The organism is Virgisporangium aliadipatigenens, assembly GCF_016863615.1.
GTDB lineage: Bacteria > Actinomycetota > Actinomycetes > Mycobacteriales > Micromonosporaceae > Virgisporangium > Virgisporangium aliadipatigenens.
Genome location: NZ_BOPF01000018.1, coordinates 1 through 57,671 on the forward strand (window position 1 = coordinate 1; position 57,671 = coordinate 57,671).

Below are 57,671 nucleotides of genomic sequence, written 5' to 3' on the forward strand. Positions count from 1 at the left end.
GGACAACCTCTCCGTGCGGTTGGCGGGTCTGGGGCGGCGAGAGCCGGCGCTGGCCGCGATCGAGGAAGCCGTCACCACTCGGCGGCGGCTGGCCACCCGGTGGCCCGACGTCTACCAACAAGACCTGCACGAATCCCTCGAGTACCTCGCCGAGCTGACCTCCGACAGACCGCCAGAAGCAGCGAACCCGACCAGGTAATGGACCGTTATTTGGTACACAGAGGGGACTACGACCGTCATGGCCCCCCACCAGCCACTGCGCGACTCCGACACGTTATCTGGTACATCTACGACTGCTCGTAGATCGCGGCGCGTCTTGAGCGATCACCAGCAGGCTGTCCGGCGGCAGTCCTCCGAGGCCGCGCACTGATCACATGTATGGAGATGCACTCCTGAAAGCCTTTATGCGGGCCCAATTTGCGCTGTCATCGGAAGAGTGATCGACCCTCGTTCGCGGACGCGGTACAGGTGCACAGACAGTGATGGAGCAGGCGGTCAAGGAGCTGTCCCTGCTTCGGCCCATGGTCAACAAGTGGCGCTCGTTCGTACAAACATTCACGCGGCGGCGGTGGGCGAGGTGGGCTCCCAAGGAGGCGAACCTCCGGCTCTCGTTGTCGCGAACGAAATCACGGCCTGCTCGCTCTCGCGCTCGGTACCATCTTCTTCCTGATCGCACGGCACCGCGCTGCGTTGGACCACGCGCTTTCCACGACGGCCGTGCTGGGCTGCGCGCCGAGTTGACCGCGGCGGTGGGCACGCCACGAATCGTGATCGTCGTGGGCCGGACCCGTCCCGGGCCCACCGGACGCTGGCCAAGGCGACGAACGCGGCCGTCACCGCTGCGGGCCCCTATCACCGGGCAGGACTGTGTCTGGTACCGCGTCGTGTGGTGGCGCGGCGGTCCCGGATCGAGCGATCGGACGCGCAGCGCATACCGCTCGTCGGAGCCGTTCACCGTGGCCGACTTCACCGGCGCGGTCCAGGTCGCCGCCGGGCTCGCCGACCGGTACCTGTTCGAGGACGACCGGCTGACCCGACAGTCCGGGCGGCGACGATGAACCGGTTCCGCGCGCACCGCGGTCGCCGTCACGTCGCACGGCTTCGACCTGTACGCCAAGCGGGGAACGGTGCCGTTCAAAGTGCCGCTGACGGTGCCAGCGCGGGGGCTGGTCTGCGCCTGTTTCGGTCAGCTGCCCACAGGCGACAACGGGCAGCGATGGCGGCTGCTCACGGTGCCGGCTCGGCACCGAGGGCCCTCGCGCAGGATCGTGCCGGTCTGCCCGGGACTCTCCAACGGCCAGAAGTGCCCGCCGTCGACGTAGCGGACCTGGACGCGGGCCGCATGGGGGATGCGTTCGGCGGCGTCGGTGAAGAACTCGCGGGGCTGGGTCCGGGAGTTCCAGCCCTGGACGATGGTCACCGGGCAGCGCCAGCGGGGAATCAGCTATGCATACGACGGCGTGCGTAGTTCATCTTCTGCCGCTGCTCACGCGTTTCCCGTCGCTGCCCCCGTGCGATCCGCGACAAGTTCAGAATCGTGACTGTTCATAGCAAGGAGAGCTGGGTCATCGGCGCCGACAAGTGGCGCAACCCCGACGAGGGCCTGACCTCCGACTTCGAAGCCCAGCGCTGGGAACCCGTCTTGGCTGGAGATCTGCCCCGGCGCCGTCCCCTACATCAGCGGCCAGCCCACTACGACAACGGCCAGACGTGCTCCCTCGCCGGCGCCAACGGGCCGCGCCGGCGAAATTTCATATCTCTCCGATAGAAAATATCGAGGCCGACCGGCCGGTCGGTTTTTAGCATCCATGTTCTTCAATAGCAGAGGAACGCTTAACCGGCCGGTAACAGGGCGCCCCTACGGTATCGGCGAACGCGAGATCGATTCACATCTATCAAGTATGGATTTGTGGATCGGTCGGTTTTCACCGCAGGCCGCCTACGTCCGGGGGTCCGATGACTGCCGTCCACGTTTCGACCGACCTCGTGATCGCCATCCCACCGGGTAGCGGGATGGAACCCAGTCCACGTCTCGTCGCCGCCGCGCGATCCGGTGGCGCCTCAGCCGTACTCGACCTGTCCAGCGGGGAGAACGCGCTCACCGCGCTGACCGAGCTTGCCACCGGCCCGATCGGAGTACGGGTACCGGCCGGCTGCCCGATCACATGGTCCGACGTGCAACGCGCCGCCACCGGACAGGTCAACCTGGTCATACTGTCGCCCGACAGTCCCTGGCGGATATCCGATACGGCCGGGCGGTGCCGCGTTCTCGTCGAGGTGACCGGCCACGACGACGCACGCGCCGCGGTCGCGGCCGGAGCTCACGGGTTGATCGCACGTGGCGCCGAATCAGGCGGACGGGTCAGTGACCTCAGCGCGTTCGTCCTGATGCAGCAGCTCATCGCCGACGCCGCGCTGGCGGTGCCGGTGTGGGTGGCCGGCGGCATCGGCCCACGCACCGCGGTCGCCTGCATCGTCGGCGGTGCCGCCGGTGTCGTGCTGGACAGCCAGCTCGCGCTGATGCCCGAGTGCGATCTTCCCGACGACGTGCTCGCCGCCATCCGCCGTATGGACGGTTCCGAGACCGTGCTCCTCGATCGGGAACGCGGCCTGCCGGTAGAGGGCGAACTGGTTCCGGTGGGACAGGACGGCTGGTTGGCGACCACGTTCGCGCGGCGGTGGCGCGACACCCGCACCGCGGTCCGCGCGGTCCGCGCCGCCATGCTCGGCGCGCTGGACGACGGAGACGCCGGGCGGATGCTCGCACCGGGCGCGCCGCTGGCCCGGTCGTTGGGCATGCGGATTCCGGTGGCGCAGGGCCCGATGACGCGGGTGAGCGACGTGGCACCGTTCGCTGCGGCGGTCGCGGCCGACGGCGCGCTGCCGTTCACCGCCCTCGCCCTCGCCGACGCCGCGCAGTCCCGCCGCATGCTCACCGAGACCTCTGCCGCCCTGGGTGAGGCGCCGTGGGGGGTCGGCGTGCTCGGCTTCGCACCCGAGGACCTGCGTTCGGCACAGATCGAGCTCATCCGGGAGGTCCGGCCGCGGTGCGTCATCATCGCCGGTGGCCGGCCGGCGCAGGCACAGTCGTTGGAGGCCGACGGCATCGCCACCTTCCTGCACGTCCCCTCGGCGGGTCTGCTCCGGCAGTTCCTGCGAGCCGGGTCGCGTCGCTTCGTCTTCGAGGGCGCCGAGTGTGGCGGGCATGTCGGGCCGCGCACCAGTTTCCCGTTGTGGGAGGCGCAGTCGATGGTGCTGGAGGAGTTCCTCGACAGTCAGGTGGCCGGAACGGCCGAGGCGGTGCAGGTCTTCTTCGCGGGCGGCATCCACGACGCCAGATCCGCCGCGATGGTCGCCGCGATGGCGGCACCGCTGGTTCGCCGTGGTGTCCAGGTCGGTGTCCTGATGGGCACCGCGTACCTGTTCACCCGCGAGGCGGTGGAGTGCGGCGCGGTGCAGCCGCTGTTCCAGCGGACGGCGCTTCAGGCGACCCGCACGGCGTTGCTGGAAACCGCCCCGGGCCACGCGACCCGCTGTGTGCACAGCCCGTTCGTCGACGACTTTCACCGGTTGCGCCGCGACCTGGAGACGGCCGGTGTGGAGAACCGGCAGGTCTGGGAACACCTGGAGATGCTCAACGTCGGCCGGCTGCGCATCGCCAGCAAGGGACTGCGTCGCGACGGCGGCACCACCGTCGCGGTGGACGAGTCGGTGCAGCACAGCGAGGGCCTGTTCATGGCGGGCCAGGTCGCGGTGCTGCGGGACGAGCCGACCGGCATCTGCGACCTGCACGCCGCTGTCACCACCGCTGCGGCGGACTTCCACGAGCGACAGGTCGCGGCCCTGCGCGACACACTGCTCCCGGCGGAGCCGGTCGAGGCGGCACCCCCGCCGTTGGACATCGCGATCGTCGGTATGGCGTGCGTGTTCCCCGACTCGCCGGATCTGGCCGCGTACTGGGAGACCATCCTGGCCGGCCGGGACGCGATCACCGAGGTGCCGCCGGACCGGTGGGACGCCGAGCGCTTCTACGCACCCGAGGTGGGCCCCGGCGAGGCCGGCCGGATCAGCGTCTCCAAGTGGGGCGGCTTCATCGACCCGGTGCCGTTCGACGCGATCCGCTACGGCATCCCGCCCGCGGCTCTGGCCAGCATCGACCCGACCCAGCTCATCGCGCTGGAGATGTCGCACCGGGCGCTGGTCGACGCCGGCTACCCCTACGACGCGCCGGAGGTCGACCACAGCCGCACCGGCGTGATCTTCGGCGCCGAGTCCGGCAGCGACATGGCCAACGCGCAGGCGCTGCGCACATTGCTGCCGGCGTATGTCGGCGAGGTTCCCGAGGAACTGGACGAGCAACTGCCCCGCGTCACCGAGGACTCGTTCCCGGGAATCCTCGCCAACGTCATCGCGGGCCGGGTCGCCAACCGCCTCGACCTCGGCGGACCCAACATGACCGTCGACGCAGCCTGCGCCTCGTCGCTGGCCGCGCTCGACGCGGCCTGCAAGGAACTCGCGGCCGGCAGCAGCGACATGATGATCTGCGGCGGGGCCGACCTGCACAACGGCATCGCCGACTATGTGATGTTCACGTCGGCGCACGCGCTGTCGCCGACCGGCCGCTGCCGGACCTTCGACAGCACCGGCGACGGCATCGCCCTCGGCGAAGGCGTCGCGACCCTGGTACTCAAGCGTCTCGCCGACGCCGAACGCGACGGTGACCGGATCTACGCGGTCATCAAGGGCCTCGGCGCGTCGAGCGACGGCCGTGCGCTCGGCCTGACCGCGCCACGCCCGGCCGGGCAGCGCCGGGCACTGGAGCGGGCCTACGCACGCAGCGGCATCTCCCCGCGTCAGGTCGAACTCGTCGAGGCGCACGGCACCGGCACGGTAGTCGGAGACCGCACCGAACTGGAGGCCTTGACCCGACTGTTCCTGGACGACCGCGCCATGCCCGGCACCTGTGCGCTGGGCTCGGTCAAGTCGCAGATCGGGCACACCAAATGCGCCGCCGGACTCGCCGGTGTGATCAAGGCGGTGATGGCGCTGCACACCGGGGTCAAGCCGCCGACCAGCAACCTCAGCCGCCCCAATCCCGCCTGGGATCCGCGGCACAGCCCGTTCGCGTTCAACACCGAGGCGCGGCCCTGGCTGACTCCGCCCGAGCGGCGCTACGCCGGGGTCAGCGCGTTCGGCTTCGGCGGCACCAACTACCACGTTGTCCTGGCCGCCCACCCGGGGACGCCGCCACAGCGCCACGCGCGCGACGCGTGGCCGGCGGAACTGTTCTGCTTCCGTGGTGCCGACCGGTCCGCGGCGCACAACGCCGTCCGCACGTTCATCCAGCGCGCCGAGGGACGGACCCGGCCGCTGCGCGACCTCGCCGCCACGCTCGCCCGCGGGTCGGACCGCCGCAGCGGGCCGGTACAGGTGGCGGTCGTCGCCAGGGACGTCGACGAACTGCTGCGGCTGCTGCACCGGGCGCTGGCCGGCGAACACGCGCCCACGGACGGGCTCATCCAGCCGGCCACGAAGCCGGCGGGCAAGGTCGCGTTCCTTTTCCCCGGGCAGGGCAGCCAGCGTCCCGGTGCGCTGTCCGACCTGTTCGTCACGTTCCCTGAGGTGCGGCGCTATCTCCAGCTCGGGCGTGAGTGGGCCGACGCGCTGTTGCCGCCCACCGCGTTCGACCCGGAACTGGCCCGCGCGCAGGAGGACCGGGTACGCGACACCCGCATCGCCCAACCGGCACTCGGCATCGGCGGCCTGGCGGTGCACCATCTGCTGGGCCGACTCGGGATCCGGCCGGACCTGGCCGGTGGCCACAGCTACGGCGAACTGGTGGCGTTGTGCGTCGCCGGCGCCCTCGACCCCGCGACGCTTCTCGCGCTCAGCCGCGAGCGGGCCGCCTCGATCCTCGCCGCCACCGGTGACGATCCGGGCACGATGGCCGCGGTCAGCGCGACCCCCGACCAGGTGAGCGAGGTGCTGGCCGGCAGCGGGCTGGACGACGAGGTGGTCCTGGCCAACCACAACGGGCCGACCCAGGTGGTGATCTCCGGGCCGACCCGGCCGGTCCGTGCGGCGATCGCCGCCCTGAAGGCGGCCGGGTTGTCCGCCCGGCTCCTGCCGGTGGCGTGCGCGTTCCACAGCCCGGTCGTCGCCGGCGGCGGCGGACGCTTCGCCGCGGTGCTGGCCGCGCAGCCGGTTTCCGCGCCCCGCATCCCGGTGTGGGCGAACCGGACCGCCGCACCGTACGAACCCGACGCGGCCGCCGTCCGGTCCGAGCTGGCCGCCCAGATCGGCGCACCGGTGCGCTTCGTGGACCAGATCGAGGCCATGTACGCCGACGGCGCGCGCGTCTTCGTCGAGGCCGGCCCGGGCCAGGTGCTCACCAAGCTGGTCCGCTCTGTCCTCGGCGACCGGCCGCACCTCGCGGTGGCCTGTGACGGGCGCCCCGGCGAGGGCCTGCGCGCATTCCTCACCGCGATCGCCGAACTGGCCTGCGCTGGCCTGCCGGTGCGACCCGGGTGGCTGGTCCACGGCCGCGAAACGGCGGACAGCACGGTCTCCGAGCCGCCCGGTCGTCCACTGTGGACGGTTGACGGCCAGCTCGTGCGCGACAGCAACGGTGAGTGCCTTTCGGGCGGCATGAGGCCCCCTCGACGCATCAAGGAGTGGTCGATGAACGACGGATCCACGCCCGCCGGCCGCGACAGCCGGGACGAACTGCTGAGCGAGTTCCTGCGCACCAACCGGGAGATGATCGCCTCCCAGCGGGACATCCTGCTCGCGTACTTCGGCGGCGGAGGACATTTCGTCTGGCAACCCGCGCCGGCGCAGACGCTGCCGGCGGTCCAGGCCTCGCTCGCGACGGTCGTCGCCGAGCCGGTCCTGCCGGTTCCGGTCTCGCCGGCGGTCGCTGCGGTGGCCCCGCTCGATCCCTCGCCGGCGCGTGCGGGCACGGCGATGGTCCGGGCCACCCTGGACTTCCAGGGTGCGGTCCTCGCGGTGATCAGCGAACGGACCGGATACCCGCAGGACCTGATCGACCTGGACCTGGACCTGGAGGCCGATCTCAGCGTCGATTCCATCAAACGGGCCGAGGTGGCCGGCGAGGTAGCCGCGCGACTGGAGCTCACCGCCGAGGGTGATGAGGCAGAGCTGGAGGAACTCGTCAAGGCGCGCACCGTGCGCGCGATGGTGGCCTGGCTCGACGAGAAGGTGGCCGGTGCGAGCGCGCAGCCGGTCAACGGCAGCGGCATCACGTCGTTAGAGGCACAGCCGGACTCGACCGGCCCGCCGCCGGAGTACGCCGGCATCGCGCCCACCCGGCTGGTGCCGACACTGAAAGCGCTCGGCGACACCCCGACCCGGACGCCGGAGGCGCTCGCCGCAACGGTGTTCGCCGTCACCGCCGACCCGGCGGCGCAGTCCCTGGCCGACCTGCTCACCGCGCACGGCGCCGAGGTACGCGTGATCGACGCCGGCGACACCGCGGCCGTCGCCGGCGTGGACGGCCTGATCCTGCTCGGCGGCGCGGCGGTCCTGCCCGAGGCGTTCCCGCTCGCCAAGAGCGCGCTGACCGGCGGAGCCCGGTGGCTGCTGGCGGCCGCCGACAGCACGTCGGAGGCCGGCCACGGCCTGCGGGGATTCTTCCGCACGCTCAGCCGGGAGTACCCGCAGTGCACCGCCCGGCTCGTGATCGCCGACGGCGACATCGCCGGCCAGGTCCTCGACGAGCTGCTCAGCGGCGGGGACGAACCGGTAGTGGTCCGCAGCGGCGGCCTCCGCCACGGGTACGCGCTGGTGCCGGAGGCGCTCGGCGCGCTCGCCACCGGTGGTGCCGGCCCGGCCGGCGACGGTGCGGCCGAGGCACGCGCCGTGGGGCTGGACCGCGACTCGGTCGTCGTTCTCTTCGGTGGAGCGCGGGGCATCACACCCTGGTTCGCCCGCGCACTCGCCGCCGCAAGCGGCTGCCGTATCGAACTGGTCGGTCGCACGCCGCTGCCGAGCGGGCCGCCGGACCCCTCGCTCGCGGGACTCGACGGCACCGCACTGCGGGCTGAGCTCGCCGGGCGAGGGATGCGTTCGCCCGCCGACATCGAGCGGGCCGCGCGCGCCCTGCTCGCCGGGCGCGAGGTGGAGGCCACCGTTCGGGAACTGCGCGACCTCGGCAGCGAGGTGCGCTACCACGCGGTGGACGTGCGCGACGGGAACGCGGTGCGCCAACTGCTCACGTCGGTGCACGGCGCACACGGCCGGATCGACGGCGTGATCTACGCGGCCGGCGTCATCGAGGACAAGCTCGTCGCCGACAAGACTCCCGAATCGTTCGCCCGCGTCTTCGACACCAAGGTCGAAGGTGCGCGGGCTGTGCTCCACGGGCTTCCCGGCGGCCCCCGGTTCGTGGTGCTGTTCGGCAGCATCGCCGCCACGTTCGGCAACCGGGGACAAGTCGACTACGCCGCCGCCAACGACGCGCTCGAGGCGATGGGTGCGCGCTGGGCGGAAGCGACCGGCAACCGGTGCCTCACCGTCCACTGGGGACCGTGGGCGCCCGGCCCCGGGCACGGCGGGATGGTCACGGCGGAACTGAGCAAGGAGTACGCCCGCCGCGGCATCAAAATGATCGATCCTGAGGAGGGCGCGCTGTGCCTGCTGAACGAGCTGGCGTGGGGGGACCCGTCCACCACCGCCGTCGTCTACACGGCTTCCGGTTGGTGAGGCACCGGTGGCCGATGTGACAGGACACCGGATCGCCATCGTCGGAATGGCCGCGCTGCTGCCCTCGGCGGGCTCACTCGAGGAGTACTGGCGCAACCTCGTCGACGGTGTGGACGCCATCAGCGAGGTGCCGCCGAACCGGTGGGATCCCGCCTTCTACGACCCGGACGAGGCGCACCTGCCCGACCGTTTGTACTGCCGGCGCGGCGGCTTCGTCGACGACCTCGCCACGTTCGACCCCCTCAAGTTCGGCATCATGCCGGCGTCGGTCGGCGACATCGATCCGGACCAGCTCATCGCGTTGCAGGTGGCGGCCGCGGCCATCGACGACGCGGGCGGGCCGCAGCGGCTGCCGACCGGCGACCGGGTCGGCGTCATCATCGGCCGTGGCGGCACGCTCAGCCCGGCACAGGCCCGCTACGCCACGCGGGTGCGGGTACCCACCCAGCTCGTGGAGGTTCTGCGCGAGGTGCTGCCGGACGTCGACCCGGACCGTATCGACCTCGTGCGGCGGCGGTTCGCCGAACGGCTCGGCCGCCACCAGCCGGAGGGCACCATCGGCATCGTCCCCAACCTGGCCGCCTCCCGGATAGCCAACCGGCTCAACCTACGCGGCCCGGCATACACGGTGGACGCGGCCTGTGCCTCGTCGCTTCTCGCCGTGGACCAGGCCATCTCCGAACTGAACAGCGGGCGGCTGGACACGGTACTCGCCGGCGGCGTGCACCACAGTCACGACATCACCTTCTGGTCGGTGTTCAGCCAGCTCGGTGCCCTGTCCCGGCAGGGTCGGATCCGCCCCTTCGACAGCGGCGCGGACGGGCTGCTCATCGGCGAAGGCACCGGCATCGTCGTGCTCAAACGCATGGCGGACGCGCTGCGTGACGGCGACCGGGTGTACGCGGTGATCCGCGGCAGCGGCACCTCCAGCGACGGGCGCGCGGCCAGCATGTTCAACCCGGCCACGGCCGGCCAGGTGCTGGCCATCCGGCGGGCCTGGGCCGCGGCCGGCCTGGACCCGGCGGCACCCGACGCCCTCGGCCTGCTGGAGGCGCACGGCACCGCGACCCACGCCGGCGACACGGCCGAACTCGCCACCGTCGCCGAGGTCTTCGGCCCGCACCGGGGCGGCCCGCGGCCGGTGATCGGGTCGGTCAAGTCGATGATCGGGCACGCCATGCCGGCCGCCGGCGTCGCGGGGCTCATCAAGGCGGCGCTGGCGGTGTACCGGGGTGTCCTGCTGCCCACGCTGCACTGTGACGACCCGCGCCCGGAACTGGCGCGCACCCGCTTCACGCCGATCGCCACCGCACGGCCCTGGGAGTCCGACGGGCCGCGACGCGCCGGCGTCAACGCGTTCGGCTTCGGCGGTATCAACGCCCATCTCGTGATCGAGCAGGCACCACAGAGCGCGGACAGCCACGGAACCGCTCCCGTCGGGCCCGTGCGTGGGCTCGAGGTCGACGAGCCGGACGAGGTTCTCTGGCTGGGCGCGCCCGACCGGGCAGCGCTCGCCGGGTTGCTCGACGGCGACGACGCGGCGGTGCGGGCCGCCGGTGCCGCGCGGGCCCGTCGCCACGGCACTCCCGTGACCGGCGAGCGGTGCCGGCTCGGCGTGGTCGGGCCCGACGCGCGGCGGCTGGCCGTCGCCCGCCGCGCCGTCGCGACGGGTGCGCCGTGGCGTGGCGCCCGGGACGTCTGGTTCAGCCCCGATCCACTGCTCGGTGGAACGTCCGGTGGCCGGCTGGCGTTCGTCTTCCCCGGGCTGGAGGCGGAGTTCCGGCCCCGGACCGGTGACCTGGCCGCCCACTTCGGACTCGCCGACCGGGACTGGTCGGCGATCGGCGTGGGCCACCACGGCGCCGGCGTGGTCCAGCTGGGCCTGATGCTCGACGAGGCGCTCGGACGCATCGGGGTACGACCGGACACCGCCGCCGGTTACAGCATCGGCGAGTGGACCGCGTCCCTCACCTGCGGCCAGGTCGGCATGCCGTCGATCGACGGGTTCCTCACCGCGTTCGACGCGGACTCGGTCGAGGGAGCCGGCTGCGCCTTCGTCGCCGTCGGCGCTGCCGCCGCCAAGGTGGCACCCCTGCTCGACGGGTACCCCGACGTGGTGCTGTCGCACGACAACACGCCTTCCCAGTGCGTCGTCAACGGGCCGGAGTCCCAGGTGGACGCTCTGATCCCGGAACTGCGCCGCAGGAATCTCCTGTGCCAGAAGCTGCCGTTTCGTTCGGCGGCCCACACCCCACGCTTCGCCTCGGGGCTGCGAGCGGTCGGCGACGCACTGCGGGGTGCGGACCTGCGCACACCGCGGGTGCCGGTCTGGTCGGCGACGATCGCGGCGCCGTTTCCCACCGACGCCGATCTGGCGCACGGGCTGTTCGTCCGGCACATGCTGGAGCCGGTCCGCTTCCGCGAACTGGTCGAGGCGATGTACGCGGCGGGTGTGCGGGTGTTCCTCCAGGTCGGGACCGGCCAGCTGGCCTCGCTCATCGGCGACAACCTGCGTGGGCGCGAACACCTCGCCATACCGGTCAACGTGGCGCACCGCAGCGGTCTCAACCAGTTGCGGCGGGTCGCCACCGCGCTGTGGGTGGAGGGCGGCACGCCGGACCTCGGCGCGGTTCTCCCGAAAAAAGCCCGGCAGGGGCCTGAGCGCACGGGTCCGACCCTCAAGCTCGACCTCGGCGGCTCCCTGATCCGGCTCGGCGAAGGGGCCGATACGCTCCTTCGCCCCGCCCCACGCGCAATGGCGGCGACGCCCGCCATGCCCGCGGCACCTGCCGCACCGGCCCCGGTCGCGGGTAACGGTACGAGGCCGGACGCCGCCGACACGCTGCACACCCTCAACCGGCTCGCCGTGCAGTCCAGCGCGGCGGCGGAGCTGGCGGCGCTGCTGCGCGAGACCGCGGACAACGCCGTCACCGTGCTGGAAACCGCGCGGCAATCAGGAGGCACACCACCGACGGCCGTCGCACCGGCAGCTACGGCCCCCCCGACCCGGCCGGCGGCGCCCGCGCCGTCGCCGGCCGGGCCCTACCGCACGACACTCCAGGTCAGCGTCGAAACTATGCCGTACCTGCGCGACCACTGCTTCTTCGTGATGCCCCGGGACTGGCCGCACATCGTCGACCGGTGGCCGGTGGTGCCCGCGACCGCGGTTGTGCAGCACATGATCGACGCCGTCCGGCGGGCGGTGCCGGGGCAGCGCGTGATCGGCGTGCGCGACGCCCGGTTCAACCGCTGGATCATCGCCGCACCACCGCAACAGATCGAGATCACCGTGACGCCGACGGTGGCCGGCAGCCACACCGTCCAGTTCGGACCGTTCGCGCGCGCCACCGTCGACGTCGCCGCCGACTATCCGGCGCAGCGCCCGGAAATCTGGCGGCACGACCCCGCCACCGAACGACCGACCCCGATTCCGGCGGACCGGATGTACACGGATCGGCTGCTCTTCCACGGTCCGCTCTTCCAAGCCGTCACGACCGTGCACGCGCTCGGCGACCGGCACGCTCGTGGCCTGCTGACCACCCCGACCCCGCCCGGCGCGTTGCTTGACAACGCGCTCCAACTGATCGGCAACTGGCTCTTCGCCACCCAGTCGTACCGCACGGTCGCGCTGCCGGTGGGCCTCGGCCACGTCCGGTTCTTCGGCCCGCAACCGCCCGCCGGCACACCGGTCGAATGCGTCGTACGGATCCGCTCGATCGACGACACGCAGCTCGTCGCGGACGCCCAGCTCGAGGCCGGCGGGCAGGTGTGGGCGCAGATCGAGGGTGCTGTCGACCGCCGGTTCGACAGCCAGCACACGGTCAAACTGGCCGAACGCTTTCCCGAGCGGCACGCGATGTCGCTGCGGCAGCCGGAGGGCTGGACGATGGCGTTCGACTACTGGACCGACCTCGTCACCCAGGGCATGACCGCGCGGGCCGTCCTCGGCGACGCCGCCTACGCCGACTATGAGCGGCAGCCGCCCGCGCGTCGCAAGCAGTGGCTCCTCGGCCGGATCGCGGTCAAGGACGCGGTGCGCTTCGGGCTGTGGGACGACGGCCACACCGAGGTCTACCCGGTCGAGCTGACGGTCACCAACGATCCGAACGGACGGCCCCGGATGCGCACGTCGGCGCTGCGCGACTACCGGGACTTCGGCGTCTCCCTGGCACACACCGGGGAGATCGGGGTAGCCATCGCCAAAGCGCGCGAGCGGGGCACCGGGCCGGACGCACCCGGCGTGGGCATCGACGTCGCGGAGATCACCGAGCGGCCGGAGAGCACCGTCCACTTCGCACTGTCCACTGTGGAGAGACGGCTGTTGGCGTCGATCGGCGGCGACGCGACGGAGTGGTTCACCCGATTCTGGGTGGCCAAGGAGGCCGCCGGAAAGGCTGAGGGCACCGGGCTCGACGGCGACCCGCGGCGGCTCGCCGTCGTCGCGGCAACTCCCGAGGCGCTCACCGTCGAGGTCGCCGGCCGGGTCTACCGGGTCGACCAACGCATCGTGAACAACCCCGAGAACCTCCCGCCGCGGCAGTACGTCGTCGGGTGGACATGGGGACCGGAGACGCCGTGAGCAGCAAGGACCGCAGCTTGCGAGGACCGCTGTCGCGAACCGAGGGAGACACCGTGAGCAGCAAGGACCGCAGCTTGCGAGGACCGCTGTCGCGAACTGAGGAGACACCGTGAGCAGTGGGAGGGAACACGAGATGGGTGCGGATCAGGCCAGCGTCCTCGCGGAGATCACCGGCATGTTGCGGGCGGTCCTCGGGGCAGCCGCCGTCGGCGAGGACATCACGACGGACACCACGTTCGGGCACGACCTGGAGATGGAGAGCATCGACGTCGTCGCGCTCGCCGGCCGGTTGCAGGCCCGCTACGGCGACACGGTCAACCTCGCGCAATTTCTCGCCGGGCTCGACCTGGAGTCGGTGCGCGATCTGAAGGTCGGGCAACTCGTCGAGTTCATCGCGGACGCGCGGCGCGAGGTCGCGGCGTGAGCGTCGTGCACGCGAACGGGATCGCCATGCACACGGCGCAGTTGGTGCCGACAACCGGCGACCCCGAACCACCCACCGCGGTGATGATCCACGGGATGGCCGGCGACTCATTGGCGAGTTGGTACCTGACGCTCGCTGCGCCGGTCGGCGCCGCCGGGCTGCGGGTACTCATGTACGACCTGCGCGGCCACGGCCGCAGCGAACGCCCTCCGACCGGGTACGCATTGCACGACTTCGTCGACGACCTGCACGCGCTACTGCGCAAACTCGACGTCCGGCGGCCGGTACACCTGCTCGGCAACTCGTTCGGCGGCACGATCGCGTTCAGCTACGCGATCCGCCACCCGGATGCGGTGGCCTCGCTGACCGCCGTCGAGTCCGCACCCCCTACCACCGCCTGGTTCCAACGGATCGCGCTGCGGCTGAACACCGTCCACAGCGTGACGAACCCCGGCCGGCGAGCGGCCGCGGCCCGCGCGTTCGTCGAGGCGACCAGCGTGGCGCGCGACCTGCCGGCCAGCCCGCTGCCCGGTGATCAGGCGATCGCCGCCATCTCCTGTCCGGTGCTGTGCGTCTACGGCGGAACCTCGCGGATGCGCGACCTCACACCGCAGGTGCGGCGGCTGCTACCGCACGCCGAGGTGGCGGTCGTACCCGACGTGGGGCACTCACTGCTCATCACCCGACCGGCGGCCGTACGCGAACTGGTCGTGCCCTGGCTGCTGCACCACACCCCGAAGGAGGCGGTCTCGTGAACCCGCAGATACCCGGACGCGCACTCATCATCAGCACCGGCCGATGCGGATCGACCCTGTTGTCCGACCTCATCCACGAGCACGCCGAAACGCTGTCGGTACAGGAGTTCTTCATGTCGGCCTCGGTGCTGACGAAGGACGACCGGATCGTCTCCGGCGACGAGTACTGGGGCCTGCTCAGCAGTCCCCGGCCCGACCTGTCCGCGCTGTTTCGCATCGGGATGGCGCCCAAGGAGGTGCGCTACCCGCTCGACGGCCGGTGGGGCGCCGACCTCACCACGCTGCCGTGGATCCTCGCGATCACCCTGTCGAAGATCACGCCCGACCCGGACGCGCTCTTCGAGGCGCTCGCCGCACGGGTGCCGACGTTCCCGCGCCAGCGCCAGTCACGCCACCACCAGATGTTCCTCGATCTGCTCGCCACGTTGACCGGCAAGCGCCGCTGGGTGGAACGCTCCGGCGGAACGAGCTATGTGGCGCCGTACCTGCTGCGCAACTACCCCACCGCGAAGATCGTGTACCTGACCCGGAACTGGGAGGACACCGCACAGTCGATGAGCCGGCACCCGTCGTTCCAACTCATCCAGCTGCGCGTGGAGTCGATCGGCCTGCACGGCGTGGATCCGTTCCGGATCGCGCCCGGCGACCCGGTTCCGGAGCAGATGGAGCGGTTCCTTCCCGAGCGGCTGACCGCTGACGCGCTACGTGAACGCGGCTCCGACGTTCGGCGCTATCTCGGCCTGTGCGCGTTCATGACCGCCCAGGCCGACCAGGCGCTGCACGACTCCCGCCCCGAGCACCTGCTGACAATGCGTTATGAGGACCTCGTCGAGGACTCCACGGCGGAACTGACCCGGTTGGGGCGGTTCCTGGAACTCGAAGACGCCGACGAGTGGGCGGGCAGGATGGCCGGTCGGGTCGGCGTCCCGGTACGTGCCTGACCCGCCAGATACGCAGCCCCCAGATACGTAGCCCGCCGGACAGGCGCCAGATCCGAGATGGAGCGTCCTCGATGAGATTGCTAGCGGCGGCCGCGGCCGCCCTACTGCTCGCGCCGTTCGTCGCCACACCGGCGCACGCCGCGGGCCGGCCGCCGGAGTTCCGGCACGAACTGCTCGCCAAAGCCCAGCCGGACGAGTGCTTCAACGGGGTCGGCCAGCCCTATCCGGCCGGGCCGCCGTGCACCGCCGGCCAGGCCAAGGTCAACCAGGCGTACGTGTGGGGAACCGCGCTGGCGGGCAACCGCCTGTGGTTCGGCACCGGCGCCAACCTGCACTGCCTGACCAGCGGGCGCACGCTCGACTTCAAGGAGCCGACGCTCAACGACGACTGGGTCTGCGAGTACGGCCGTAGCCAGATCGCCCAGCGCAACCCCAACCTGCCGCACTACCTCGGCGACCACCGCATGCCGCGCCTGTACATGTACGACGTGCGGAACAGGAGTCTGACCGAGAAGACCTCGGCGGTGACCGCGACCCCCGCCGGTCTCCAGATGTTGCAGGCCACGGCCGGCATCCGCTCGGCCGGCACCCACCGGGGCGTGGTGTTCTTCGCCGGCCCGTCGATCAGCGCCACGATGAACATGTTCGCCTTCGACGCGGACACCGGCGCCTATCTCGGCGCGAAGAACTTCACCGGGTACGGCAACATCCGCCACTTCCTGGTCGCCGACGGCGCCCTGTACGCCGGGGTCGGTGTCGGTGCCAACGGCAGCCTCGGTGGGCACGTGCTGCGCTGGGTCGGCAGCAAGGCCGACCCGTTCGCATTCGTGTCGGTGGCGAACCTGACCGCGCAGGCTGCCGACCTTGCCTTCCACGACGGGCGGGTGTTCGTGACCACATGGCCGGCCTCCGCCGCGGCGGGTGCCGCCGACGAGGAGACCTCGGGTGAGGCGCCGAGCCCGCTCGCGGCCGTGTGGATGAGCCCGAGGTTGTCGACCGGTGCTCCGGGGCTCGACCCCGCCGACGCCGACGGGTGGCAGCAGGTGTGGTCGGTGACCGAGTACGAGCCCGACCTCGTCACGTCCCACACCTATGCGCTGGGCGGGCTCGCGTCCTACGGCGGTTACCTCTACTGGGGAACGATGCACGTGCCGCTGAAGGCCACCACCGCGCACCTGGAACTGTATCCACCGAAGGACGAGGCGGGCACCCGCGCCACGATCGAGAACACCCAGCGGGCGACTGTCATCTTCCGCGGCAAGGACTTCGGCAGTTCCCGAGAAAGGACGGAACTGTTGTACGGCGCGGCACAACTGCCCGCGTACGACCCGGCGGCGGCGGGCGGCGCCGGGGCCTGGAACCCGGTGGCGACCGGTTACACCCCGAAGTACGGTTCCGCCGGTTTCGGGGAACCCTTCCTCAACTACACCTGGAAGATGGTGGTCAGCGCCGGGAAACTGTTCGTCGGCACGATGGACTGGAGCTATTTGGCCAAGGAGTTGCAGACCCCGTTGACCGGCATCAATATCGACCCGGCGAAGTTCGGCGGCGACCTGTACGTGTTCGACTCGACCACGCGGCCCGCACGGGCGGTCGACAAGACCGGCCTCGGCAACTACCTCAACTACGGCGTCCGCAACATGGTCGCCGACGGATCGACGCTCTACCTCGGCATGGCCGACCCGATGAACCTGCGGACCGACCCGGACGACGACGTTCCCCAAGGCGGCTGGGAACTGGTCAAGTTGACCGTCGACTGCAGATAGGGGCCTCCGCCGGCGCGCCGCGACGCCGGGCGTGGCCGCCCAGAACTGGTGGCGCAGATCGTCGAACTCGACCGCGAGCTTGACGATCTGCGCGGCTCTACCCAGTAGCAGACCCACACCGCCCGGCGGCGGTGGTGGAAGAAACCCCCGCCTGCGCGGGGCACCCGAACGCGGTGACGACCGCGGACCTGTACGTCCACGGCGAACCGCGTGACGCCTTGCCGGCGTCGACCCGTGGTAGGTGCGTCAATCCGGGCCGGTCGTCAGCGGCGGGACACCGACACTCGAGCGGATGAAACGACAGTAGGCAACGAAAAGGTCGAGCTTCTTCTGCGACGGCTCACGGACGACCGGCACGAGTGGCATGTTCATGGTCACGGCGCTTGCCGCGGCCGACACGTACTCACGAACCACCCCCGCATGCGCGGGGAGCACACTTCTTGACCTGCGGTGCCGTAGACCAACATCCGCATTTCTGATCGGATGCTGCCTTCGGTCCCGGAACTCACCCGTCAACGGTCGCCTCGCGGCCCGGCATGGGCGCGCTAATGCCGGATTCGATGCCAGACGCCTCCAGGGTGAGTGCCCGACTTGGTTGGCGCAAGCGAATGTCGGCCCCCGTTTACCCCCCGAAAGCTCCTGGCGATAGCTGAAAATCAGTGACAAGCGATGGCTATCGACGGACGGGCAGATCCGCACCTCGTGGACGTCGTAACCCTCGGCGCCTTCCGCCACGGCGTATGCCGCCAAGTCATCGACACTCCCGCCCACCGGCCAGCCGTCGACCCCACTCATCACCCGACCAGTCTCGTCCATCCTGATCGGCTGCGCTTTCCGCGAGCAGCGTGCAGCTCGATGAGCTCGCGTTGTTCGCTGGCACGCCTTTTGCGGCGCATGTCTGATCGGTCAGAAAAGGGCGAAGATGGCCTGGGTGTACGCGTCCTGGTTGGGGGTGTTGACGCCGGGCCGGCCGCGGAAGTCGACCCAGCATGGATGGATCTTGAAGTCGGTACCCATGGCGATGCCCGTGTAGTCGCCGATGAATACACCCTGGATCAGGCTGCCGTCCGGGCGGGTCGAGGTGAATTGGATCCGCGGGTCCTGCGATTCGGTGGTGATCCGCCGCAGCGGGGCCCCGTCTACGTGTCGCCCCCAGCCGACCGAGTACGCGTAGTCGACCTTGAACCCGTCCGGGTCGAAGGCGCGGGTGTAGTACGACACGGCGACCCTCGTCGAGACAACGGCGATCGCCGGGAAGAACTCGTCGGCGCCGGAGCCGACCCGCCATGTCGGCGAGAACGACCGTCCGCCCTGCGCCTGTATGACGAACACGTCCACGTTGGTCCGGATCGACGCACCCTCCGGGCTGTACTGACCGTTGCGGTCGTCGGCCCAGGTGATCCACAGCTGGTCGGTGAGGCGGTCGTAGGCCGTCAGCGGGAAGCTGTTGAGGCGGAAGTTCTGGCCGGTCAATGTCGCCGGTATGTCGTGGTTGAGGGCGACCTCGCGGTTGGTGAACGTCCTCCCGCCGTCGCGTGAGGTAGCGAGCACGATCGCATTGTGGTCCTCGACGTCGGTGCAGTCGACGGTCGCGCAGACCGACGCCTCGTACGCCACGTACACACTGCCGTCCCGTCCGACCTGCGGGTTCGAGCCCTGGGCGTAGGAGGTGATACCACCGGTGAATCCGGAAAGGCTCGGTGAGATGCGTTGCGGCGCCGAGAAGCGGCGGCCGAAGTCGGTCGACTTGGACACCACGATCGGCGACTCCAGGTAGCCGCTGTCGCCGTACGTGAACCTGGTCCACGTCACGTACACCGTTCCGCTGTACGGGTCGGCGGTGATCCATTCCTTGTCGTTGAAGACGGACGCCCGGGCCGGCGCGCCGTCGGGCCGAACCCCGTCGACCTGCAGGATCACCGGCTGGCCCCACGTCAGCCCGCCGTCGCGGGAGACCGACACGGTGATGCCGCTCGCCGACTGCGAACCGTCGGCCGGGACGACGCGGCTGTACACCAGGTTCGCGTAGTACACGGTGTTTCCGGGGCCGAAGGCCAGCGCGGGATCGCCCGCACCGTCCATATAGCCGAGGGCTCCCACGCCGCCGCTCTGCAGGGTCAGCCCGGGCAGCCGAAAGTTTTTCCAGGTCCGACCGCCGTCGAAGGACGTGTAGCCCCAGCCCGAACTGTCGTTGCGGCCGGTGCGCGGGTTGAAGTCGCGGTAGTCGTTCGCAGCGGCCACGAGGTGACGCGGGTTGTGCGGGTTGACCACGATCGTGGTCTCGTTCTGCGCCGTCGGACACCCGGTGGCGGTGCCGGTCCTGGTCACGCCGTCATTGTTGATTTGGTTGACGTTCGGCGCCGGGTTCCGGTACGGATTCGGTTGACCGAGGAAGGCCGCGCACAGGGCCGCCGGCGGATCGGCCTCCGTGGCCGGTCCGCCGCGGCGACTGGTCGCATATCGCTCCTTGAGCAGCGGATTCGGCACGCGATGCGCGCCTGCGCCGAGGGCTTGGCCGCCGGGCACCGTCACCTGTTGTGGGACATCGGCGACCTGTGGGACATCGGCGACCGGTCCGCCGCCCGGCCGGGCCATGGCCGGGGTGCCCGGGCTGATCTGGATGAGCAGCGCTGCCAGAACGGCGAACGCGACACCGGTGCCACGGTTGCTACGCACGGATCGCATCAGGGCCCCTCACTGTCGAACGGTGGGTACAGAGCGATTCGATCAAATCACAACCTTCGATACCCCGGGTTCGACCCTTTCATCGCCCCGCGCTGTGCACGCCACCTCCGGCAGAAGGGGACTTCCCGGACCGGCGGTTGACCGGCGGCGTCGTAGGGGACGATGGCTCTCCGTTTCTCGCCACGTCAGCTCGGGCTGAGGCGTGCGGCCGCCACGCTTCGGATCTCCTCTTCTTCGATGGGGTCGTCGCGTAGCTCGGTCAGCCAGCGGTGGGCGTCGTCGGTGAGCGGGGTGTGCGCAGCGGCCAGCAGTCGCACCTGGGGCTCGCAGTCGAGCAGGTGGATCGGCAGCAGAGCCATCGTGCGGTTCGGGTCGAGCAGCAGCAGGCTGCGCAGGTAGCTGGCCCGTTCGTAGGAATGTGGCGAGGCAACCGTCAGCCACTTCAGTCGGCGCACCAGCTTGGTCCGGGCGTCGGTGTGGGTGGCCGACGGCGAGCCGGCAAGGATCCGGGCGAGGCCTTCGGTCAGCACGTCGTAGCCGCACCAGTCGTCGGCGCACAGATCAAGAGCGGCGAGCAGCACCGGGATGTCCTGCTCGTCGCCGTGTGCGGCGAGCAGGTGCGGGGCGTCGCGGAACAGTGGGTGGTCGGGATCGGCGGCCCAGGCTCGGGCCGGCGGGGTGACCTGGGGGCCGAGTGCGCGCAGCGCACCGAACAGGCCGGCCGGGCGTGCGGGTGCCAGCCGGTCGACGAGGTCGAGTATCTCCGGTATCGGGCGTCCCTGGTGCCGGATCCGCCCGAGAACCAGATTGAGGGTGCCGGTGTCGGTGCTCGTGTGCAGGAGCGCCAGCAGTTGCGCGTCGGAGGCGGTGGCCAGGTCGGTGCGGTGAGCGCGGGCCGCCGGGCGGCAGCGGACGGCGGAGGCGAGGGCCGCGTCGAGGCGGCGGTCGCGGCCGCGCCAGGATCGCCACGGCTGTTCGTCGGGCCACAACTCGGCCGGATCCGCGGCGTCGATGCGCCCGGCCGCGGTCTCCCACAGGTCGTCCCACCACTCGACGGGCCACTGGTCGGCAAGCGCGGTCAGGGCATCGAGCCAACGCACGCCTTCACGCACGTAGCCGCGCAGCGCCGCGCGGGGTTGCTCCTCGCCGGCACGGGCCAGCGTTGCCAAGATGCCGACGGCAAGGTCGAACTGGTTGTCGTCGTCGGTGGGATCCGGCTGCAGCCCGAGGTAGGGGCCGCAGGCGCGCAGCTGCGCGACCAGCGGAGCGGGATCGAGGCGTAGGTCACGCAGCAGCCGGGCCAGATAGGTGCAGCGAGCGTCGACCTGCCAGTCCCACCGGGCGTCGCGGCCGGTGCACTCATAGACGAGCCGAGCGTCTTCGGGCCGGTCACGCAGCCGGGCGACCGCGAGGCCGCGGCCTCTCTGCAGTGCGCCGCGCAGGCTGCGATGGGGCGCGTAGTGCCAGCTGTGGGGGCAGTCCCCGCTTTCACAGGTCATCACAGCAAGCATGGAGCCGATCGGATGTCCTGCTCCACCGGTTATCGCGCGTTCAGTACGGTGCTGTGAGCGAGCGGGCCGCCCGCCGGCGAGCCGACGCTGGCTAGAGTGCGGGGATGATCCGCCTCCCGGATCCGACCCGTTCCTACGCGGTGCTCGTCGGTGTGTGGTCCTACGAGGCCGACACCGTCCTGGATCTGCCCGCCGTGCAGAACAATCTCACCGCGCTGCGCACCGTCCTCACCGATCCCGGCCGCACGGCACTTCCGCCGGAACGGTGCGTCGTCGTCCGTAACCCCCGCGACGCGCGCACGGTCTTCCGGCAGCTGCGCCGGCACGCCGACGCCGCCGAGGACACCCTGCTCTTCTACTACGCCGGCCACGGGTTCACCGGCGACCGCAACGAGCTGTACCTGAGCCTCACCGACACGGATCCGGACGAGCTGCCGGTGAGCGCCATCGCCTACGACGTGATCCGCCAACTGGTCGGCGCCAGCCCGGCGAGCAACCGGATCGTCGTGCTGGACACCTGCTTCTCCGGGCTGGCCGTGCGGGACATGGCCGGCGGCACCACGGCCGCGGTGCTCGGCCAGGTCGGCATCGAGGGCAGCTACACCCTCACCGCCACCGAGCGCAACGCCCCGGCACTCGCGCCCGCCGGTTCCCGGTACACGGCGTTCACCGGTGAACTCCTGCAGTTGCTCATCGGCGGCGTGCCCGAGGGTCCGGAGCTGCTGACGTTCGGCGAGATCTTCCGGCACCTGTACGCCGCCATGCTCGCCAAGGGGCTGCCGGTCCCGGGTCAGCGGGGCACGGGCACGATCGACCGGCTCGCGCTGACCCGCAACGGCTGGCAGCGGCGTTCCGCACCGCGCCGGCCGGGTCCGGGCGGGCTGCGGATGCGCCGGGTCGTCTTCGACGGGATCGTGGCGCACTGCCTCGCGACGCACCCGAAGGTGGCGTGCGGGCTGGTCGCCGGCCCGGCGGGCTCGTCCAGCGCGGAGCGGTTCGTCCCGATGTGGAACCCCGCGGCCGGCACGAACTTCTGGCAGTTCGACGGGACCCAGCAACTGGCCGTCTACCGGGAGATGGAGGACAACGACGAGTACGCGGTCGCGATCTACTACTCGGCGACCGCCGCCGCGGCGTATCCGTCCGGGACCACCGTCAGGCACGCCGATCCCGAGAGTCTCTACGTGATCGTGTCGACCCGGGATCCGGACGCGGTCGAGGTCCGCGCGTACCGGATCCGCGACGACGCGGTGACGGAGATTCCGATCGAACTGGTCTGAGCCTAGGGAAATCACCCGAAGCCGCCCCGTGAGCAGCGGCCTCGACGGAGATCGTCCTTACGGTGGGGTGTGCGTGTCCTCTTCTCGGCGCCCCCGTCCACCGGTCACCTGCTGCCGGCGCTGCCCACCCTGCAGGCGTTGCGCGCGGCCGGCCACGACGTGCTGGTGGCGGCGTACGGCGCCGACCCGCAGCGGTACCTCGGCCTGGGCCTGTCCGTCGTCGACGTGAGCGACGGCACGACCCTGTGGGAGATGTACGAACGGCACGCCCCCGGCCGGCGCCACGGCAACCCCGGCGACACGCCGGAGGAGATCTACCGCACGCCGGCGATCGCCAACGCGGCCCTGTGCCGCCGCACCGTCGACCCGCTGCTCGATCTGGTGCGCCAGTGGCGCGCCGACATCCTGCTGTACGACCCGTTCCAGGGGGCGCTGCCGCTGATCTCCGCCGTGACCGGCATCCCGGCGGTGGAGCACCAGTTCGGGCCGCTGAGCGGCCGGGTGATGAGCCGGCTGCTGGCCGGGCACCTGGCCGACCTGTACCGGCGGCACGACGTGGCCGGACCGCCCGCCGCGCTCAGCGTGGAGATCGTGCCGCCGAGCCTGCGCGCGCCCGAGCCGCACGCGCTGCAGACCCGCTACGTGTCGCCGCACGGTTCGGCGGTGCTGCCGCGCGAACTGGCCGCGCCGTCGTCGCGGCGGCGGGTGCTGCTGAGCTTCGGCACCGCCATCCGCCCGGACCGGCGCGACGCCCGGTTCGCGGCGCTGCTGCCCGTGCTCGCCGAGGTCGACGCGGAGTTCCTGCTGCCGGCGGCCGACACCGCGGCGGTCGGGGCGGTGCCGGACAACGTGCGGCCGCTGCCGTGGGCGCCGCTGGCCGAACTCCTGCGCCACTGCGCCGGCATCATCCACCACGGCGGCGCCGGCACCCTGATGAGCGCCGTGGCGGCCGCCGTGCCGCAGCTGATCGTGCCGAACGGCGGCGACCAGTTCCACAACGCGCGGGTGGCCGTCGAACGCGGGTTCGCGCTGAGCGTCGACGAGGTCGAGAAGGTCGACGCCGCCCTGATCGACCGGCTGCTCGGCGACGAACGACTCCTGGCGGGCGCGCTCACCCTGCAGGGCGAGAACGCCGCACAGCCCCCTCCGGCCGCCCTGGTCGAGCGGCTGGAGCGGGTGGCGCGCAGGTAGCGGCGCCCGCTACTGCAGGCCGGTACGCACCGACGTGATGCGGCGGGTGTTGAAGCCCAGCCAGTTCATCCGCCCCACGTACCGGGCGTGCTCGATCTTCAGGCACCGGTCCACCACGACGGCCAGCCCGCCCTCCTCCGCGATCCGGTTGCCTTCCTCGTTCACCACCCCGAACTGGCACCACAGCGCACCGGCGCCGACCTCGACCGCTTCCCGGGCGATCCCCGGCAGCGCGTCCGGCGCCCGGAACACGTTCACGATGTCGATCTTCTCGGGCACGTCGCGCAGAGACGGGTAGCTGGTCTCGCCGAGGATCTGCGTCTCGCGCGGGTTCACCGGGATCACGCGGTAGTGGTGCCGCTGGAGGTAGTAGCCCACGAAGTAGCTGGCCCGCAGGGCGTTGCCGGACAGGCCGACGACCGCGACGGTCCGCGCGGTGTGGATCACCCGTTGGATCGTGGCCGCGTCCTGGTACCGGCTCAGATCGGTCACGGTCATGCCCTCCCGTCGGACGCGGCGACCTTGGCGAAGCCCTGCCGCAGGTCCCAGATGAGATCGTCGATCGACTCGGTGCCCACGGACAGCCGAACGGTACCCGGCGCGACACCGGCCGCGCGCAGTTCCTCGTCGCCGAGTTGCCGGTGCGTGGTGCTGGCCGGGTGGATGATCAGGCTCTTGGCGTCGCCGACGTTGGCCAGGTGGGACCAGAGGGTGACGCCCCGGATGAGGTCCTGGCCGCCGGTGCGCCCGCCCGCGCAGTCGAACGAGAACACCGCCCCCGCGCCGCGCGGCAGGTACTTCTCCACCAGCGGCCGGTACCTGCTGTCCGGCAGGCCGGGGTAGGTCACATTCGAAGCCAGCTCGTGGTCCCGCAAGAAAGAGGCCACCGCCAACGCGTTCGAAACGTGGCGTTCCATGCGCAGGGACAGCGTCTCCAGCCCCTGCAGGAAGAGGAACGCGTTGAACGGCGACAGCGCCCCGCCGAGGTCGCGCAGCGTCTCCGCGCGCAGCTTCATCAGGTACCCGTACGTCCCGAACGTCTCGTGGAAGCGCAGCCCGTGATACGCCGGCGACGGGTCGGCGATCACCGGGAAGCGGCCGTTCGACCAGTCGAACGTGCCCGCCTCGACCACGACGCCGCCGATGCTGGTGCCGTGCCCGCCGATGAACTTCGTCGCCGAGTGGATGACGATGTCGGCGCCCCAATCGATCGGCCGGCACAGGTACGGCGTCGCGAACGTGTTGTCCACGAGCAGCGGGATCCGGTGCTCGTGCGCGATCGTCGCCACGGTCTCGATGTCCAGCACGTTCCCGGAGGGATTGCCGATCGTCTCGGCGAAGAACGCCTTCGTCTCCGGTCGCACGGCCGCCCGCCACGCCTCCGGATCGTCGGGGTCCACCCAGGTAAGCGCCACGTTCATCTTGCGCAGCAGGTGCTTGAACTGGTTGACCGTGCCGCCGTACAGCGCCCCGGAGGAGACCACGTGGTCGCCGGGCTGCAGCAGGGTGAACAGCGCGGCCGCCTGGGCGGCGATCCCGGAGGAGAAGGCGACCGCACCCATCCCGCCCTCCAGGTTGGCGACCCGTTCCTCGAAGACGGCGACGGTCGGGTTCATGATGCGCGAGTACGTGTTGCCGTACTCCTGCAGGTTGAAGTAGGCGGCCGCCGACTCGGGGTCCTCGAAGACGTAGCTGGTGGTCTGGAAGATCGGCACCGCGCGGGCACCCGTGTTCGGGTCGGGCCGCTGCCCGGCGTGCAACTGCCGGGTCTCGAACCCGAACTCCCGGTCTTCCTCGGTGCGGAACGGTTCCTCGGTCACGAAGTCCCCTCGTGGAGAAAGTGTCGGACGATGGGAATCTGGCGGGCCTCTTCGAGCAGGAAACAATCATGCCCGTACGGCGCGTCGATGACGTGCGACTCGACCGGTTTGCCGAGCAGCCGCAGCGCGGCCTCGATCTCCCTCGACGCCACCGGCGGATACAGCCAGTCCGAGCTGAACGACAGCAGCAGCGTGCGCGCCGCGACCCGTTCCAGGGCGCGCACCAGCGAACCGCCGCCGTGCTGGCGGGCCAGGTCGAAGTAGGTCAGCGCGCGGGACAGGTACAGGTAGGTGTTGGCGTCGAAGCGGCGGGTGAACGAGTCGGCCTGGTGGCGCAGGTAGTTCTCGATCTCGAACTCGGGCTCGGTGACGGTGTAGCGGATGTCGTCGGCGTACTGCAGCCGCCGCGCGAACTTGTCCTCCAGCGCCTGCGCGGACAGGTAGGTGATGTGCCCGACCATCCGGCCCACGCCCATGCCGCCCGCCGGGGTCCGGCCGGTGCCGTAGTAGTGGCCGCCCTGCCAGGCCGGGTCGCGCAGGATGGCCTCGCGGGCGATGGCGTTCCAGGCGATGCCCTGCGGGTGCAGCGCGTGCGTGGAGGCGATCACGACCGCGTTGTCCACCCGGTCGGGGTAGCGCACCGCCCACTCCAGGGCCTGCATGCCGCCGAGGGAGCCGCCGGCGACGGCCGCGAGCCGTTCGATGCCGAGCGCGTCGAGGAACGCCCGCTGCGTGCGCACCATGTCGGTGACGGTGATGACCGGGAAGTCGGAGCCGTACGGCCGGCCGGTCGCCGGATCGGCCGAGGACGGGCCGGTGGTGCCCCGGCAGCCGCCGAGCAGGTTGGTGGAGACGACGTGGTACCGGTCGGTGTCGAACGCCTTCCCCGGCCCGATCATCCCGTCCCACCAGCCGAGGCCCTTACCGGCGGTGCCGTCCCGGTCGTCGGCGGCGAACCCGTCGCGGGTGCTCGCCTCCGGCGCCGTGGCGGAGCGCCCCGCCGCGTGGGCGTCGCCGCTGAGCGCGTGGCACACCAGGATCACGTTGTCCCGGGCGGGGGAGAGGGCGCCGTAGGTCTCGTACGCCACGCGGACCCGGTCGAGTGTCCGACCGCATTCCAGCTTCAGCGGCTGTGGCAGGTCGAGATACTGAGTCTCGACAGTGCCGACAGAAGTCATGGCCACCCCCTTCTTCCTGCGGTAATGTCTACCACCCCGATGGGAGAACGCGGAAAACTCCGAAAGGTAGAGGTATCCGATATGACCACTGTCGACAACGGTGTGAACGTTCAGGCGCTTCTCGACGCCCGCCAGGCGCTCAAGGGCGCCCCGGAGGCCGCCCAGTTCACCTGGCAGGCGAAGTCCCGGTGGAGCAACGGCGTGCACAGCGAAACGACCGTACAGAAGTTCTTCGGCCTGGGGGCGGATCAGGCGCACAAATCCGCGCACACGTTCGACGCCGACCACCCCGAGGTCTTCGCCGCCGAGGACAACGGCATCACCCCGATCGAGTACCTGCTCGTCGGCCTCGCCGCCTGCCTGACCGCCGGCGTCGCCTCCGTGGCGCAGAACCGCGGCATCCAGCTGCGTTCGGTCGAGTCGACCGTCGAGGGGCAGCACGACATCCGCGGCATCCTCGGCGTCGACAGCGACGTGCGCAACGGCTTCAACGACATCAAGGTGACGTTCCACATCGACGCCGACGCCTCCAAGGAGGAGATCGAGGCGCTGGTCGCCCAGTCCCAGAAGCGTTCCGCCGTCTTCGACGCGCTCACCAACCCGACCGACGTCACGGTCGAGGTCGCGTAGAAGGACCCGGCGATCGAGCACATCACCGCCGTCGTCATCGGCGCCGGGCACGCCGGCCTCGCCGCCGGTTACTTCTTGCGGGAACGTCATATCGCGCACGTTCTTCTCGAACGCGGCCAGGTCGCCAACTCCTGGCGCCGGGAGCGCTGGGAGTCCCTGCGGCTGCTGACGCCCAACTGGCAGAGCCGGCTGCCCGGGTACACCTACGACGGCGCGGATCCCGACGGCTACATGAGCACCGGCGAGGTGGTCGACTTCATCGACGGCTACGCGGCGTTCACCGGCGCACCGGTGCGCACCGGCGTCAACGTCACCTCCGTGCGGCGCGTCGACGACGGATACCACGTGACGACGAACGACGGCGAGATCCGCTGCCGCGCCGTGGTGATCGCCAGCGGCGCGTGCAACCTGCCGGCCGTGCCGGCCCTCAGCGCCGCCGTACCGGCGGGGGTCGAACAGCTCACGACGTTCGACTACAAGGGGCCGGAGCGGATCGCGGACGGCGGGGTGCTCGTGGTGGGCGCCTCGGCGACGGGCGTGCAGTTGGCGCAGGAACTGCGCCGCTCGGGACGGCCGGTGACGCTGGCGGTCGGCGAGCACGTCCGGATGCCGCGCACCTACCGGGACAAGGACGTCCTGTGGTGGATGGACGCCTCCGGGGTGTGGGACCAGCGCCACGACGAGCTGGACGACCTCGAACGCGCGCGGCGGCTGCCCTCCCCGCAACTCGTCGGCACCCCGGAGCGGCGCACCCTCGACCTCAACGCGTTGAGCGACGACGGCGTCGAACTGGTCGGCCGCCTCGCGAGCCTGCGCGACGGCACCGCCCTCTTCTCCGGCGGGCTGCGCAACGTGCTCGCGCTCGCGGACCTCAAGGCGCGGCGGCTGCTCGACACGTTCGACGCGTGGGCCGGCTCTGTTTCCTCCGAGCGCCTGGAGCCCACCCGGGTGCCGGCGAAGGCGCGCTGGCAGCTGAACCTGCGCGGCGGCGAGATCCGCACGATCGTGTGGGCGACCGGCTACCGGCCGGACTACTCCTGGCTCGACGTGCCGGTACTGGACGAGAAGGGGCGGCTGCGCCACGACGGCGGCGTCGTCTCCGACAGCCCCGGGCTGTACGTGCTCGGATTGCCGGTGCTGCGCCGGCGGCGCTCCACGTTCATCAGCGGCATCTCCGACGACGCGCGGTTCGTGGTCGAACACCTACGCTCTTCGTTGTGACGACGCACCGGCGGCAGAGCGCACCCTTCGTGTGGGAGGGCGTGCCGACGCTCGCCTACAAGGAGTCGGACGGCACGTTCCGCGACGTCACCCGGCAGGTGCTCAGCGACGCGGAGCACGGGCAGGGCACCTCCCTGCGCTACTTCGAGGTCGGCCCCGGCGGCCACACCACCCTCGAACGCCACGAGCACACGCACGTCGTGATCCCGATCCGGGGCAGCGGGAGCGCGCTCGTGGTGGACCGGGTGGTGCCGCTGGCCCTGTTCGACGTGGTGTTCGTGCCGAGCTGGGGCTGGCACCAGTTCCGCGCCGCCGCTTCGGAGCCGCTGGGCTTCCTGTGCGCCGTGACGGTGGTGCGCGACCGGCCGCTCCTGCCGACGGCCGCGGAGCTGGCGGCGCTGCGCGCGGACCCCGCGGTGGCCGCATTCATCCGCGTGTAAGTAGTGGCCCGAAAAACAGGTTATCCGCGCGTCATGACCTGTTTCTCGGGCCATTACTTGAGGGCGGCGGCCAGCCGCTGTGCGGCCCGGCGGGGATCGCCGCCGCGCTGGAGATCCGCGCCGATGAGGAAGACCGTGTCGGGGCCGTACGCGTCGAGCAGTTCGGGGGCGCGGGCGATCGACATGCCGCCGCCGGGCGCCGGGAGCACGGGTGCCACGCCGTGCAGCGGGCGGCGCGCGGCGTCGGCGATCGCCAGGCACTGCGCCCGGTCCAGCCCGAAGCGCCCGCCCCAGCTCGGGAAGACCGACACGTCGGCGCCGGCGAGGCGCAGCAGCGTGCCGAACAGCACGTCCGGGGCGATGCCGTGGCTCGGCGACGCGGTGAACCCGCCCAGGAACGACGGGTGCGCGAGCACGATGCCGCCGGCCGCACCGGCCCGGGCCAGTGCGCCGAAGCCGGCCACGCCGGGAATCACCACCACGCCCTGGGCGCCCGACTCGAACGCGAAGCGGAGCTGCTCCTCGGTGCCGTCGACCACCGGCAGGTAGGCCGCCCGGCCGCCGGTCTCGGCGTTGGCCCGCGACACCGCTTCGGCCACGCGCGGCACCCTGTCCCGGAACGGCGCCCACGGTTGGTTCGCCAGCCCCTGGTCCTCTTTGAGGATGTGCAGGCCGCCGAGTGCGCAGTCGCGGGCCAGGTCGGCCAGTTGGGCGCTCGTCATGCCCACCGGTTTGAGCGCCGTGGCGAGCAGCGCGCGTTCGGGCTCGCCGACGATCGCGCGTACACCCGCCACGCCGAGCCGGGGGCCGGGCAGTGCCGCGGCCAACCCGGCCGGCACGTCGAGGTCGACCAGGCGCACCCCGTCCTGCAGCGAGACGTTGCCGAGCAGCAGCACCAGCAGCTGTCCCGGTTCACCGCCGGCGAGGTCGACCGGGAAGTCGACGGTCACCAGCGCGGGCCGGCCGGGGCGTTCCACGACGGTGCGCACGTGCGCCAACGAGTCGCGGACGGCGTTGTCCGGCGCGAGCTCGGTGGGCAGCTCGTGGCTCTGCTCGACGGCGACGAGCACCGCGCGCGCGGCCGGATCCTCCGCCGTTATCTCGTAGACCGCCGCAATAGCCTCGCCCATGCCGCCAGGCTACGCACTTAGCCGCCCGAACCGACTGCGGTGAAAAACGAGCGGCGAGATGTCCCCGGTTCCGTGGCGACCCACGGCGTGCAGGCGCAGCAGGACGATGGTGTGGTCGCCGGCCAGCACCTCGCGGTAGATGGTGGTGTCGAAGTGGGCCAGGCCGTCGTCCAGGGTGACGGCGCCCTCGGACGAGGCGGTGAGGGAGAGGCCGTCGAAGCGGCGTTCGACGGTGCCGGCGAGCTGACGGGCGACCGTGTGGTGATGGTCGGCGAGGATCGTGACGCCCATGTGCGCGGCGCGCCGCAGGTCCGGCCACGTCTTGGAGGTGTTCGCGATGGAGAACGACACCAGCGGCGGTTCGAGGCTGACCGAGGTGAACGAACTGGCGGCGAGGCCGACCGGCACACCGTCGACGACGGCGGCGACCGCCACCACGCCGGTGGGGAAGATGCCGAACACCTCACGTAGGCGAGCGGGGTCGAGATCCTGGTTCGTGTGCAGCGTGGTCACGTCGTCTCCTCCCGGTTCCGCAGATAGGACGCGACGACCGGTCCCGTGGCCGCCAGCCAGTCGGCGTAGGCGGCCGGGTCGTCGTGGTGCTTGTCGATGACGAAGAGTCCACGGCCCGGGACCGTCGCGCCGAGCTCGGTCAGCACCGGCCGCAGGGTCAGTTCGGCGGCGAGCGCGTGCTGGGGGCCGGCGCCCAGCAGCAGCGGCACGGCGAGGCCGCGCAGTCCGGTGCCGCCGGCGAACCGGTCGAGGAACAGCTTCAGCAGGCCGGTGTAGGTGCCCTTGTAGGTGGGGCTCGCCACGACGGCCAGATCCGCCGCGCCGACCTCGGCGACCAGGGCCGTCACGTCGGGATCCGCCCGGTCCAGCAGGGCGGCGCCCAGGGTGGCCAGGTCGACGCTCAGGTCCGGCGCGCGGCCGCCGAGTCGCTCGGCGACGTAGGTGGCCGCGGCGAGCGTGCGGCTGGCCGGCTTGGGGTTCCCGACGACGACGGCGATCCTGCTCATGACGCACTCCCGAACGGAACGGCGGACACGGAACGGCGCGCCGGGGCCGGATGCCGCCAACGGCCCCGCCGGGACAGCTCCGGCAGGACACCCTCACCGAAGTGGTAGGCCTCTTCCAGATGCGGATAGCCGGACAGCACGAACTCCGTGATCCCCACCGCCGCGTACTCCTCGATGAGATCGGCGACCTGCCGGTGACTGCCGACCAGCGCGGTACCCGCACCGCCGCGGACCAGCCCGACGCCGGCCCACAGGTTCGGGTGGATCTCCAGCCCGTCCTTGGTGCCCCGGTTGAGGGCGAGCATGCGCTTCTGGCCCTCGGACTCGCTGCGGCGCAGCCCGTCCTGCACCTGCTTGATGCGCTCCTCGGAGATGCCGGCGAGCAGCCGGTCCGCCTCGGCCCACGCCTCCTCGGCGGTGTCCCGGGTGATCGTGTGCACCCGCAGCCCGAACGCCAACTCGCGCTCGTGCCGCGCGGCCAGTTCGCGCAGCCGGCGCACCTTCTCGCCGACGGCGTCCGGGGGTTCGCCCCAGGTGAGGTAGACGTCGACGTGCTCGGCCGCCACGTCGAGGGCCGCCGGTGACGAGCCGCCGAAGTAGACGCGCGGCAGCGGATCGGGCACCTGCGCCAGCCGCGCGTCGTCGAGCCGGAAGTGCTTGCCGTCGACGGTGACCGGCTTACCGGTCCACAGTTCGCGCACGATGGACAGGAACTCGCCGCAGCGCTCGTAGCGGGCGTCCTTGTCCAGGAAGTCGCCGTACATGCGCTGCTCGTGGCTCTCGCCGCCGGTGACGACGTTCAGCAGCAGGCGGCCGCCGGAGAGGTTCTGGAAGGTGCCGGCCATCTGCGCGGCGAGGAACGGCGCCGTGAGGCCGGGCCGGAACGCCACGAGGAACTTCAGCCGTTCGCTGACGCTGGCCAGCATCGCGGTGGAGATCCAGGCGTCCTCGCACCAGGCCCCGGTGGGGGTCAGCGCCGCCTCGAAGCCCAGCTGTTCGGCGGAACGGGCGATCTGGCCGAGATAGGCGACCGAGGCGGGACGCCCACCGGCACCGGCCGGGGTGCCGTGGCCGCCGCCGACGATGTGCCGGCCGTCTCCTCCGTTGGTGGGCAGGAACCAGTGGAACGCCAGTTCTGTCATCGCTCAAACCTGTCCGTGGTTGGGAGGGGGAGTGCCGTCGACGGCCCAGCGACCCAGGTGCTGGACCTTCCACGCGGCGGGGTCGTGCAGCGTGTGCGTGCGGGCGTTGCGCCAGTGCCGGTCGAGTCCCGAACCCGCCGCGGCGGAACGGGTGCCGGCCACCTCGAACAGGCGACCGCTCGCCTCCAGCGCGGCGTGCGTGGTGGCCGCCCGGGCGGCGGCGACCGCCAGGGACGCCTCCGTCGCGGACTCCGCCGTGAGGCCGGCGTTCGCCCGGTCGATCGCGCGGGCTGCCTCGCCGAGCAGGGCCTCGGCGGAGCGCACGGCCAGTTCCAGTTCGCCGAACGCGCGCACCACGAGCGGGTCGTCGGCGGCCCGTTCGACCTGCGCGTCCGGGTACGGGCGGCTCTTCTGGCGCACGAACGCCGAGGCGTCGCCCAGTGCGGCGCGCGCGATGCCGGCGTCGATCGCGGCGTGCAGCACCTGGGCGAACGCGCCGTACGTCTGCGGCCCGTCGAAGGTGACCGCGTACGGCGTGATCAGTTCGTCGGGAACGGAGACGTCCCGCAGCACCACCGAGCCGCTGGCCGTGGTGCGCTGGCCCAGGGCGTTCCAGTCGTCGATCACCTCGACGCCCTCGGCGTGCCGCTCGACCCAGGCGACGTGCAGCGGGCCGTCCGGCCCCAGGTGTGCCAGCACGGGGATGCGGTGCGCCAGCAGCGCACCCGTTGCGTAGAACTTGCGCCCGTTCAGCAGCCGGCGGCCGGGGCCGTCGGCGGTGAGCGTGGTCCGGATGTCGCGCACGTGTCTCGTGTTCGCCTCGGACTGGGCGTTGCCGAAGCGGTGCCCCGCGAGCACCTCGCCGAAGAGCCGCCGCTGCTGTGCGTCCGTCCCTTGTAGACGGAGCTGGTTGACGTAGACGAAGTGGCTGTGCGGGATCTGGCCGATGTTCGGATCCCCGCTCGACAGCAGCCGGATCACCTCCACGACGGTGGCCACCGGCAGGTCCGCCCCGCCGTGGTGCGCCGGAACGGTGATGGCCAGCAGCCCGGACTCGCTCAGCAGGTCCAGCTCGGCACGGGGGAGGATGCGCCGCTGGTCCCGTTCCGCCGAAAGGGAAGCGAACGAGGCGGCGAACCCGGCGGCCAGCGCCACCGCCTCGACCGGCGCGAGCACCGGAACCTTGGTGACGAGCTGGGTCACGGGACCTCCTTCAGGGCACTGCTCGGGCTCGTGCCGTCGAGGTGGAAGCGGCCGACGGTGCGGTCCCGGTAGATCACCGGGTTGTGCGAGGCGACCGTGCGGGCGTTACGCCAGTGGCGGTCGAGCCGGAGGCGTTCGGCGGTGGCCGAGGCGCCGCCGACCTCGAACAGCTCGCTCGTCAGGCCCAGCACCAGCCGCACCACGGCGCCCTGCGCGCCGTACACGGCCACGTCGGCGCGGTCGAACAGCTCCGGCGTCGCCGTCCCGCAGACCTGCGCCCGGTGCAGCTCGTCGAGCACCGCGGCGGCCGCCAGCGTCGCGGCGTCCGCGGCGAACGAGTCCCCGGCGATCCGGCCGATCACCTGCTGCACCTGCGGATCGGTGCCGGGCACCGGATGCGCCGGGTTGAACAGGTTGCGGGTGCGCCCGTTGACGAACGCGACCGCGTCGGCGACCGCGGCCCGCCCGATGCCGGCGAGCGTCGCCAGGTGCACGAGCTGGAAGTGGGCGGCCAGCGACGAACCCACCAACGGATTGTCGGCGTACGGCTCCACGTCCTCGGGGTCGACCGGCACGTCCTCGAAGAGCGTGGTGCCGCTGCCGGTGAGCCGCTGGCCGAAGCCGTCCCAGTCGTCGATGCGGGTCACGCCGGGCGCCGTCGCCGGCACGAGGACGTTCGCGGTGCGGCCGTCGTCGGTGGCGGCCGTGGTGTGGATCCAGTCGGCGAAGAGGCTGCCGGTCGAGTAGAACTTGCGGCCGGTCAACCGTCCATTGTGGAGCGTCGTCTCCGGCGCGAACCACGAGCTGCTGGTGCGTTCGCTCTGCGCGTTGCCGACGATGACGCCGGCCGCGATGCGGCGCAGCCACCGTTCGCGGACCGCGGCGTCCGGATACACCAGGCGGCTCTCCACGAAGCCGATGTGCCCGCGCAGCAGCTGCGGCAGGTTGGAGTCGGCCCGGCCGAGCCGGATGAGCTGCTCGGCGAATTGCGGCACCGTCGCGCCGAGCCCGCCGTACTCGCGGGGCACCCGCAGCTTCCCGAAACCTTTGTCGCGCAACCACTCCACGGCGTCGTGCGGGAGCGTGCGGTCGGATTCGCGTTCCACGGCGCCTTCGGCGATCCGGGCGTAGACCGGGTCGAGGCGTTCGGCGAGTTCCGCGTCGGTCGTCATTTCAGTTCCAGCCGGGGAACGGCGGTCAGCAGGCGGCGCGTGTACTCGTGCTGCGGGCGTTCGAAGATGTCGGCGGCACTGCCGTGTTCGACCACCCGCCCGTCCTTCATCACCAGGATCCGGTCGCTCACGTGGTGGATCACCCCCAGGTCGTGCGAGATGAACAGGTAGCTCACGCCCAGTTCGTCCTGCAGGTCGGTGAGCAGGTCGAGCACCTGCGCCTGGATCGACACGTCCAGCGCGGAGACCGGTTCGTCGCAGACGATGACGGACGGCTCCGGCGCCAACGCCCGCGCGATCGCCACCCGCTGGCGCTGGCCGCCCGACAGCCGAAGCGGCGCCCGGTCGAAGTGCTCCTCGCGGAGGCCCACCTGCTCCAGCAGCCTGATCGCCCGGCCGCGCGCCTCGGCCTTCGACGCCGGCGGGCGGGTGCCCGTGGCGAGCGCGTCGGTCAGGATCCGGCCGACCGGCCAGCGCGGGTCGAATGAACTCAGCGGATCCTGGTACACCACACCGATCTGTTTGCGTAGCGGCCTTCTTTCGCCGACGGATCGGGCGCTCCAGGGCGCACCCCGCAGCAGCACCTCGCCGGCCGTGGCCGCCAGGATGGCCAGCGCGATGCGGGCCGTCGTCGTCTTGCCGGAGCCCGACTCGCCCACGATGCCGAGCGTCTCGCCGCCGAAGAGTTCGAACGACACGTCGTCGACCACCGTGCGGTCGACCCCGTCGGGGCCGCGGAACACCTTGCTGAGACGGCGCGCCTCCAACACCGGCCGGCCGCGGTCGACCGTCCGCTGTGGACGGTGTTCGGTCGGGCGGCTCAGCTTGGTGTCGCGGGTGTGCGCCGACGGGATGGCGGCGAGCAGCATCCGGGTGTACTCGTGCCGCGGCTCGCGCAGCACCCGTCGCGCGGGGCCGTGTTCGACGATCTCGCCGTCGCGCATGACGGCCACCTCGTCGGCGAGGCGGGCCACCACCGACAGGTCGTGGCTGATCAGGATGATCGAGGTGCCGCGTTCCTTGGCGGCGGCGAGCAGGTCCAGCACCTGGGCCTGCACCGTCACGTCGAGCGCGGTCGTCGGTTCGTCGGCGATCAGCAGCGGCGGGTCCAGCGCGATCGCCGAGGCGATCAGGGCCCGCTGGCGCAGGCCGCCGGAGAGTTCGTAGGGGCGCTGACGGGCCCGCACCGCCGGCTCCGGAACGCCGACCGCGTCGAGCAGCTCGACCGCCTTCGCCGCCCGGCTCCTCCTGGTGCCCCGGCCGTGAACGCGCAGGGGTTCGGCCACCTCGTCGCCGACCCGGCGCAGCTGGTCGAGGGAGACCAGGGCGTCCTGCAGGACGAACCCGATCCGGCTGCCGCGCACCGAGCGCCAGCCCCGCTCCCCGGTGCGCAGCAGGTCCACGCCGTCGAGATCGATCGCGTCGGCGCTGACCCTGGAGTTGCCGCCGGTGAGGCCCACGAGGGTGCGGGCGGTGACGCTCTTGCCGGAGCCGGACTCGCCCACGATCGCCAGGCACCGCCCCGCCTGCGCGCTGAACGAGATGCCCTTGACGACCTCGGTCCCGGCGAAGGCGACGCGCAGGTTCGCCACCCGCAGGACGGTGGTGTCCGGCTCCTCGCGCACCGGCTGCTCGGCCACCTGCTGATCGGTCGCGGTCATCGGGCGGCTCCCTCGAGTCGGCGTTGCAGGGTGCGCCCCAGCGTGGTGACGGCCAGCGTCACGAGCACGATCACGACGCCGGGCAGGATCTCCAGCCACCACGAGGTGGTGATGTGCAGGCGCCCGGCATCCAGCAGCGCCCCCCACTCCGAACTGGGCGGTGCGACGCCCAGCCCCAGGAACGACAGCCCGGAGGCCCACACGATGGACTGCCCGACGCCGAGCGTGGCGACGGCGACCAGCGGGCGCACGGCGTTCGGGAAAAGATGCCGGCGGATGACCGCGAACCGGGAGTGGCCGAGCGCGGCGGCCGCCTCGATGTAACCGGCCTGGCGCACGGCGAGCACCTGCCCGCGCACCATCCGGGCGTAGCCCGGCGCCGAACCGATGCCGACGGCCACCACCACGGTCGCCAGCGACGGCCCGCGCACCGAGATGACCAGCAGCGCCAGCAGCAGCGCCGGGAACGCGAAGGCCACCTCCAGCACCCGCGTGATGGCCGCGTCGACCACCCCGCCGGCGAGCGCCGCCGTGAAGCCGAGCACCAGCGCGATGAGGAACGCCAGCGCCGTGGCGCCCAGCCCGATGCCGAGCGACTGCCGGGAGCCGTGGATGACGCGGGTCAACAGGTCCCGGCCGGCGTCGTCGGTGCCGAACGGGTGCTCCCAGGACGGCGGCAGCAGCGTGGCGTGCAGGTCGATGGCCGTGGGGCTGCCGTCGGTGAGCACGCTCGGGGCGAGTGCCGCCGTCAGCACCCAGGTGACGACGAGGAGGGAGAGGACGGTGCCCAGGGCCGGTTTGGGTGCCGCCGTCAGTGTCTTCACCGTCATGTCGCCCTCCTCAGGCGCGGGTCGATGGCGCCGTACGCCAGGTCCACGAGGAGGTTCGCCACCACGTACACCGTGGCCACGACCAGCACCACGCCCGAGGCCGTGGGCATGTCCCGCGTGTCGACGGCGGTGACCAGCACCTGGCCGATCCCGGGCCGGCCGAAGATGTTCTCGGTGATGACGGCTCCGGAGATCAGTGCGCCGAGCGCCCAGCCCGACAGCGTGACGGCGGGCAGAACGGCGTGCCGCAGCACGTGCCGCAGTCGCACCGCCAGGTCGGACATGCCCCGCGTGCGGGCCGTGGTGACGAACGGCTGCGCCAGCACCTGTTCGAACTCCTCCCTGGTCACCTGACCGACGAAGCCGGCCAGCGGGATCGCCAGCGTCAGCACGGGAAGCACGGTGCCCCACCCGCTGGTGCCGCCGATCACCGGGAAGACGCGCAGCTGCACCGCGAAGACCACGAGCAGCACGATGCCCACCCAGTAGTGCGGCAGGCTCGCCGTCATCGCCTCCCACGTGGCGCCCAGCCCGGACAGGAACCGTCCCCTTCGGACGGTCAGCAGCGTCACGCCCAGCGCCAGGAACCACGCCACCACCAGCGCCAGCACGGTCAGCGTGAGGCTGGGCAGCAGCTGCCCGCCGATCACCTCGAGCACCGGCCGCTTCTGCGTGTAGGAGGTGCCGAGGTCACCGCGGAACAGGCCGGTGACGTAATCCAGGTACTGCACGACGATCGGGTCGTCGAAGCCGTACTTCTCGTTGAGCGGGGCGAGTTCCTCGGCCGTCCACTTGCGGTCCTGGCCGGTCTGCAGGTTCATCAGCGTGGTGGCGCGGTCGCCGGGGACGGCCAGTTGGGCGAAGAAGGTGACCGAGGCGGCGGCGATCACCACCGCCACGGCACTGAGCAGTTTCAGCAGGTATCTCATCGTCGGCTACCTGGTGAAATAGGCGTCGGAGAAGACCGGCTCGCCCTGGCTCTTCTCCAGCCAGACGTCCTTGAGGTTCTGCGCCACCGCGTAGGTGGAGTTCTGCGTGTAGAGCCCGATCCCGGCCGCGTCGTCCTGGATGATCTGCTGCGCCTGGCCGTAGAGGGCGTTCGCCTGCGCGGCGTCCTGTTCGCCGTTGGCGCGGTCGATCGTCTGACCGAGCGTGTCGTTGTTGTAGAACGAGCGGTTGCTCCCGTTAGGACGCTCCACAGTGGACGGACGCCACACGATCCACAGGATCGACGGGCTGGGGCTGGTCCAGTACGACGGCGTCGCGTCGAACGTGCTCGGGTCGGCGTACTTGCCGCCCCACAGTTCGGCCCGGGTGGCGGGGATCAGCTTGACGTCGAACCCGACCTTCTTCCACTGCTCCTGCATCACCTGCAGGACGGTGGCGCCCTCCTGGGTGAAGATGAACGCCGCGCCGTAGACGAGCTTGATGGTCAGCGGCTTGCCGTCCTTCGTGCGGATCCCGTCGCCGCCCTTGGCCCAGCCGGCCTGTTCCAGCAGCGCTTCGGCCTTGGCGGGATCGTAGGCGTAGGCCTTGGCCGCCTCGGCGTTGTAGCCCGGCGTCGACTGGCTCACCGCGGGGTTGCCCTCGTACGGGATGACCCCGTGGAAGCCCGCCTCGACCGCCGACTTGCGATCCGCCCCGTACGCGAACGCCTGCCGCACCGCCCTGTCGGTGAACGGCCCGGTCTTCGTGTTGATGTAGAACGACACCGGCTTGCCGGGCGTGATGTAGCGGATGGTCTGGTAGCGCGTCTTCGCGTCCTTCCAGTTGACCGTCGGCACCTCGTACACGACGTGCGACTCACCCGTGCCGAGCGAGGAGTAGCGCGACACCCCGTCCGCGATGAACTTCCACCGCACCTTGTCCACGATCGCCGGGCCCTGGTGCTTGGCCGTCGCCGGCCAGCTCGTGTAGTTCGGGTTCTTCGCGAGAATCACCTCCTCGCCGTGCTTCCACTCCTCGACGACGAACCCGCCCGAGCCGATCGGCTTCTCGCAGTTCTCCTTCTCGCCGCGGCTCTGGAACGCCGTCGGCGACTGGATGCCGAAGTACCCCTGCGTGATGAGCGTGAGGAACGGCGGGAACGGCCGCGTGAGGCTGATCTCCACGTGCGTGGCGTCGACCGCTGTCGCCGCCTTGAAGTACGGGTCGATGGAGACCTTCGCGGTGCTGTTGCCGCCCTTGTTCTCCCAGTAGTCGAAGTTCCAGGCGACCGCGGCCGCGTCGACCGGCGTGCCGTCGGTGAACTTCACGTTCTCCTTCAGGGTGAACGTGTACTTCGTGCCGTCCGGCGAGACCGTCCACGACGTCGCGAGCCACGGCTGGATGCTGCCGTCCTCGGCGAGGGTCACCAGCCCGTCGAGGACCTGGCGGGAGATGTACGCCTGCTGGATCCAGCCGCCGAAGATGCACGGCGGCTCCTGCACGTGTCCGTAGACGATGGTGCCGCCGGTCTGCGGGGTACCGCCGCCGGCCGCGTCGGCGCCGGCGCCGCAGCCGGCCAGCAGTAAGAGCGCCGCGACGATCCCGGCTTTACCGCGGAGTTTCTTCATCATGCGTCTTCCTTCACTGTGGGATCACTGATGCCGGTCGCCGGCAGGTGTGCGCCGCCGCGGTAGCGGGCGCCGAAGTGTCGTTCGGGCAGCCGGTCGCCGGCGCCGAAGATGCGTTCGCGCAACGTCTCGCGCTCGTCGTACTCCGTGCGCAGTCGGCCGCGGGCGCGCAGTACGGGCACCACCAGTTCGATGAAGTCGCGGGCCGTGTCGTGGGAGTGGTACTGGAGCAGATTGATGCCGTCGATGCCGACCTCGTCGAGCCAGCGTTCGATCTCGTCGGCCACCTGCTCGGGGTCGCCGACGGCGAGCAGCGGCTGCCGGCTCAGGTCACCGAAGCCGGCGAGGAACTCGCCCACGGTCTGCTCGGGGTCGAAGGTCCGGAACCGCCCCACCCGGCCGCTGCCGTTCGCCACGTCCTTGAGGAGAGCGGACGGGGGAAGCGCCGTCGGGTCCCACGGCAGGCTCGCGTGCGCCAGATACCCCTCGGCGTTCGCGAACTCCTGGTACCGCGCCAGTTTCGCCCGCGCCTCCGCCTCGGTCGGCGCCACGACGACTCCCGCCATCGTGATGAACCGCACGTCGTCGGCCTCGCGTCCGGCGGCGACCGCGGCCTCCCGGATCCCGGCGATCGTCCTCTGTAGACCGTCCACAGTGGGCCCGCCGGTGAAGACCACCTCGGCGTGCTTCCCGGCGAACGCCGTCCCGGCCGCGCTCGCGGTCGCCGTGAAGAGCACCGGTGTGCGCTGCCGGCTGGGCGAGGGCAGGTGCGGCCCCTCCACGCTGAACCACTTGCCGTTGTGGTGGATCGGCCGGATCTTTCCCGGGTCGGCGAAGACGTTCCCTTCGCGGTCGGCGACGACGGCGTCGTCGTCCCAGGAGCCCTCCCAGAGCTTGTACAGCACGTCGAGGTACTCGTCGGCGATCGCGAACCGGGTGTCGTGGTCGACCTCGCCCTCGTGCCCGAAGTTGCGGGCGGCGTTGGGCAGATATGAGGTGACGATGTTCCAGCCGACCCGGCCCTTGGTCAGGTGGTCGAGCGTGCTGATCCGGCGGGCCCACGCGAAGGGCGGCTCGTAGGTGGTGCTGAACGTGATGCCGAACCCGAGGTGCTTCGTGACGGCCGCCATCGCCGGCACCACGGAGGCCGGGTCGTTGTTGGGAATCTGCAGCCCCTGCCGGATCGCGGTGGCGGCCGAGCCCCGGAACGTGTCGTACGTGCCGACGACGTCGGCCAGGAAGACCGCGTCGAAGCCGCCCTCCTCCAGCAGTTGCGCCAGTTCGGTCCAGTACTCGATGTCGTTGAACCGCTCGCGGTTGTTGTCCGGCAGGCGCCACAGGCCGTGCGTGATGTGGCTGACGCAGTTCATCTCGAACAGGTTGAGAATCAGGCGCTTCATGATTGGGCACCCACGAATGCGTTGCGGTATCGCGCGGCCGGGTGTGTGTCGGGGAGGCGGTCGCCCCGGCCGAAGAGCCTCCGGCGCAACGTTCCCGGGGCGTACTCGCGCTGGGCGAGGCCGCGTTCGCGCAGCACCGGGATGACGTGGTCGACGAATTCCTCGTAGCTGCCCGGGATCTCGGCGTTCACCACGTTGATGCCGTCCACGCCGGCGGCCCGCCACTGCGCCAGCCGGTCGGCGATCTGTTCGGGTGTGCCGGTGATCCGGCCGTTGCGCGCGGTGTAGTGGGCGACGTCGCGCAGCGTCGGCTCGCGGTCGGTCACCAGATCCTTGATCCAGCCGACGATCGACTGCACGCCCTCGGTCTTCAGTTCGCCGACCGGGCGGTCGAGGTCCTCGTGGCCGAAGTCGATGCCGACCGCACCGGACATGTGCGACAGCTGCCCGTCGTAGTCGATCCAGTCGTCCAGTTCGGCGCTCTTGCGCCGCGCTTCCTCCTCGGTGGAACCGACGACGAAGTGCAACCCCTGGAAGAACTTCAGATCCCCGGGGGAACGCCCGTGCGCCACGGCACGCGCGCGGATGTCGGCGGTGTCGCGGGCAGCCGCGTCGACGTTCGGCGCGGCGATGAAGACCGCCTCGGCGTTCTTCGCGGCGAACGTGCGCCCCGCCTCGGAGGCACCGGCCTGGAAGAGCAGCGGAGTGCGCTGCGGCGACGGGCTCACCAGGTGCGGGCCCTCGACCCGGTAGCGCGGCCCCTCGTGGTCGATCCGATGGATCTTGTCGTGGTCCGCGTGCACGCCGGTCTCCCGGTCCTGCACCAGCGCGCCGTCCTCCCAGGAGCCTTCCCACAGCTTGTAGGTGACGTCGACGTACTCGTCCGCCCAGGCGTAGCGCTCGTCGTGCTTCGTCAGCCCGTCGAGCCCGAAGTTGCGGGAGGCGTTGGGCAGGTAGTTGGTGACGACGCACTTGCGTTCGTCGCCGCGGTACGGCGCGTAGAGCCCGACGACGTCGGCGAAGAAGATCGCGTCGAACGTGCCGCGTTCGAGGGTGCGGGCGAGGTCGACCCACAGGTCGAGGTGGTTGAAGTCCGCCTGACGCGCGGTCGGCCGGCGCCAGGTGCCCTGGATGATGTGGCCCGTCGTGTTCATCACGAAGGCGGCGAAGTGCAGGGGACGTTCTGGCATGCGGTTCTCCGGTACGGCCGGCAACTAAACTAGCCTTAAACTATCGGGTTAGTAGGATATGCGGAAGCCCCCGCATGGAAGGTGTTGCCGATCACCCGGGCGCCGCCCCCGATCACCCACGGAGCCGAGGATGCGCATCGAACAGCTGGAGTACTTCGCCGCCGTCACCCGCTACGGCGGCCTGCGCCGCGCCGCCGAACGCCTGCACGTCTCGCAACCCGCCCTCAGCGAGGCGATCCGCAAACTCGAACAGGAACTCGGCGTGACCCTGCTGGAGCGGCACCGCTCCGGCGCGCGGATCAGCCTCGCCGGCCGCGAACTCCTCCAGCCGATGGTGGACGTGCTCGAATCGGTCGAACGCCTGCGCGCCGCCGCCGGCGACAAGCTCGCCACCCGACGGCTGCTGCGCATCGGCACCGTCAACGCCGGCACCGCCTCCCTCGTCCTGCCCGCCGTGCGCTCCTACCAGGCGGCGAACGGCGGCGCGGCCGTCGAGGTGCGCAACCTCCAGCAGGACGAGATCCAGGTGAGCCTGGCCGAGGGCACGCTCGACCTGGGCCTGGTCAACCTGCTCGACGGCGACGACGTGCCGCCCGAACTGGTCGCCGTCGCCCTGGTGGTCGGCCGCCCCGCCGCGGTGCTGCCGGCCGGGCATCCGCTCGCCGCGCGCAGCGAGGTGACCGCCGACGACCTGCGCGCCGAACGCTTCGTCGCGATGCGCGCCGGCTACCTGATGCACCGCTTCGCGCACCGGCTCTTCGGCTCCGACCTGCCCGCCGCGTGGCACTCCACCGACGGCGCCGAGATGGGCAAGATGATGGTCGCCGAGGGCATCGGGCTGACCGTGCTGCCCGACTACAGCGTGCTCGGCGACCCGCTCGAACGGGCCGGGCTGATCGTGACCCGGCCGCTCGCCGGCGACTCCACCGTCGTCACGATGACCGCTCTGCACCGCCGGCAGGCGCGGGTGCTGCCGGCGGTGCTCGAGGTGCTCGGTCACCTGCGGGAGCAGGCCCGGCGGCCACTGCGCGCGCGCACCGGCTGAGAACGGGTCAGCGGTCGATCGCGCGTTCCAGGTGGCCGACGCAGCGCAGTTCGCCGATCGTCTCGCCGACGGGGCGGTCGAGGTACGCGTCGTCGAGGTCGTCGAGGCGGGTGTGCGGCCCGAGCCGGCGGATCAGCTCCATCGCTTCGCCGTACGGCTCCAGCAGTGGCCGACCGCCGGCGACGCTGTGCCCGGGGCGGCGGATGTGCTCGAGGTCGGACCGGTCGAGGAAGGGTGTTTCGGCGTCGGCGAGAACGAACATCCGGCGGTACAGCTTCACGTAGTCCTGCTGGCTCGTTCCCCCGACGGCGACGACGCCGGGCAGCAGGCAGCGCACGAGATAGGTCAGGATCCGGTCCGGATAGAGCACCCCCGCGCGCAGGGCGGCGGCGACGGCGGTCGGTTCCATCGGTACCGGCAGTGGTGCGCCGTCGGTCTCCACCGTCCACTGTGCACGATGGCCGGAACCGGTGAGCACCACCTGGTGCAGCCGGTGCCCCCTGCGGATCCACAGGAAGTCCGGGGCGGCGTTGTTGACGGCCAGGTTCGACGGATCCGCGACCAGCCGCCGTTTCACGCGCAGGAACGCGTCGCGCACGGCGGGGTCGAACAGCAGCGCGGAGACCGGGCTCGTCGGGTCCTCGAGGTGCAGGGCGACGCATTCGGAGACGACGTCCACGTCGATGCCGACCCGCCGCACCCCGTGGTCGAGGTCGAGCCCGCGCCAGATGATGTCGTTGGCCCGCCGGTAGGCGGTCGGCGCGTCCGGCGCCCGCAGGCCGACGAGCGGCCCGAGCGTCAGGTCGGAGGCGACGTCGTGAGTGGTTCCCGCCAACGGGTCGAACGTCATTTCCACGGGCCCGGGCAACCCGCAGAACGACGCGCTCTTCAGTGTCTTCTTCGAGAACGGAAAGACACCGAACAGGCCACCGCGCGTGGGCAGGAACGTCGGGCCGAGCACCGGTGCGCGGCGGACGATGCCGCTCACCGTCGAGCACTGGTGATTCAGCGCCACCGGCACACCCGCCTCCCGGCAGGCGACGTGGAACAGGTAATTGTTCAGGAAGGTCTGCGCGTCGAGCAGCAGGCTGGAATGGTCGGCCTGCTGCATGACCGGCACACGCAGTAGGTGGTCGCACGTCTCGTCGACGAACGGGTCACCGTGCCGGCGAAGGTATTTCTCCAGTGCCCGCGCCAGGCGCAGCCGGTGCACGTTCCATCGGGTCTGCGGGGCGGGTATGAGTGCGCGCAGGTAGTCACGCAGCGGTAGGTCGAGGGCGCGCGACAGCTGTGCGCCCAGTGCCGAACCGCCCGTCACCAGGCGTCGGACCCGTTCGGCGGCGGGGTACGCGGGCCGTTCGAGCGCGATCGACGTGTGCGTGGACAGTTCGGGCCTCCATCGGGACGCGGCATGCTCTGTCCCTAGACGAGAGCCGCTCGGCCCGGGGTTGCATGTCATTTTCGGCCCGACATGTGTCCACAGTGGACTGTCGCACCGCCGGCGCACAGGCGGATTGCCTCCCGTACTCTTGCGCCCCAAACGGCAGTGACCGAGAGCGGAGTGAGATGAGCGGCGGCCACTACAGGAGCGCCAACGCCGTGCCGGCGGAGCCGAAACCCGCCATCGAGGCGGAGCAGGGCAGCGCGGCCCGCAACAGCGTGGTGATGGCCGTCGGGAGCCTGGTCAGCCGCGGCACCGGCTTCCTGCGCACGGTCATCCTGGCCGCCGCGATCGGTGGCGGCGCGATCAACGACGCGTACACGACCTCGCAGGTCCTGCCCGGCATCGTCTACGAACTGCTGCTGGGCGCGGTACTGGGCAGCACGATCATTCCGGTGCTGGTGCGCCGCCGGAAGAACGACCCGGACCGGGGCGAGGCGTACACGCAGCGCCTGGTGACCCTGACGGTGCTGCTGCTCGCGTGCGGCGCGGCGCTCGTCACGGCCGCGGCCTCGGTGCTCACCGTGCTCTACACCGGCGACGATCAGAGCGACGCGTTCCGGCGACTGGTCACGCTGCTCTCCTACCTGATGCTTCCGATGATCTTCTTCATCGGGGTCTCCGGGATCCTCACCGCCGTGCTGAACACGCGCGGTCACTTCGCGATGCCGATGTTCACGCCGATCCTCAACAACCTGGTCGTGATCGCGACCGGCGCCGTCTACATCGCGGTCTACGGGGCCGAGGCCCTCCGGCCGGAAGACCTGACCCTCGGGCAGATCCTCCTGCTCGGCGGCGGCACGCTGCTCGGCGTGGCGGTCCAGAGCGCCGGCCTGCTGCCGGCGCTGCGCAAGGTCGGCTTCCGGTGGAAGTGGCGCTTCGACTTCCGCGAGCTCGGCCTGCGCGAACTGGGCCGGATCGGCGTCTGGTCACTCAGCTACGTGGTGGTCACCCAGATCGGCCAGATGGTCGCCTTCAACCTGCTCAACCGAGCCGGCGGGGCGGACGGGGCCGGACCGGCGATCTACAACAACGTCTTCCTGCTGATGTACATGGCGCACGGCATCCTGGCGGTGTCGATCATCACCGCGCTGACCCCGCGGATGAGCGCCGCGGCGGCCGACGACCGGCACGCGGACCTGGCGGCCGACATCTCCCGCGGCATCCGCATGATCACGGTGGTGCTCACCCCGGTGGCGGTCTGCTACGCGGTGCTGGCCGCGCCGATCGCGGTGGCGCTGTTCCTCGGCGGCGCGTTCACCACGGAGGACGCGCGCAAGACCGCCGTCGTGCTGGTCGCCGCCTCGGTGGCGCTCCTGCCGTTCTCGATCAGCAACTTCCTCACCATCGGGCTCTACGCGCGACAGGAGACGCGCACGGCCGCGCTGATCAACCTGCCGGTGGTGGGGCTGCGGATCGTCGTGCAGCTCATCGTCTTCGCCGCCTTCGCGGCCACGTTCGCGGCACCGGGGTTGATGGTCGCCAACGCGCTGTCGTTCGCCGCGGCCGGCCTGACCACGGCGGTGCTCATGCGCCGGCGGATCGGTGCGCTCGGGGTCGGGCCCATCCTCCGGACGTTCGGCAAGGTGGGCGTGGCGGCGGCCGGCGCGACGGTGGCCGGAGCGGCCGTCATGTACCTGCTGCCCGGCGGGTGGTCGCCGAGCAAGGCCGAGTCGCTGCTGCAACTCGTGGTCGGCGTGCCGGCGATCGGTGGCACCTACGTGGCCGTCTGCCTCGGCCTGAAGGTCGGCGAGATCACCAGCGTTCTCGCGGTGGTCCGCCGCAGGATCCGCCGCTAGCCGTCGGGTCGCCGCGAGTGCGTCGGTTCGCGCCCGCCGGACGGTTAACATCGGCCGTTCCGGGGCACGACAGGCATCGTTTCGGCGATCGTGGAGGGGTGCGGCAGCGATGAACGGCGTGGAGACCCGGCGGTGACGGCGCCCGGCACGGAGGTGTTCGCCGCCGATCCGGAGGTGGGCGCCGATCTGGCGGCGGTCGACTGGGCGGCCACGCCGGTAGGCCCGCCGGACGGCTGGCCGCAGAGCCTGCGCACCGCCGTGAGCATTCTGCTCGCCTCCCGATTCCCCATGTGGATGGCGTGGGGTCCGGAGCTGACGTTCTTCTGCAACGGCGCCTACCGGCGGGACACCCTGGGCCGCAAATACCCGTGGGCGCTGGGCCGTCCGGCGAACGAGGTGTGGGCCGAGATCTGGGGCGACATCGGCCCGCGCATCGAGACCGTGCTCACCACCGGCCGGGCCACCTGGGACGAGGCGCTGCTGCTGTTTCTCGAACGTTCCGGCTATCAGGAGGAGACGTACCACACGTTCTCCTACAGTCCGTTGCGCGATGACGACGGCGCGTTGGTCGGCATGCTCTGCGTGGTCAGCGAGGACACCGACCGGGTGATCGGCGAACGGCGGATGGCCACGCTGCGCGACCTGGGCTCGGATCCGAGCGCCGTGCGCACCGAACAGGAGATGCTGACCTTCGTCGGCGGACAGCTCGGGCGCAATCTGCACGACTTGCCGTTCACCCTCATCTACCTGCGGGACGACGACGGCAACGCCCGGCTCGCGGGCAGTGCCGGGATCCCGCCGGGGCATCCGGCGGCCGCGAGCGCCGTGTGGCCCGCGACCGTCCTGACCACCGGCGAACCCGTGCACGTGGCCTTCGACGGACCGGCCTTCGGCGACCTGCCGGCCGGGGCGTGGCCCGCGCCACCGACGCACGCGGTGGTCGCGCCGCTGCTGCAACAGGGCGACGCGCCGTGCGGCTTCCTGGTCGCCGCGCTCAACCGGTACCGGCCGCTGGACGACGGCTACCGCGGGTTCATCGACCTGGTCGCCGGCTACGTCGCCGCGGGCATCGCCAGCGCCCGCAGCTACCAGAGCCAGCAGCGCCGCGCCGAGGAACTGGCCCAGCTCGACCGGGCGAAGACGGCGTTCTTCTCCAACATCAGCCACGAGTTCCGCACTCCGCTGACCCTGATCATGGGCCCCGTCGAGGAACTGCGCACCCGCCTCACCGACGCCGACCCGCAGGTGCGCGAGGAACTGGAGGCGATCCACCGCAACGGGCTGCGCCTCGGCAAGCTGGTCAACACGCTGCTGGACTTCTCCCGCATCGAGGCCGGCCGGATGCGCACCCGGTACCGGCCGGTCGACCTCGCCGCCACCACGGCCGAACTCGCCAGCGTCTTCCGCTCCGCCGTCGAACGGGCCGGGCTCACGTTCGAGGTGGACTGCCGGCCGCTGCCCGAACCGGTGTACGTCGACCCGTCCATGTGGGAGAAGGTGATCCTCAACCTGCTCAGCAACGCGCTGAAATTCACGTTCGACGGCGGCGTGCGGGTGGCGGTCGCCGCGGCCGACGGGCACGCCGTGGTGACCGTCTCCGACAGCGGCGTCGGTGTGCCCGAGCACGAGATCCCGCGCCTGTTCGAGCGCTTCCACCGCATCGAGAACGCCCGTGCACGCTCGAACGAGGGCAGCGGGATCGGGCTGGCGCTGGTGAAGGAGCTGGTCGACCTGCACGGCGGCACGATCGCCGCGGAGAGCACGGCCGGGCGGGGCACCACGTTCACCATCCGGCTGCCGTTCGGCCGCGCCCACCTGCCGGCCGAGGCGGTGGCCACGACGGCGCAACCGACCGCGGTGTCGGCCGGCGTCGACCCGTTCGTGCAGGAGGCGCTGCGCTGGCTGCCCGACGGCTCCGACGGCGCCGACGAACCCGACGGCAGCGACGGCCGGCCGGCGTCGACCGGTGCGCCGGCCCGGATCCTGGTCGCCGACGACAACGCCGACATGCGCAGCTATCTCGCCCGGCTGCTGCGTTCGGCCGGGCACCGGGTGACGGTCGTGCCGGACGGGCAGGCCGCGCTGGAGGCCGCCCGTGCCGACGTGCCCGACCTCGTCGTCAGCGACGTGATGATGCCCCGGCTGGACGGGCTGCAGCTGGTCGCCGCCCTGCGGGGCGACACCCGCACCGCCGGCACGCCGGTGCTGCTGCTGTCGGCGCGGGCCGGTCAGGAGGCCTCGATCGAGGGCCTCGAAGCCGGTGCCGACGACTATCTGTTCAAGCCGTTCTCGGCCGCCGAGCTGCTGGCCCGCGTCCGCGCGAACGTCGAGCTCGCCCGGCTGCGCACCCATCACGCGCGCTGGCGCACCGCCCTGGTCGACTCGCTGCAGGAGGCGTTCTTCGTCTGCGACGACAGCGGTGCCGTCATCGAGATCAACCCGACGTTCACCGAGATCCTGGGATACGGGCCGGAGGGGCTGCCCTACGCGCCCACGCACCCGTGGTGGCCCGACCCGCGGGCCGATCCGGACGGCTACCGCCAGGTGGCGGACGCGTTCGGCGGGCTGCTGGAGCGCAGGCGCGGCACCGACACGATCCCGGTGGTGCACCGGGACGGGCACCGGCTGTGGGCCGCGTTGTCGTTCAACCAGGTGGACGACCCGGAGACCGGCCGCTTCGCGATCGTCGGCACGTTCCGCGACGTCACCGCCGAGCGCTACGCGGTGCAGCGGGACAGCGCCCTGGCGGCCCTGAGCCTGCGCCTGTCGCGGGCGGACAACGTCACCGACGCCCTGCGGGGCGCCCTCGCCGAACTGCGCGAGCTGTGGCAGGCGACGTCGGCGCTCGCGGTCGTCTTCGACCGGCCCACCCCGACGGTGATCGGCACCGAACCCGGTCCGGACTGGGACGGGCTGCCCGAGGCGTACCGGCGGGCGGTCGCCGCGGCCCGGGAGCGCCCGCTGCTCACCCCGGTCAGCGAGCCGAAGGACGGCGTGGCGATCACCCTTGAGCACCCCGACGGGACCATGGTGCTGCACGTCGAGCCGCGGGCCGGCCGGCCGTTCACCGACCACGACGAGACCCTCCTCGCCCTGCTCGCCGGGCATCTCACCCAGGGGCTGCGCCGGGCCCACCAGCTCGACCGCCAGCGCGAGATCGCGCTGACCCTCCAGCGCGCCATCCTCGGCCCCGCCGAGCTGCCCGCCGGGTTCGCGGTGCGCTACGCACCCGCCGCCCGTCCGTTGCAGGTGGGCGGCGACTGGTACGACACGGTGGAACTGGCGGACGGGCGCATCGGCATCGTCGTCGGGGACTGCGTCGGCCACGGCCTGGAGGCCGCCACCGTCATGGGTCAGCTGCGCAGCGCCTGCCGGGCCCTGCTGCTGCAGAACTCCAGCCCGGCCGGCACGCTGACCGCACTGGACCGCTTCGCCGCGCGGCTGCCCGGCGCGGTCTCCGCCACCGTCTTCTGCGGTGTCCTCGACCCGGCGAGCGGGCACCTGACCTACTCCAGCGCCGGCCATCCGCCCGCGGTCGTCGCCCGGGCCGACGGGCGCACCGACGTGCTGGACCTCGCCCAGTCGCGGCCCCTGGCGATCCCGCGCCGCGCCGAGCGGCCCGAGGCCGAGTACACCGTGCCGGGCCGCGCCACGCTCGTGCTCTACACCGACGGGCTGGTCGAACGCCGCGGCCGTTCGATCGTCGACGGCATCGGCCGGGCCGCCGACGCCGTGCAGCGCGGCCGCGCCACCCCGGTCGAGGAACTCGCCACGAGCGTCATGGAGCGGCTGACCCCGGCCGAGGGGTTCCACGACGACGTGGCGCTGCTGCTCTACCGGCACCCGGGCCCGCTGGAACTGGAGTTCCCCGCGGAGTCGGGGCAGCTGGCCGTCACGCGCACCGCCCTGCGGGGCTGGCTCAGCCGCGCCGGGATCGACCGCATGACGGCCCAGAACGTCCTGGTGGCCGTGGGGGAGGCGTGCGCGAACGCGATCGAGCACGGCCACCGCCACACGGCCGGCAACATCCGGCTGAGCGCCTCGGCCACCGCCGACGACCTACGCCTCACGGTGGCCGACAGCGGCCGGTGGAAAATTCCCGAGAACGAGGGAAACACCCATCGCGGGCGCGGAATCCTGTTGATGCGCGCGATGATGCATCAGATCAGCATCACCAAAGGTGCCGCCGGCACCACCGTCGACATGCGGGCGAGGATCACCTGATGACGCCACCACTGACCCTGACGTCCAGCCGCCGTCCGGACGGCGTCGCGGTCCTCGCCGCCGCGGGTGAGATCGACCTGAGCAACGCCAGGACGTTCGCGTCCGCGCTCGCCGGTGCCGTCTCCGACGACGGTCCGCTCCTCGTCGACCTGACCGGGGTGGAGTACCTCGACAGCGCAGGCCTCGCCGCACTGCTCCCGCACGTCGCGCGGATCCGCATCGTGGTCGGCGAACTGCTGGCGCCGGTCATCACCATCGCCGGGCTCACCGACATCACCACGGTCGACGGCCGGTAGCGCGCGGGTCAGCGCGGGCCGGTGGGAACGCTGACGAGGCTGACCATGCGGCGCACCCGGCCCGGCCCCGGTTCGTGGCCCATCCGGGCCGTGACGCTGGCCTGGATCTCCGCCAGCATCGCCCGGTACTCCTCGTCGGTGAGGTACACCGGCGCCTGCTGGTAGGTGACGCCGTCGGCGGTCGGGTCGGCGGGCTCCCCGGCGAGGTAACGGTCGAAGTCGCCGAGCAGCCCGCCGACGAAGACGGTGAACGCCCGCCGGTGATCCTCGGTGCTCATGGCGGCCCGCGCGGCGGCGTCGATCTCGACCCGTTCGCGGCGCAGGCGGTAGGTGCGCTCGACGGTGCCGCGCACCCGCCGCTCGTCGACGACGTCGAGCACCTCCGCGTCGACGAGCACGGCGATCTGGCGGTACATGGTGGCGACCGGGATCTCGGGAAGTTCCTCGCGCAGCTGTGCGGTGGTCAGCGGCCGCCCGTCGAGCAGGGTCTGGACGATGCGCAACCGAACGGGGTGCAGGAGCAGATCGGCGGTGGCCATTGCCTCATCGTTCCACAGGCGATTATATTATCAAAGCTGATAATAATCGTCCTGGGGAGGACCGATGAGCACCGACGCCCACGCGCGCGACGTGGACCTGACCGTTCCGGCCGACGACGGGCTGCCGCTGGCGGGCACGCTCACCCTGCCGGCCGGCCCGGCGCCGCACCCGGCCGTGGTGTTCCTGTCCGGCTCCGGGCGGCTCGACCGGGACTCCGCCGCCGGGCGGCTGCGCACCGGGCTCGCGGGGGCGTTCGCTGCGGCGCTGGCCGCCCGGGGGATCGCCACGCTGCGCTACGACCGGCGGGGCGTCGCGGCCACGCCGGGCGACTGGCTGGCGACCGGGTTCGCGCACAACCGGGACGACGCCCACGCCGCCGTGCGCGCCCTCGCCGGGCGGCCGGAGATCCGCGCCGACGCGGTCGGGGTGGTCGGGCACAGCGAGGGCGCGCTGCACGCGATGTGGCTCGCCGCCCACGCGCCGGTGGCGGCGGCGGTGCTGCTGGCCGGGTTCGCGCGGCCGGGCGACGAGGCCGTGCGGTGGCAGGGACACCACCTCGCGGCGCAGCTGCCCGGCCCGCTGCGGCCGGCGGCCCGGCGGGTGGGGCGCCGCGCGCTGCGGCGGATCACCACCGGCGCCGCCGACGTGGTGCGGGTCGGCGGCCTGCGGGTCAACGCCCGCTGGTACCGCGAGCTGCTGGCGTTCGACCCGGCGCCGGTGCTGCGTGCCGTGCGGGTGCCCGCGCTGGCGCTCACCGGCGAGAAGGACCTCCAGTGCGACCCGGACGACCTGGACGCGATGGCCCGGCTCGCGCCGGGGATCACCACCCGCCGGGTGCCCGACCTGACCCACGTGCTGCGCCGCGACCCCCGCCCGCCGACGCTGCGCGCCTACCGCCGCCTGCTCCGCGAGCCGGTGGACGCCGAGGTACTGGAGACCGTCACCGACTGGCTGGGTGCGCACCTGGCGACGACCGCTAGGCCGCACGGGTCGTGGTGACGCGGAGGGCGAGGCCGCGGGAGCGGCGGTCGCGCCCACGGCGGACATCGCGGTAGCTCAAGTGATCTTTTGAACTTCCTCCGTGATGATGTCGATCGCCTCGTCGATGAGGTCCTCGTGGGTGCGGTGCGAGACGACGCAGACGCGCAGGGTGTAGCGGCCGTCGATGACGGTGCTGGAGAGCACGAAACGGCGGTGGGCGTTGATCCGCGCGAGGAGGCGGCGGCTCGACGCGTCGGCCCGCGCCACGGCGTCCGGACCGTCGCCGGTGGGGCGGCAGCGGAACGCGACCACGGACAGGTCCGGCCGCAGCGGCACCTCCAGCCCGGCGACGCCGCGCAGCGCCTGATACACCCGCGCGGCCAGATCGAGCTTCTCGTCCAGCGCCGCGCGGAACGCGTCCACCCCGTGCAGGTGCAGCGGCAGCCAGGCCCGCACGCCGCGGATCTCCCGGCTCAGCTCCGGGCCGAGGTGTCCGGAGTCGGGGATGCCGCCGATCGAGTCGACGTCCTGCAGGTAGCTGCCGGTGGCCCCGTGCGCGGCGTGCAGGGCGGCGACGTCGCGCACGACCAGCGCACCGGTGCCGAACGGCAGGAAGAGCGTCTTGTGCGGGTCCAGCGTGATCGAGTCGGCCTCGGGCAGGCCGGTGAGGCGTTCGTGGCCGCGCGCGGTGAGCCGGAAGAAGCCGCCGTAGGCCGCGTCGACGTGGAACCAGACGCCCTCCTCGCGGGCGACCGCGGCCAACTCGGGCAGCGGGTCGACGGTGCCGGTGTCCGTCGTGCCGGCGTTCGCCACGAGGAGGAACGGCCGCAGCCCGGCCGCCCGGTCGGCGCGGATCGCCGCGCGGGCCGCCTCGGGATCCATGCGCAGGTCCGGGGTGTGCGCGACGGTGCGGATGTGCGCCGCCCGGATGCCGGCGAGGCGGGCGGCCTTCGCCACGGAGTGGTGCGCCGAGGCCGAGGTGTACACGGTGCCGCCGGTCAGGTCCTCACCCAGCCCGCGGTGCCGGGCGGCGACCGTCGCGGTGAACGTGGCCATCGACCCGCCGCTGGTCAGCAGGCCGCCGCTGCCCTCGGGGAGACCGCACACGTCGCGCGCCATCCAGCGGACCACGCTCTCCTCCAGCGCGGCGAGGGCCGGCGCCACCGACGTCACGCCGCCGTAGCGGTTGACCGCCCGGGTGTAGAACTCGGCTAGCGCGGACGCGAACAGGCCGCCGCCGGGGATGTACGCCAGGTGGCCCGGCCCGGCGGTCTCCAGGGCGTGGTCGGCCGCCTCGTCCAGGCGGGCGAGCAGCGTCTTCAGGTCGCCCGGCCGGTCGGGCGGTGCCGCGAGGAAGGCGTTCACCAGCGCGGCCTCGGCGTCGCGATCGGGGAGCGGGGTCGCGGGTCGTTCCGCGAGCTGTGCGGTCCGGTCGACGATCCGGTCCAGGACGAGGCCGCCCAGCTCGGTCATCGCGGCGCGGTCGGGTTCCAGTGGGAAGTGGCGCATGGGGACCAGGATGCGTCGTCACGCGCCGGGGCCGACGGCGAAGATCGTTTCTCCCGAGGAAGTCCTACCGGTCCGGGGGCGGGCCCGCCGCCGGATCAGTTCGAGCACGCCGCCGAACGTCAGCGACAGCCCGAAGCCGGCGGCGATGCCGAGCAGCGGGTTCCCGGCGAACGCGGCGCCGCCCGCATAGCCGAGCCCGGTGATGTACACCGCCCAGGCGAGTGCGGCCACGGCCGAGGCCGGGCTGAAGCGGCGCAGCGGCAGCCGGGCCGTGCCGCAGGCGAGGTTCACCGTGACGCGGCCGCCCGGCACGAACCGGGACGCCACGATCAGCGGGCCGGCGCGGCGTTCGAGGCGGGCGTGCACCGCGCCGACGGCCCGGCCCACCCGCGCCGAGCGGCCGACCAGCCAGCTGCCGAGGAGGCCGCGGCCGATCCCGTACGCGAGATGGTCGCCGGTGAACACGCCGAGCGCGGTGGCCGCGACGATCAGCGGCACGCGCGCCGGGTCCTCGTGACCGAGCACGCCGGCGGTGAGCACGGCCGCGTCCGAGGGCACCATCGGAAGAACCCCGTCCAGCCCGCACAGGCCGACCAGTAGCAGCAGTCCCAGGAGATTCGTGACCATGCGCCGAAGCGTGGGCGCACGGCCACGGCCGGCACGTCTGCCCGCCGAGCGATGCCGCGTGACTCTCCCGTACGGGGTCGGATACATCTCCAGCGGGACGCCGACCGGTCCGACGCCCGGTTACGTTCGCGGCGTGAGGGGAGTCGCCGTGTCACGGATCGCCGCCCGGGCGCGCGCGTCCGCCGGCCTGTCGTGGCTGTTCTGGTGGCTGGGCACCGGGCTGGTGGCGGTCGCGCTGCTGCCGCTGAACATCGCGCTGCCGGCCGACAGCTTCGACGTGCCGCCGCTGATCGCGTTCGTGGCGGGCGTCGGGCAGAGCACCGGGCTGGTACTGGCGCTGGTGCGGCCGCGGGCGGCCACGGCGGTGCAGTTCGTGGCGGTGGGCGTGCTGGCGATGGCGCTGCCGGACGACTCGGGGTCGACCTGGCCGCTGACGCCGGCCGCCATGATCACGCTGATCGCGCACATCGCGCTGCTGGCGGCGCGCACGCCGTGGCCGGCGGTGCTGACCGCCTGGTGGGGGAGCGGGCTGCTGCTGGTCGTGGTGGTGCTGCTGGACCCGCGGGGGCGTTCGGCCACGGCCGCGCTGGGCAACATGATCTTCTACTCGATCGCCTCGTCGATCGTGCTCGGCGCGGTGCTGGTCAACCGCCGCTGGCGGGAGGTCCGGCGGGAACTGGTCGCCGCCCGGCGCGACGTCGCGCTCGAGCAGAGCCAGCGCGCCGTCGCCGAGGAGCGCACCCGCATCGCCCGCGAACTGCACGACGTGGTGGCGCACAGCATGTCGGTGATCCACATGCAGGCCACCTCGGCGTCGTACCGGATCAAGGATCTGGACCCGGCGGCGGAGGCGGAGTTCGCGCGGATCGCCGCCGGCGCGCGGGGAACGCTGCGCGAGATGCGCCAGCTGCTGGCGGTGCTGCGCGACGAGAACACCGGCCCCGACCTGGCACCCGTGCCCGATCTGAGCGGACTGCCGGCGCTCGTCGAGTCGGCGCGGCGCGCCGGTGTGCCGGTCTCGTTGGACGCCCCGCCCGGCGAGTTCGCGATCCCGGAGAGCGTGGCGCTGGCCGCCTACCGGATCGTGCAGGAGTCGCTGAGCAACGTCATCCGGCACGCGCCCGGTGCGCACACCTCCGTTCGACTGGAACTGGAAGAAGATCTTCTGGTCGTGATCGAGAACGGCGCCGCGGCGCGACCGGAGCGACCGATGGAGGAGCCCGGCCGGGCCCGGCACGGGCTGGCGGGCATGCGCGAGCGGGCCCGGCTCGCCGGCGGAACCCTCACCGCCGGCACCCGCGCCGAGGGCGGATACCGGGTCGCGGCGCGACTGCCGATCGGAGGAACCGCGTGATCCGCACCCTGATCGTGGACGACCAGGCGATGATCCGGGCCGGTATCCGGGCGATCCTGGAGTCGCAGGACGACATCACCGTGCTCGGCGAGGCGGAGAACGGCCGGCTCGGCGTCGAACGCTGCCGGAGCCTGCGCCCCGACGTCGTCCTCATGGACGTGCGGATGCCGGTGCTCGACGGCCTGGCCGCGACGACCGCGCTCCTCGACCCGTCACGCGTGGGCACACACGTGCCGCGGGTGCTGATGCTGACGACGTTCGACCTGGACGACTACGTGTACGCCGCGTTGGAGGCCGGCGCCAGCGGCTTCCTGCTCAAGGACAGCGAACCGGGGGAGCTGCAGCGCGCCGTGCGCGTGGTGGCCGCCGGCGAGGCACTGCTCGGCCCGAGCATCACGCGCCGCCTCATCGAGAACTTCGTCTCGGCGCGGCCGCGGCGTTCGGCCGGCGACACGGCGCTGCACGCCCTCACCGACCGGGAACGGGAGGTGCTGCGCCTGATGGCGTTCGGGATGTCCAACGCCGAGATCGCGGCGACGCTGTTCATCTCCGAGCAGACCACCAAGACGCACGTGAGCCGGATCCTGCAGAAGCTGGGACTGCGCGACCGGGTGCAGGCCGTCGTGTTCGGGTACGAGACCGGGCTGGTCACGCCCGGCGGCGCGGTGACCGCAAGTGGTGGGGCCTCCCGCGGGTCAAAACGGGCGCTCGGCCTGCGTTAGGCCCCGGTACTCGCGGCGCGACGCGCTCAGGCGGTGTTGTCGATCAGGGAACTGATCTCCGGGTAGATCAAGTTGATCTTCACGCCCTGGTTGTTGTTCGGGCACGAGCCCAGGTGGTGCAGGGCGATCACGCGGTGCGACGAGGCGGCCAGCACCGGCGAACCGGAGTTCCCGCCGGACGTGTCGCAGTTGTAGGCGATGTTCACGCCGGTGCTCGGGTTGGCCACCGTGCAGTAGGGGCCGTTCTGCGCCGCGTCGAAGATGGACAGCCGCTTCGCGGTCGCGTCGCCGTGGCCGGGGATGTAGATGCGTTCGCCCGACACGGCGGCCCGCACGTCCAGCAGCAGCGTGCCGAAGCGTTCGACGGTGGCGAAGTTGTTGACGGAGAAGAGCGTGTAGTCGAGCGCGGCGCTGGTGCGCAGCAGCTGCGCGCCGCTGACCTTGACGCCGGCGCCGGGGTTGTTGCCCCCGCAGGTGGCGCACTGGTACTCGAACTGCATCTCCATGGAGGCAACCGCGGCGGCGGTCGAGACGCAGTGGTTGTTGGTCAGGGCGCGGTTGGTCCGCCCGACGCGCCACGCGGTGCAGAACCCGGAGCCGTTGCGCAGCAGGCGGGCGACGGCGCCCGCGCGGGCGAACTCCGTCGGGTGGCTGGTGCGGTAGCAGACCACGTCCCGGCGGCCCTC

At 71.7% G+C, this 57,671-nt stretch carries 42 protein-coding genes (1 of these 42 running past the window's edge); 19 read left to right on the top strand and 23 right to left on the bottom strand.

Annotation, left to right across the window (positions count from 1 at the left end; translation table 11 throughout):
- On the top strand, window positions 1-199 hold a 199-nt coding region (locus tag Val02_RS23445), incomplete at its 5' end, for a hypothetical protein (protein ID WP_203901334.1).
- Between the two features lie 987 nt (window positions 200-1,186).
- Here the strand turns inward: Val02_RS23445 and Val02_RS23450 are convergent.
- Window positions 1,187-1,420 carry an alpha/beta fold hydrolase family protein gene (locus tag Val02_RS23450; protein ID WP_203901335.1) on the bottom strand — a complete coding sequence of 78 codons (234 nt, stop codon included), beginning with the start codon at window positions 1,418-1,420 and terminating at the stop codon, window positions 1,187-1,189.
- Window positions 1,421-2,013: 593 nt separating this feature from the next.
- Here Val02_RS23450 and Val02_RS23455 point away from each other — a divergent pair.
- From Val02_RS23455 to Val02_RS23480, 6 genes are all read left to right on the top strand, one after another.
- Entirely contained in the window at window positions 2,014-8,724 is a 6,711-nt protein-coding gene (locus tag Val02_RS23455; RefSeq protein WP_239153282.1) for a type I polyketide synthase, read from the top strand.
- 7 nt (window positions 8,725-8,731) lie between these two features.
- Entirely contained in the window at window positions 8,732-13,303 is a 4,572-nt protein-coding gene (locus tag Val02_RS23460; protein ID WP_203901337.1) for a type I polyketide synthase, read from the top strand.
- 109 nt (window positions 13,304-13,412) lie between these two features.
- On the top strand, window positions 13,413-13,727 hold the full coding sequence (locus Val02_RS23465) for an acyl carrier protein (RefSeq protein WP_203901338.1): 315 nt from the start codon (window positions 13,413-13,415) through the stop codon (window positions 13,725-13,727).
- Window positions 13,724-14,482, top strand: a complete 759-nt coding sequence (locus tag Val02_RS23470; RefSeq protein WP_203901339.1) for an alpha/beta fold hydrolase — start codon at window positions 13,724-13,726, stop codon at window positions 14,480-14,482. Before Val02_RS23465 ends, Val02_RS23470 begins: the two co-directional genes overlap by 4 nt.
- On the top strand, window positions 14,479-15,423 hold the full coding sequence (locus Val02_RS23475; RefSeq protein WP_239153283.1) for a sulfotransferase domain-containing protein: 945 nt from the start codon (window positions 14,479-14,481) through the stop codon (window positions 15,421-15,423). The genes Val02_RS23470 and Val02_RS23475 overlap by 4 nt, the downstream gene beginning before the upstream one ends.
- Before the next feature lie 71 nt (window positions 15,424-15,494).
- Window positions 15,495-17,189 (top strand): hypothetical protein, encoded by a 1,695-nt coding sequence (locus tag Val02_RS23480; RefSeq protein WP_239153284.1) that lies wholly within the window; start codon window positions 15,495-15,497, stop codon window positions 17,187-17,189.
- A 906-nt stretch (window positions 17,190-18,095) separates the two neighbouring features.
- On the opposite strand, the gene Val02_RS23485 is transcribed toward Val02_RS23480, so the two are convergent.
- Window positions 18,096-19,874, bottom strand: a complete 1,779-nt coding sequence (locus Val02_RS23485) for a sialidase family protein (protein ID WP_203901340.1) — start codon at window positions 19,872-19,874, stop codon at window positions 18,096-18,098.
- 185 nt (window positions 19,875-20,059) lie between these two features.
- Window positions 20,060-21,373 (bottom strand): hypothetical protein, encoded by a 1,314-nt coding sequence (locus Val02_RS23490; RefSeq protein ID WP_203901341.1) that lies wholly within the window; start codon window positions 21,371-21,373, stop codon window positions 20,060-20,062.
- A gap of 116 nt (window positions 21,374-21,489) precedes the next feature.
- Here Val02_RS23490 and Val02_RS23495 point away from each other — a divergent pair, with 116 nt between their 5' ends.
- Together Val02_RS23495 and Val02_RS23500 are read left to right on the top strand one after the other, a co-directional pair.
- Window positions 21,490-22,665 (top strand): caspase, EACC1-associated type, encoded by a 1,176-nt coding sequence (locus Val02_RS23495; protein ID WP_203901342.1) that lies wholly within the window; start codon window positions 21,490-21,492, stop codon window positions 22,663-22,665.
- A gap of 69 nt (window positions 22,666-22,734) precedes the next feature.
- A complete protein-coding gene (locus Val02_RS23500) occupies window positions 22,735-23,856 on the top strand; it encodes a nucleotide disphospho-sugar-binding domain-containing protein (protein ID WP_203901343.1) in 1,122 nt (373 codons plus the stop codon).
- A 9-nt stretch (window positions 23,857-23,865) separates the two neighbouring features.
- On the opposite strand, the gene Val02_RS23505 is transcribed toward Val02_RS23500, so the two are convergent.
- Genes Val02_RS23505 through metX form a run of 3 tightly spaced genes read right to left on the bottom strand, consistent with a single transcriptional unit; the run spans window position 23,866 to window position 26,854 of the window.
- Window positions 23,866-24,354, bottom strand: coding sequence for a CoA-binding protein (locus tag Val02_RS23505; RefSeq protein WP_239153285.1), 489 nt, complete (start codon window positions 24,352-24,354; stop codon window positions 23,866-23,868).
- The gene (locus Val02_RS23510) at window positions 24,351-25,676 is read right to left on the bottom strand and encodes an O-acetylhomoserine aminocarboxypropyltransferase/cysteine synthase family protein (protein WP_203901344.1); all 1,326 of its coding nucleotides are present in this window, start codon (window positions 25,674-25,676) and stop codon (window positions 24,351-24,353) included. Before Val02_RS23510 ends, Val02_RS23505 begins: the two co-directional genes overlap by 4 nt.
- The gene (metX, locus tag Val02_RS23515; protein WP_203901345.1) at window positions 25,673-26,854 is read right to left on the bottom strand and encodes a homoserine O-acetyltransferase MetX; all 1,182 of its coding nucleotides are present in this window, start codon (window positions 26,852-26,854) and stop codon (window positions 25,673-25,675) included. The genes Val02_RS23510 and metX overlap by 4 nt, the downstream gene beginning before the upstream one ends.
- An 81-nt stretch (window positions 26,855-26,935) precedes the next feature.
- Here metX and Val02_RS23520 point away from each other — a divergent pair, with 81 nt between their 5' ends.
- From Val02_RS23520 to Val02_RS23530, 3 genes are read left to right on the top strand one after another with little or no spacing between them, the layout of a single operon-like run.
- Complete coding sequence (locus tag Val02_RS23520) at window positions 26,936-27,484, top strand: OsmC family protein (protein ID WP_203901346.1); 549 nt, start codon at window positions 26,936-26,938, stop codon at window positions 27,482-27,484.
- Between the two features lie 36 nt (window positions 27,485-27,520).
- A complete protein-coding gene (locus tag Val02_RS23525; protein ID WP_203901526.1) occupies window positions 27,521-28,705 on the top strand; it encodes a flavin-containing monooxygenase in 1,185 nt (394 codons plus the stop codon).
- Window positions 28,702-29,145 (top strand): cupin domain-containing protein, encoded by a 444-nt coding sequence (locus Val02_RS23530; protein ID WP_203901347.1) that lies wholly within the window; start codon window positions 28,702-28,704, stop codon window positions 29,143-29,145. The genes Val02_RS23525 and Val02_RS23530 overlap by 4 nt, the downstream gene beginning before the upstream one ends.
- A gap of 53 nt (window positions 29,146-29,198) precedes the next feature.
- On the opposite strand, the gene Val02_RS23535 is transcribed toward Val02_RS23530, so the two are convergent.
- The 12 genes from Val02_RS23535 to Val02_RS23590 are packed head-to-tail and all read right to left on the bottom strand — an operon-like array spanning window position 29,199 to window position 42,447.
- The gene (locus Val02_RS23535) at window positions 29,199-30,275 is read right to left on the bottom strand and encodes a RuBisCO large subunit C-terminal-like domain-containing protein (protein ID WP_203901348.1); all 1,077 of its coding nucleotides are present in this window, start codon (window positions 30,273-30,275) and stop codon (window positions 29,199-29,201) included.
- 9 nt (window positions 30,276-30,284) lie between these two features.
- Window positions 30,285-30,788: a flavin reductase family protein gene (locus tag Val02_RS23540; RefSeq protein WP_203901349.1), complete on the bottom strand. Its 504-nt coding sequence runs from the start codon at window positions 30,786-30,788 to the stop codon at window positions 30,285-30,287.
- Window positions 30,785-31,294, bottom strand: a complete 510-nt coding sequence (locus tag Val02_RS23545) for an NADPH-dependent FMN reductase (protein ID WP_203901350.1) — start codon at window positions 31,292-31,294, stop codon at window positions 30,785-30,787. The genes Val02_RS23540 and Val02_RS23545 overlap by 4 nt, the downstream gene beginning before the upstream one ends.
- On the bottom strand, window positions 31,291-32,436 hold the full coding sequence (locus tag Val02_RS23550) for an LLM class flavin-dependent oxidoreductase (RefSeq protein WP_203901351.1): 1,146 nt from the start codon (window positions 32,434-32,436) through the stop codon (window positions 31,291-31,293). Before Val02_RS23550 ends, Val02_RS23545 begins: the two co-directional genes overlap by 4 nt.
- Window positions 32,437-32,439: 3 nt before the next feature.
- Window positions 32,440-33,639, bottom strand: coding sequence for an SfnB family sulfur acquisition oxidoreductase (locus Val02_RS23555; RefSeq protein WP_239153287.1), 1,200 nt, complete (start codon window positions 33,637-33,639; stop codon window positions 32,440-32,442).
- Window positions 33,636-34,811 carry an acyl-CoA dehydrogenase family protein gene (locus Val02_RS23560; protein WP_203901352.1) on the bottom strand — a complete coding sequence of 392 codons (1,176 nt, stop codon included), beginning with the start codon at window positions 34,809-34,811 and terminating at the stop codon, window positions 33,636-33,638. Before Val02_RS23560 ends, Val02_RS23555 begins: the two co-directional genes overlap by 4 nt.
- Window positions 34,808-36,472, bottom strand: coding sequence for a dipeptide ABC transporter ATP-binding protein (locus tag Val02_RS23565; RefSeq protein ID WP_203901353.1), 1,665 nt, complete (start codon window positions 36,470-36,472; stop codon window positions 34,808-34,810). The genes Val02_RS23560 and Val02_RS23565 overlap by 4 nt, the downstream gene beginning before the upstream one ends.
- Window positions 36,469-37,302: an ABC transporter permease gene (locus tag Val02_RS23570; RefSeq protein WP_203901354.1), complete on the bottom strand. Its 834-nt coding sequence runs from the start codon at window positions 37,300-37,302 to the stop codon at window positions 36,469-36,471. Before Val02_RS23570 ends, Val02_RS23565 begins: the two co-directional genes overlap by 4 nt.
- Window positions 37,299-38,231: an ABC transporter permease gene (locus Val02_RS23575; RefSeq protein ID WP_203901355.1), complete on the bottom strand. Its 933-nt coding sequence runs from the start codon at window positions 38,229-38,231 to the stop codon at window positions 37,299-37,301. Before Val02_RS23575 ends, Val02_RS23570 begins: the two co-directional genes overlap by 4 nt.
- A gap of 6 nt (window positions 38,232-38,237) precedes the next feature.
- Window positions 38,238-39,860, bottom strand: a complete 1,623-nt coding sequence (locus Val02_RS23580) for an ABC transporter substrate-binding protein (RefSeq protein WP_239153288.1) — start codon at window positions 39,858-39,860, stop codon at window positions 38,238-38,240.
- On the bottom strand, window positions 39,857-41,257 hold the full coding sequence (locus tag Val02_RS23585; protein ID WP_203901356.1) for an NtaA/DmoA family FMN-dependent monooxygenase: 1,401 nt from the start codon (window positions 41,255-41,257) through the stop codon (window positions 39,857-39,859). Before Val02_RS23585 ends, Val02_RS23580 begins: the two co-directional genes overlap by 4 nt.
- Window positions 41,254-42,447 (bottom strand): NtaA/DmoA family FMN-dependent monooxygenase, encoded by a 1,194-nt coding sequence (locus Val02_RS23590; protein WP_239153289.1) that lies wholly within the window; start codon window positions 42,445-42,447, stop codon window positions 41,254-41,256. The genes Val02_RS23585 and Val02_RS23590 overlap by 4 nt, the downstream gene beginning before the upstream one ends.
- A gap of 130 nt (window positions 42,448-42,577) precedes the next feature.
- Between Val02_RS23590 and Val02_RS23595 the strand changes: the two genes are divergently transcribed.
- Window positions 42,578-43,492: a LysR family transcriptional regulator gene (locus Val02_RS23595; protein ID WP_203901357.1), complete on the top strand. Its 915-nt coding sequence runs from the start codon at window positions 42,578-42,580 to the stop codon at window positions 43,490-43,492.
- 7 nt (window positions 43,493-43,499) lie between these two features.
- Here the strand turns inward: Val02_RS23595 and Val02_RS23600 are convergent, their stop codons facing one another.
- Window positions 43,500-44,810, bottom strand: coding sequence for a hypothetical protein (locus Val02_RS23600; protein ID WP_203901358.1), 1,311 nt, complete (start codon window positions 44,808-44,810; stop codon window positions 43,500-43,502).
- 248 nt (window positions 44,811-45,058) lie between these two features.
- Between Val02_RS23600 and murJ the strand changes: the two genes are divergently transcribed.
- The 3 genes from murJ (at window position 45,059) to Val02_RS23615 (ending at window position 51,252) form a co-directional block, all read left to right on the top strand.
- Complete coding sequence (murJ, locus tag Val02_RS23605; RefSeq protein WP_203901359.1) at window positions 45,059-46,732, top strand: murein biosynthesis integral membrane protein MurJ; 1,674 nt, start codon at window positions 45,059-45,061, stop codon at window positions 46,730-46,732.
- A 132-nt stretch (window positions 46,733-46,864) separates the two neighbouring features.
- Entirely contained in the window at window positions 46,865-50,956 is a 4,092-nt protein-coding gene (locus tag Val02_RS23610) for a SpoIIE family protein phosphatase (RefSeq protein WP_203901360.1), read from the top strand.
- Entirely contained in the window at window positions 50,956-51,252 is a 297-nt protein-coding gene (locus Val02_RS23615) for an STAS domain-containing protein (protein ID WP_203901361.1), read from the top strand. Before Val02_RS23610 ends, Val02_RS23615 begins: the two co-directional genes overlap by 1 nt.
- Window positions 51,253-51,260: 8 nt before the next feature.
- On the opposite strand, the gene Val02_RS23620 is transcribed toward Val02_RS23615, so the two are convergent.
- Window positions 51,261-51,791 carry a helix-turn-helix domain-containing protein gene (locus tag Val02_RS23620; protein WP_203901362.1) on the bottom strand — a complete coding sequence of 177 codons (531 nt, stop codon included), beginning with the start codon at window positions 51,789-51,791 and terminating at the stop codon, window positions 51,261-51,263.
- Between the two features lie 64 nt (window positions 51,792-51,855).
- Here Val02_RS23620 and Val02_RS23625 point away from each other — a divergent pair, with 64 nt between their 5' ends.
- Window positions 51,856-52,791, top strand: coding sequence for an alpha/beta hydrolase family protein (locus Val02_RS23625; protein WP_203901363.1), 936 nt, complete (start codon window positions 51,856-51,858; stop codon window positions 52,789-52,791).
- A 57-nt stretch (window positions 52,792-52,848) separates the two neighbouring features.
- On the opposite strand, the gene Val02_RS23630 is transcribed toward Val02_RS23625, so the two are convergent.
- Window positions 52,849-54,282, bottom strand: a complete 1,434-nt coding sequence (locus Val02_RS23630) for a pyridoxal phosphate-dependent decarboxylase family protein (protein ID WP_203901364.1) — start codon at window positions 54,280-54,282, stop codon at window positions 52,849-52,851.
- Window positions 54,283-54,300: 18 nt separating this feature from the next.
- Window positions 54,301-54,909, bottom strand: a complete 609-nt coding sequence (locus tag Val02_RS23635) for a DedA family protein (protein WP_203901365.1) — start codon at window positions 54,907-54,909, stop codon at window positions 54,301-54,303.
- 133 nt (window positions 54,910-55,042) lie between these two features.
- Between Val02_RS23635 and Val02_RS23640 the strand changes: the two genes are divergently transcribed.
- Window positions 55,043-56,263, top strand: coding sequence for a sensor histidine kinase (locus tag Val02_RS23640; RefSeq protein WP_203901366.1), 1,221 nt, complete (start codon window positions 55,043-55,045; stop codon window positions 56,261-56,263).
- Window positions 56,260-56,985: a response regulator gene (locus Val02_RS23645; protein ID WP_203901367.1), complete on the top strand. Its 726-nt coding sequence runs from the start codon at window positions 56,260-56,262 to the stop codon at window positions 56,983-56,985. Before Val02_RS23640 ends, Val02_RS23645 begins: the two co-directional genes overlap by 4 nt.
- A gap of 26 nt (window positions 56,986-57,011) precedes the next feature.
- Here the strand turns inward: Val02_RS23645 and Val02_RS23650 are convergent, their stop codons facing one another.
- On the bottom strand, window positions 57,012-57,671 hold the 3' portion of the coding sequence (locus tag Val02_RS23650) for a trypsin-like serine peptidase (RefSeq protein WP_203901368.1). The gene runs 537 nt beyond the window's last position; 660 of the gene's 1,197 nt are visible here — the last part of the coding sequence; its start codon lies beyond the right edge, outside the window; it ends in the stop codon at window positions 57,012-57,014.

Coding starts and splice junctions, on each gene's coding strand:
- Val02_RS23455 (WP_239153282.1), top strand. CDS start 2,014: ATGGAACCCAGTCCACGTCTCGTCGCCGCCGCGCGATCCGGTGGCGCC.
- Val02_RS23480 (WP_239153284.1), top strand. CDS start 15,495: ATGAGATTGCTAGCGGCGGCCGCGGCCGCCCTACTGCTCGCGCCGTTC.
- Val02_RS23485 (WP_203901340.1), bottom strand. CDS start 19,874: ATGCGATCCGTGCGTAGCAACCGTGGCACCGGTGTCGCGTTCGCCGTT.
- Val02_RS23490 (WP_203901341.1), bottom strand. CDS start 21,373: ATGACCTGTGAAAGCGGGGACTGCCCCCACAGCTGGCACTACGCGCCC.
- Val02_RS23495 (WP_203901342.1), top strand. CDS start 21,490: ATGATCCGCCTCCCGGATCCGACCCGTTCCTACGCGGTGCTCGTCGGT.
- Val02_RS23505 (WP_239153285.1), bottom strand. CDS start 24,354: ATGACCGTGACCGATCTGAGCCGGTACCAGGACGCGGCCACGATCCAA.
- metX (WP_203901345.1), bottom strand. CDS start 26,854: ATGACTTCTGTCGGCACTGTCGAGACTCAGTATCTCGACCTGCCACAG.
- Val02_RS23520 (WP_203901346.1), top strand. CDS start 26,936: ATGACCACTGTCGACAACGGTGTGAACGTTCAGGCGCTTCTCGACGCC.
- Val02_RS23535 (WP_203901348.1), bottom strand. CDS start 30,275: ATGGGCGAGGCTATTGCGGCGGTCTACGAGATAACGGCGGAGGATCCG.
- Val02_RS23545 (WP_203901350.1), bottom strand. CDS start 31,294: ATGAGCAGGATCGCCGTCGTCGTCGGGAACCCCAAGCCGGCCAGCCGC.
- Val02_RS23550 (WP_203901351.1), bottom strand. CDS start 32,436: ATGACAGAACTGGCGTTCCACTGGTTCCTGCCCACCAACGGAGGAGAC.
- Val02_RS23560 (WP_203901352.1), bottom strand. CDS start 34,811: ATGACGACCGACGCGGAACTCGCCGAACGCCTCGACCCGGTCTACGCC.
- Val02_RS23565 (WP_203901353.1), bottom strand. CDS start 36,472: ATGACCGCGACCGATCAGCAGGTGGCCGAGCAGCCGGTGCGCGAGGAG.
- Val02_RS23570 (WP_203901354.1), bottom strand. CDS start 37,302: ATGACGGTGAAGACACTGACGGCGGCACCCAAACCGGCCCTGGGCACC.
- Val02_RS23575 (WP_203901355.1), bottom strand. CDS start 38,231: ATGAGATACCTGCTGAAACTGCTCAGTGCCGTGGCGGTGGTGATCGCC.
- Val02_RS23580 (WP_239153288.1), bottom strand. CDS start 39,860: ATGATGAAGAAACTCCGCGGTAAAGCCGGGATCGTCGCGGCGCTCTTA.
- Val02_RS23585 (WP_203901356.1), bottom strand. CDS start 41,257: ATGAAGCGCCTGATTCTCAACCTGTTCGAGATGAACTGCGTCAGCCAC.
- Val02_RS23590 (WP_239153289.1), bottom strand. CDS start 42,447: ATGCCAGAACGTCCCCTGCACTTCGCCGCCTTCGTGATGAACACGACG.
- Val02_RS23595 (WP_203901357.1), top strand. CDS start 42,578: ATGCGCATCGAACAGCTGGAGTACTTCGCCGCCGTCACCCGCTACGGC.
- murJ (WP_203901359.1), top strand. CDS start 45,059: ATGAGCGGCGGCCACTACAGGAGCGCCAACGCCGTGCCGGCGGAGCCG.
- Val02_RS23615 (WP_203901361.1), top strand. CDS start 50,956: ATGACGCCACCACTGACCCTGACGTCCAGCCGCCGTCCGGACGGCGTC.
- Val02_RS23620 (WP_203901362.1), bottom strand. CDS start 51,791: ATGGCCACCGCCGATCTGCTCCTGCACCCCGTTCGGTTGCGCATCGTC.
- Val02_RS23625 (WP_203901363.1), top strand. CDS start 51,856: ATGAGCACCGACGCCCACGCGCGCGACGTGGACCTGACCGTTCCGGCC.
- Val02_RS23630 (WP_203901364.1), bottom strand. CDS start 54,282: ATGCGCCACTTCCCACTGGAACCCGACCGCGCCGCGATGACCGAGCTG.
- Val02_RS23635 (WP_203901365.1), bottom strand. CDS start 54,909: ATGGTCACGAATCTCCTGGGACTGCTGCTACTGGTCGGCCTGTGCGGG.